Genomic DNA, 55,718 nt, shown 5'->3' with positions numbered 1-55,718 from the left:
CTTCATCCATGACGACCAGCGGCTGTGGATGGAGCGGATGGGCGCGAAGGGCTGGACCGTGCCCGAATGGCCCAGGGAATATGGCGGCGGCGGCCTTTCCAGGGACGAGGCGAAGATACTGGCGCAGGAGATGCGCCGCATCGGCGCGCGCCGGCCGCTGGACAGCCTCGGCATCTGGATGCTCGGCCCCGCGCTCCTCAAATATGGCACCGAGGAGCAGAAGCGCGAGCATCTGCCCAGGATCGCACGCGGCGAGATACGCTGGGCGCAGGGCTATTCGGAGCCGGGCGCGGGATCGGACCTCGCAAGCGTCGCGACCAAGGGCGAGGACAAGGGAGACCATTTCCTCGTCAACGGATCCAAGATCTGGACCAGCTATGGCGACAAGTGCGACATGATCTTCGCGCTGGTCCGCACCGAGCCGGACGCGCCCAAGCATCTCGGCATCAGCTTCCTCCTCATCGACATGGCCGATCCCGGCGTCTCCACCCGGCCGATCAAGCTGATCGCCGGCGACAGCCCGTTCACCCAGACATTCTTCGACAATGTGAAGGTGCCGAAGGGCAATGTGGTGGGCGAGCGCGGCCGTGGCTGGGACGTGTGCAAATATCTGCTGAGCCACGAGCGCGAGATGATCGGATCGCTGCCGACGACGCAGCTCAGCGCCGAGACGCTGGCGCAGCATGCGGTGCGCGTGCTGGGCGCGGACGGCATCGCGCGGGCGGGCGCGCTGCGCAGCGACATCATGCAGCATGAGATCGACGCCTGGACCCTCGCCATCGCGATCGAGCGGGCGGGCGACCAGGCGAAGGCCAAGGCCTCCTCCCCCTTCACCGGATCGGTGCTGAAGCTGTTCGGCACCGAATTGATGAAGCGGCGCACCGAGCTGGCGATGAGCATCGAGGGCTCGGCCGGATTCGACCCGCAGGGGCATGAGGCGCAGGAATGGCTGCACGCCCCGGCCAACACCATCGCGGGCGGATCGAACGAGATCCAGCTCAACATCCTTGCGAAACGCGCGCTCGGTTTGCCGGGGGCGTGATGGGGAACGACTTTCATCCTCCCCCGCAGGGGGAGGGGGACCGCGCATGGCGCGGTGGAGGGGTTCCGCGCTCGCAATCGACGGTCCGCCTGTCGTCCGCGGGAACCCCACCACCACCCTGCGGGTGGTCCCCCTCCCCGTTCCGGGGAGGATGACGATGAGGAACGTCTCTCCCTTCCCCTCCCTTCCGAGGAGGGGACAGGAGCAGGCAAGCGGACGACGGGGTTCGATGCCCCGGCGGACGTTCGGCCTCAAACACCCCGTCTCCCATAAGCGCGCAGACGCGCGCACCCACCCCCAGCCCCTCCCTTGCGGGGAGGAGAGCCATAAGCTCGGAACATCCCCATGCCCCTGGTCCTGACCGAAGACGAGCAGATGCTCGTCGAATCCCTGCGCAGCCTGCTGTCCCGCTCCGCGCCCGTCGCCGCCTTTCGCGCGCTCCGCGATTCTGGCGATCCGAAGCGTTATTCGCCGGCGCTGTGGGCGGAGCTGGCCGAGGCGGGCTTTGCCGCGCCGCAGGTGCCGGAGGCCGAAGGCGGGATCGGCATGGGCTATGCGGCGGCCGGCCTCGCCGCGGAGGAGATGGGCCGCGTGCTGGCCGCCACGCCCTTCCTCTCCACCGCGCTCGCCATCGAGCTGCTGATCGCCGCGGGCGATGCGGGGCAGAAGGCGGCGCTGCTGCCCGGCCTCCTCGACGGATCGCGCCTCTTCGCGCTGGCGATCGAGGAAGGCGGGCGCCACGATCCCGACACGCGCGCGACACGCGCGACGCGCGACGGCGCCGGCTGGCGGATCGAGGGGACCAAGCGCTTCGTGCTCGACGGCGGCGTGGCGGACGGGCTGATCGTCGCGACGCAGGGCGAGGACGGGCCGATGCTGCTGCTGGTCGATCCCGGCGCACCGGGCGTCGCCGTCACCCCGCGCGCCAGCATCGACAGCCGCAACGCCGCGGATATCGCGTTCGAGGGCGTCAGCGTGGGCGCGGACGCCGTGCTGGGCGGCGCGAACGGAAGTGCAGACGACGCGGCGGCGGCGATCGCCCGCGCGCTCGACGTCGGCCGCGTTCTGCTCGCCGCCGAGCTGCTCGGCATCGCGCAGGAAGCGTTCGACCGGACCGTCGCCTACCTCAAGGAGCGCGAGCAGTTCGGCGTGAAGATCGGCACCTTCCAGGCGCTGCAGCACCGCGCCGCGCGGCAATATGTCGCGCTCGACCTCGCCCGCAGCGTCGTGCTCAAGGCGCTGCGCGCGCTCGACGAGGGCGACAAGGCCCGCAGCGCGCTCGCCAGCCTCGCCAAGGCGGTGACGACGCGGACGGCGCGCGAGGCGATGAACGAGGCGGTGCAGATGCACGGCGGCGTCGGCGTGACCGACGAATTCGACATCGGCCTGTTCTTCAAGCGGGCGCGGGTGGCCGGCGAGACGCTGGGGGACGATTATTTCCACCGGGAGCGGCTGGCGAAGATGGTGTGGGGGATCTGAGCGCAGCTTCGTCCTCCCCCGGCGGGGGAGGGGGACCGTTCGCGAAGCGAATGGTGGAGGGGCTGCCGCTCTCTACAGTCGCCGGGCATCGCCTTTGACGACTGGTCGCCCCTCCACCGCGCTCCGCCCACGGCTCGCTCCGCGAGCCGGCTTCGCGGCTGTGGCTTGCCCCCGGCAAGCCACTGTCCGCCGCTCCGCCCCCCTCCCCGTTCCGGGGAGGATGAAGAAAGGCCCTCATTCCCACTCCTCGTCCGGCGGCTCGGGCTCGGCGCAGCCGGGCGGGGCGCAGCCATGCTCGCGCCAGTGGCGGCGGTGGAGATCATATTCGGCGACGCGGAGGCGGGCCTCGGCGATGCGGCGGGCGGCCTCGGCGGGATCGAGGTCGGGCGGCTGGCACTGGCCCGACCAGCGATCGGCGCGGCGATGGACCAGCCAGAAATGCGCCGCGCGCAGCGAGGGCGGGAGCGTGACGGCGATTTCGGTGCGCAGCCTCTCGCCGTCGCCGGTCAGAAAGACCTTTTCGCGCATATAGGTGTAGCCGATGGCGCGGGCGAAGAGGGCCGCTTCGACGGCATCGTCCGCGACGGCGGGAGCGAGGCGGCAGGCGGCGCCGAAGGCGGCGTGGCGGAGCGTCCATTGGCGCAGGGTGGTGGCGCCGATCCCGAAGGCGCGGGCGAGATCGCTGTCGAGCGCGCCGCCATCGGCGAGCTGGCGGGCGCGGCGGACGAAGGCGGGGTCGTAGTCCGGGCCGGGCGGGGGCGGCGGATCGATGTCGATCGGATCGACCGGGATGGCCTGGGTGAACGGAGGCAGCGGGGGGTGTATGCGATGAGGGAGGGTATCGCGGGCTGGTGCGCTTAGAACGTCATCCCAGCGCACGCTGGGATCGCTCTCCACATGCGAGCGGGTGGCTGCTGAGAGTGATCCCAGCTTTCGCTGGGATGACGGGAATGGTGAGACCGTTTCGAGACCCACGAGAGGATCGCCCTCATCCACGGGCGCGTCAGGCCCGGGATCGAGCGCATCGATCCGGGCCATTCCATCGTCGTCGCCGTCCATCTCCGGCCCACCTTCCTGTGCGGCGCACATGGCCTCATAGGCAGCCTCCTCTATGTCGCGCAGCGCTTCTTCGGTGAGCGCAAGCGCGCCGGCCGGATCCTGGATCGCGGATGGCGGAGAATCCCAGCGATCGGGGCGGCGGACGCGCAGCCAGAGGGTGGCGGCCTTGTCGCAGGACGGAACATGCTCGGTGACGGTGGTGCGGACGAGCGTGCCGTCCTTGAGGAAGACGCGCTCGGTCTCGCGGTCATAGCCGGTGGCCTTGCGGAAGAGGGCGCGCTCGACCGCTTCGTCGGCGGCATCGGGAGGCAGGCGGCAGGCAGCGGCGAAATCGGGATGCTGCTGCTTCCACGCGCGGATGGTCTGGAAGGAGACGCCGAAGGCGGCGGCGAGATCCTTGTCGAACGCGCCGCGCGCGGCGAGGGTGCGGGCGGCGGGGATCAGGGCGGGCGAATAGTCGGTCATGGCAGCGAGGCTGGCATGGCCCGGGGGATTGCCGCGAGCGGCCGGATAAACCCTAGTGCTGCCTAGATGGATGGGAGGGTTGCAACGCCAGCATTGTAGAGCAGCGCCAGATCGTCGGAGGGCAAGCTCGCTTCCCATCGGAGTATGTCCGCGACATTCGCGCAGACATTGTCGCTGGCGATCCCGCGGGCCCCTCTTTCCCGCAAACGATGACGTTCGTAGGCTGCGAGGTTCTCCATGAGGAGCGGCAGTTTCTCAGGCTGAAACGAACGCCCGGCGGGATGCTGTTCTCCCGCCTTCGCGGCATATATGGCTGCAGCGATCAGCCGGCCATATCTCCGCGACTCATCGGAGGAAATCGGAAGATCCGCAATGGCACCCATCGGGGTTCCGTCCGATGTAGTGCCGCATTGCCCGACCCAGCTGTTCAACAGTTGACCGAAATCACCCAAGCCGCGCTGCAATGCCGCGAGCGAGGGGCCAGGTGCTTGCGCGATTGCGCTGCGCTTCATCAAGGTGAATGTCAGGATGCGCTTGGCGACGGGCGGGGAGATGGTGTCGGACCGATGCGCGGCGCGCGCGGCGCTGACCTCGCGAAAATAGACCTCCAAGATGGTGTTCATGGCATCGGGATATGCCGCCACCATCGCATCGATCGCCTCGCGCTCCGGCGATCGCTGTCGCATTGCCTGGACGGTCGAATACCAACGGGCTCCTTCCAGCGTGCGTTTGCCGTTTGAGGAGTCCACGGTCGCGCGCGCAAGCAGAACGGCCAATATCGATATCAGCCCGAAGGCGATGGCCGGCCTCCTTGGGTGCCGATTTCCATCTACGGCGGTCATCCTGTGGAGTCGCAACCGTGCAGCGTCCGCGACCATGAGGGCCAGCGCAAAAGCGATAGGTGTCCATCTTAAGATACCGACGAAGGAGAACAGGGGTATAGTCGTGACGAGAGCATGTGCAAAAAAGAACTGAACGACGATGTTGACCGCGTGGACGATGGCGACCTTTCGCCACGTCGAGTTCCAGCCGCGCAGCACGCGGTGGAGGCCGAATATGACGAGCATGCTCGCCGCCATGGCGAGCAACATCGCAGTGAGAAACAGAATCTCATAGAGTATCGCCGTCGGCATTATCCCCCCGATCCGTAACGAGCCCCGTCCCCCCGTTAATGCGCGGGCTGATTTAAGCAACGTGGAGACATGGCCGTATTGGACTTCGCGTCCCAACCCCGACAGCCGGGCTGGCCAGCCCGTTCGGAAGCGATCGCATCTGCGGTGCGTCTCGCAGGGCGTGACCTAATCGGCGACGCGGAGTTTCGCGGTCATAGCCGGTGGCCTTGCGGAAGAGGGCGCGCTCGACCGCTTCATCGGCGGCATCGGGCGGCAGGCGGCAGGCGGCAGGCGGCGGCGAAGTCGGGATGCTGCTGCTTCCACGCGCGGATGGTCTGGAAGGAGACGCCGAAGGCGATAGCGAGATCCCGATCGAGCGCACCCCGCGCGGCGAGGGTGCGGGCGGCGGGAATCAGGGCGGGGCTGTAGTGGGCCGTGTCGGTCATGGCAGCGAGGCTGTCATGAGCGGAGGGATTGCTTTTACCGGATTAATGCACTGTCACCGTAATTCTGTCACCGGGACCCATGATTGCTCTCCAAATAGCAGCCTTGAATCAGAACCCGAGCCGGTTGGGCATCACTTCTACCAACATGGTGTGGTGTGATGGTGTGGTGTGGTGTGGTGTGCGAGCAAGCAACAGACAATCCTGGATGTATTGCCAGGAAGTCAGCCCGGAATTTTGCGCTTCGGCAGTTTATTGGTCAAAAACTTGGTCAATGTGGCGACAAATCCGTCTGCGATGATGTGCTTGGCCGTCGTCAGACTGTCAGCATCCGTGAATGTTAGGTGGGGAGTTTGATCCCACAAAATCGCCCCTTTCTGACTTTGGACGCCATCATAAAACGTGCGCGCGTAAAAATCGCTGAACAAGTGCGATTTGATACCGCTCCCCGAGAATGTTTGAGCGCCGACGTAAAGTTCGATATAGCAGGAGTCTTGCGATGCGCTGTTACGCGCCGCACTCGCCTTCAAAGCTCTAAACTTGCTGTCCGAGATAGGCTCGTGTTCAAATACAACGGTATTGTTCTCGGATCCGGTGTAGCTGTGCCAAGAAACTGATGAAATCGTTATTGGTAGCGCATCAATGTTCAGTACGTCTTCGATGACACCTTCGACGCTGGCTGCTGGGTACTTGCGGTCATACTGAGCTTGCAACACCGCTCCTAAAAGGCCGAAAGCGCCGAAGTTGGATGCGGACTCGGATTTGTAAATGCCGCGTTGCCAGATATGGATGCTACAGGATTCCGGCGCGACTTCGTGGAGCGGAGCGCTGCTGGCGAATGCGGTTACCGAAAGAGAAAGGCCGATAGCCCCCAAGCCCAATGCAAGCCTAACCGCCGCACGCGTCATCTCGCCCCTCTTGCAACAAAATTACATCTTTATGAACCCGATTAAAGCAGGGCCGCGCTCACTTGGAAACTCTCTTTTGTTACACAACCCGGAATTACGGTGACAGTGCATCTATTGCTGCATTCCTACCGCGCTTCGCCGGCTTGAGGATATGTCCGCTCTCCCGTTCGAGCCGGTCAAGAAAAGCGGGTTCGCCGACCGGCGGGCCGATCTATTCGGCCTTGCGCAGCCGCGCCGTGCGATCCTCATCCTCGTCGCCCGCCAGGAGGGGGGCGAAATCGGGATGCTGCTGCTTCCAAGCGCGGATGGTCCGGAAGGGGACGCCGAAGGCGATGGCGAGATCCTTGTCGAGCGCGCCCCGCGCGGCGAGGGTGCGGGCGGCAGGGATTAGGGTGGGGCTGTAGGTGATCGTGTCAGTCATGGCAGCGAGGCTGGCATGGGCCGGGGGATTGCCGGGAGGTGGATTATATATGCTGTCTGGGAGTATAAGAGGCAAAGCATTGCGTCACGGCGATTTCCACGCTCTGATGGCGGTTCGCAGTGGCAGGGCAGGACATGCGGGCTTTTTCGGCGGCGATTGTTGCTACCAGTCTTTGGGTCGGTCACGATTGCCATGCTGAGCCGATGCCGGCGACGCCCGGCGATCCGCCTCCCGCAAGCACGCAGGGCAGGGAAGAAGACCGTTCAACTGGGCAATTCGGGGGATGGGTTCTCGAGAGGATATCCTATGGCACCGCATTTCCGAGACTTCATCAGCCGGGCGGGGTAGTTCGCCTTTCCTTTCGAACGAGGGATGGTCTGGTTCGCTGGAGGCTCGAACAGGAAGGTGCGGCTGCTCGCCTCTTTGCGGACCTCGGAGCCGGAACGGAATTGGAAGCCAGCATCGTCAGTAGGTTGCCGGCTTTTCCGACCCAGGCGAGAGACCTCATCCACATCGCCGAAGGGCAACTCGATCCTGCGACATTCTCTCCTCCCCTGAAGCCGGTCTTGCGCGACATTCTGGGGAAGAGGAGGACATATCACGCGGAGCTCAGGGCATCGTCGGATGATCTCGACAGAGCGTTGCGGGCCACGAAGACTAGGTGCGATAGCAGTTCAGTGCGCCCATAGGCGCGAGCCGAAATATATGCTGTCCCAGATTTCTTCGCTATTTTTTCGAAAACGCCTTACCCGACTCACGAACAATTAACGGATCGCTTTCACTTTTGTTGAGCGTACGAAAAAAGGCATTCTTCTCGGCTAAAAGAATTTTTTCGCTGGCCTTCCAACAGAAAAAAATCGCACGTCGGACTACGGTACCAACATTCCAGTAAACTGACTTGAGAGCCACCAGAGCATCCCGATCGCCAAGCTCTGCCATCCGTAAGACCATCTCTCTCATAACAATGGGGCTGGTGGTAAGCGGTATACGCGCGAGGAAACGACGACAAACCTCCAATACTCCGAAACCTGGTTCTGAAGACAATCGAAACGCAGCAAGCATATAATATTCAGCGCATTTTCCTCCGTCTAAGAAATCATCGAAAAAAACTCGAATTTCTTCCCGCTCTTTTTGTGAGAATCTATTCTTTTCTTTTATAATAGCATCAACCACGTACGGCAGATAGTGGACATGCCGCTTGAGAACGTCGACCAAATCTACCACCTCCCGCCGACTTTGGTAGATAAACGCCTTGATGAACTCACGAATTTCGTCGTCAGCTACGTCGAGTTCCGTTGCGATCCTGTTCTTTATTGCCTTTATATCAGTTTTCATATACCGGGTAATTTGCTCCTTGCCCGGATAACGATAAGTCCTCACCAACCGACTACTATATCGAGAATGCACGCGGCGTATTTCCGATACGGCCTCATTCGGATCAATTGGAGCAAACTCCTCTTCGGTGCCTTCAGGGTTTTCCTCGGCATGCCCTTTCTCGATATTAATCATCTTCGTTTTTGCAACGTTGAGGAACAAGCCCTCACGATCTAAAGCTTCTATCAAAATATTTAGCGATGTATTGGCTTCCAAATATCCAGGAGCGAATAATCGAAAGTCATCAACATATCGAACAAATTTGATACCACGGCGATGCAACTCATTGTCCACGTTGATAAGCGAAGCTTCCGCGAGAAGTCGGCTACCGTCGCACCCAACCGGAACTCCATATGAATTGCGGCCCGCCCACGACAACAAGACATCGTTGATCTTAGAAACGGTCGCTAAATCACAGCCTGCCGAAGCGAGGATCGCCTCTATACGATGTATGTTAATGCGATCATAGAAATTGCTGATGTCAGTTATGACCTTGACGCTATATTCTGGCAACTCTGACATAATACCAGATTGACGCCGAAAGGCATCATAGTTCAAGTTGCTACCGAATAACATTCCGTGAGGTCGAGACCGATAGGAGAAAACAGATTTCTCGCCCTCTGGCCGCCGCGCCCGTTCAATATCAGGAGCTATTTTCATAACGAGCGCTAGATATTTTGCGGTATCAGTCAGTTCAATCCAGCTCGCTGCCCTGAAAGCAAACTTGTTCTTCGGTATATTTAACTTAAGCGGAATGGAAAGGTTTCTAACCTTCTTATCTCGAAGAAATCGCGTTACTGCGTTCACGACTTCTCGTCTGTAGTCAATCTCATCTCCAAGAAGGCGCGCTTCAATCGATCCATGAAATAGCGGTGGTCGAAATATATCGTCCACGCCACTCTTGCGGATATGAGCAACGGCACGGATTGCCAGAGCTTTTTCGTTCATACGAATAATAGTAAGGTTACCACGTCTGAATTGTAAATAGTTTAGCTTGAACCAACCTCTTTTGAAGCCTGCACGGTTGCGCTTCGCAACGTCCGGACTCTCTGCCGCCGTCCTGATCCTATGAGGACGTCCGTTTTCAAGAGTCATTCGAGGTAACACAGAAAGGCACATAGCTCCCCGTGCCAATGATCGAGATGACGATGCGGACGACACCCTGCTGAGGGCTCACCTCGAGACATCGCGAACTATTGTGCCTTCCCCCTTACAATTGATTACAATCCTGCCCCTCCTCTTCCTCCACCCGTCAGCGTAATCCCGCGCCATGCCGCATCGCGCTTGCGCACCCAGTGAGTCGATCGAACGATCGCACCATAGGGCGCCGAGAGTCGGGGCGGCCGTCCGGATTGGCCAACCCGCCCCCGGTGCCGGGCCTATGGAGGCGGGATCGTTTCGCCTCCCCTATCGGAGAAAAACCATGGGCATCTTCTCGACCATCATGAACAAGATCTTCCATCATGGCGACGCGCCGGCACCGGCGGCGGCCGATGCCGCGCCGGCCGCCGCCGCGCCTGCGGCTGCCCCCGCCGCAGCCCCAGCGGCCGCGCCCGTGGCGGCGGCTCCGGCGGCGCCGGTGGATGTCGGCGCGGTGCTCGCGCAGATGGCGACCGCGAAGGGCGGCGGCGGCAATTACCAGACGTCGATCGTCGACCTGCTCAAGCTGCTCGACATGGATTCGAGCCTTGCCGCCCGCAAGGAGCTCGCGAATGAGCTGAATATCCATGTCGGCGCGGATGGCTCCGCCGAGGAGAATATCGCGCTGCACCGCGCGGTGATCGACCAGCTTGCCGCGCATGGCGGGACGATTCCGGACAGCCTGCGGCATTGAGGCGTGTTGCGGCCCGTGCGGCGGGGGATGGGGGCGCGAGGGGATGAGCGCAGCCGTGGGGCATTCCCCATCCTTCCCCCAAAGGGGAGGGCGTCCGACCGTTGCCGTGCCCCGGCAGGCCGTGGTCGTGTTCGGGGGATACGCGCTCGACCATACCCCCTCGTCGGGCGGCACGTGGGGGGTGAGCGGAACCCCTCCACCGCCTTCGGCGGTCCCCCTCCCCCTCTGGGGGAGGATGAAGACACTATTTAGGGATGACTCAGCATCGGGAGGCGGCATTCTTCGCCGCTTCCCCGTTTACATCGGAGGATAAGATGGGATTGCTCGATGGAGTGCTCGGCCAGATCATGGGCGGGGGCGAGAATGCGATCGTCGCGAACCTGGCGGCCAAGGTGGGCCTGACGCCGGAACAGGCCGAAAGCGCCATCGCGGCACTGACCCAGGCGCATCCGCAGCCGGGCGACACGGTGCAGACCGCGTCCGACACCACCGGCCTGCCGCAGGAGATATTGCAGCAGGTGCTCGGGCATCTCGGCGGCGAGGGCGGGCTTACTGCGATCGCGTCGAGCCTGCTCGGGAAGAGCGAATAGGCGGGGCGGCGCTTGCCGTGAAGCAACGGGCGGAGCATCGAGCCCGTCGGTTGCTGAGCACGCCTCGCTCTATCCTTTTATAGCGTGATGACTTTAGGTTGATGCATCATCCCAGCGAAAGCTGGGATCACTCTCGACATGTGAACGGCTCGAAGGTGGGACAGCGATCCCAGCTTTCGCTGGGATGGCGATCCCGGTTCGATCCAATGTCATCATGTTCCGGGTCGGTTTTCGATCGCGCGCGCTCGCCGCTCGCCTTCAGGGGCATTGGGTGGGGGGGCCTGTGGCGGCCATTTCGGCTGCGGACAGGCCCCACCCCAACCCCTCCCCTGAAGGGGAGGGGCTTTATGTTTGGGGCCGGGGGCTGATCCCTTCGGCTGCCGGTATTCGCTTCGGTCCGGTCGGGTTTGCCGACTCGTGCCGGCGGACGCTGGGTGACGAAGACGAACGGGTTCCAATCGGTGGTGGGGAATGCCGCCGGCCAGGGGGGTTATCGGGCCTTCGCCGATCCGCTAGACCGGATAGACCCGCTCCAGGAAGCCGATCATCGCGTCGGCGAAAGGCGTGTTGGCGTCGCCCGCCACCATATGGCCGGCGCCCCGCACCTCGGCGATCTCGGCGGCGGGGATGAGCTCGCGCAGGCGACCGACGCCCGCGTCGCTCACGATATTGCTGTGCTCGCCGCGGACGAGCAGGGTGGGGATGGAAACGCGGCGGGCGGCGGCCTCGAAGCTTTCCATCATGCTGTTCGGATCGGGACGCTCGCGGCCTCCGCCGGTGAGGAAGTCCGGATCCCAGTGCCAGTGGAGGCGGCCGTCCGCCCGCTCGCGCAGGTTGCGGCGCAGGCCGGCGATATTGGCCGGGCGGGGGCGATCGGTCATGTAGCGGGCGACGGCGTCCGCCGCCTCCTCCACGCTGGCGAAGCCATCGGGATTGGCGGTCATGAAGGCGTGGATCGCCTCCACCCCGCGCGGCTCGATCCGGGTGGTGATGTCGACCAGCACGAGCGCGGAGGCGATCGGCCGCTCCGCCATGCCGAGCGCCATCAGCGCGGTCAGCCCGCCGAGCGAGGCGCCGACCAGCGCGGGCCTGCCGCCGACCTGATCGATCACCGCGCGCAGATCCCCCGCGAAGACATCGAAGCCATAGCCGTCCGTCGCCCAATCGCTGTCGCCATGGCCGCGCGCATCGAGCGCGACGGCATGATAGCCGCGCGCCGCCAGCGCCTGGGCCGCGCGGCGCCAGGAGCCGCGGGTCTGGCCGCCGCCGTGGAGCAGCAGCACGGGCGGGCCGGCGCCGATGCTGTCCGCGGCAAGGCGGGCGCCGTCCTTGCCCTCATACCAGCAGGGCTCAGGCAGCTTCATGGCCGGCTCCCGAAGGCGCGGATCGCGGTCTCTTCCGTCCAGTCATGCTGCGAGGCCTCCATATAGGCGCCATAGTCTACGCGCGCGGGGGTGCGTTCGACGATCTCCAGGATGAAATCCGGCTCGTCCGGATGGATGAGGAAGGTGAAGCCGCCGACGATCGTGCCGACGCGCTGGTGCACCTCATAGCCATCGGCGACGGCGCGGGCGATGGTGCCCTCATACTCCTCCGGGAAGATGGCGACGTGATGCTGCAGCATCTTGTCGAACGGCTTGTCCATCCAGCGCCTGACGATCGAGGGGACGGGGCCTTTCTGGCACATCAGCTCGATCTGCAGCGATCCCCAATAGGCGATGGCATATTCGAAATCGGGATGCTCGGTGGAGCCGAGATAATCGAAGCTGTCGAACGCGGCGGTGTCGCCATAATACCAGGGGCCGATGCCGAGCGAGAGGAAGTGCCGGATCGCGGCGGGCACGTCGCGCGCGACATAGGCGATCTGGACGATGGGGCCGTATTTGTTGGTCATGGGCAGGCTCGTTCGCTGGCTCCCCTCCCTGCAAGGGAGGGGCTGGGGGTGGGTCGCAACCGTCGGGGCTCGATGCCCCGGCGGCTGCCTTGCAGCAAGCGCTGCGGAGTCTTTTGACGCGCGGACGCGCGCACCCACCCCCAACCCCTCCCTTGCAGGGAGGGGAGATGGTATCGCCTCACAACAAACATCCCGCGTCCAGGTCCAGCGTCTGGCCGGTCAGGTGCCGCGCCTCGTTGGAGGCGAGGAAGGCGAAGGTGTTGCCGGCCTCCTGCGACGTCACGGGGCGCTTCATCCGGGCGAGATCGAACAGCTGGTGCATCAGCGCGGAGACGCGTTCGGCCTCATTCTGCGGATCCTCCGGCCTGGGGCCGTAATCGATGCGTGCCTGATCGATCGGGCGATCCTCGACCCAGCCGATGGCGACGCCGTTGCAGCGTATGCCCGCCGGCGCCTCCTCCGCCGCGACCTGGCGGATCAAGGCGTCGATCGAGGCCTTGGAGAAGGGCGAGATGCCGTCATAATCGATCACCCGGCGGGTCGCCATCGTCGTGCAGGTGGTGATCGTGCCGCCGCCGCGGGCGCGCAGCATCGGGATGGCGGCGTGGAAGACGCGGTAATAGCCGAGCGCGTCGGCGTTCACGAACCGCTCGACATAGTCGATCGGGAAATCGGCGATCTTGTCGAACCGCACCTGCCAGCCGGCGCCGCAGGCGAGGCCGTGGAGCGTGCCGCATTCCGCGACGACCCGATCGAGCGCGGCCTGGATGGCGCCCGTGTCGGTCATCTCCATCCGCTGCGCCCAGACGCGGTGGCCGGCGGCGCCGAGCTCCGCCACCATCGCGTCAGCCTCGGCCTTGTTGCCGCGATAGGTGAAGACCAGGGGGACGCCGGCCTCGGCCAGGCGGCGGACGATGCCCTTGCCGACCCGGCCGGTGCCGCCCGTCACCAGCATGCCGCCCTCGGGATAGCTGAGCGTGATCGCCATCAGCCGAGTTCGCTGGCGCTGCTCGCCATGGCGCGCACCGCCTCGCCGCGATCGAGCGAGCGCAGATAGAGCGCGCCCTCGCCCGTGCCGGCGGCGTAGAAGGTCGGCCCGTCCGCGATGTGGGCGATGCCTTCCGCGGCGACGAGCGCGGGATCGGCGGCGCCGTCCATCTTCAGCCCCATGCGCTGCATCGCGGGCGTCAAGGTGAGGCCGAGGACGAGGCCGAGCATGTCGATGCCGCGCGGCTTCAGCTCATACCACAGCGCCTCGGCGAAGCCGTTGCTGAACGCCTTGGTGGCCGAATAGACCGCGTTGCGCGGGCAGCCGGCGACGCCCGCGACCGAGCTCACCAGGATGAAGCCGCCGCGCCCGCGCGCCGCCATCGGGCCGGCGAAGCGATGCACGATGCCGATCGGGGTGGTGACGTTGAGCGCCGCCATGCGCAGCGATTCCTCCGCCGGGCGATCGAGGAAATCGAGGAAGCGGCTCTCGGCGCCGGCATTGTAGACGACCAGGCCGACCTCGTCCGCGCCCGCGAAGGAGGCGATGCGATCGACCGCGTCCGGCGCGGTGAGATCGGCGGAGAGGGTGCGCACCCGGCGGCCGGTGGCGGCGCGCACGGCGGCAGCGGTCTCCTCCAGCGGTTCGGGCTTGCGCGCGACGAGCAGCAGGTCCAGCCCCTGCGCCGCCAGCTGGTGCGCGAAGGCCGCGCCCACGCCCTCCGATCCGCCGAGGATCAGCGCCGTCGGCCCGTACCGCCACGCAAAATCCGCCTCCGCCATCGCCTTCCTCCCGCATGCTTTCGTGTCGGCGCCGACGATAGGCATGGCCGGCGCGGGCGGGAAAGAGGGTTGCGATCGATCGGCTGCCTATCTGTTGTGCGATCCGGCCAGTCTTTTCGGGCGCCGTGCAAAGCCGCGTCCGGCGGCCTGACGCCGCGCGCGATCCGGCGCAGGCTGCGGCGAGAGGAAGCGAGAGGAGAGGCGGATGGGCACGCTGGAGACATTGTTCGGGCTGGCGGGGCGCGTCGCGATCGTGACCGGCGGCGCCTCCGGCATCGGGCGCGGCATCGCGCAGGTGCTGGCGGGGGCCGGCGCGCATGTCGTGGTCGCCGATCGTGACGGCGCGCAGGCCGAGGCGGTGGCGGCCGAGATCGGGGGCAGCGCGGCGACGGTGGACATTGCCGAAGAAGATTCGGTGGAGCAGGCGTTCGCAGGGATCGCCGCGGCGCCGGGCGGCCCCTGGCTGCTGGTCAACTGCGCCGGCGTGCAGGACCGGGTGATGCTGCTGGAGGCGAGCGCGGCGGCATGGGATCGGTTCCAGGCGGTCAATCTGCGCGGCACCTTCCTGTGCCTGCGCGAAGGGGCGAAGGCGATGATCGGCGCGGGCCGGGGCGGGCGCATCGTCAACATCGCCTCGCAGTCCGCGCGCGTCGCGATGCTGAACGGGCTCGGGCCCTATGCGGCATCCAAGGCGGGCGTCGTCGGCCTCACCCAGAGCGCGGCGTTCGAGCTGGCCGAGCATGGCATCACGGTGAACGCGGTGCTGCCCGGCGGCGTCGACACGCCGGGCGGGCGTGGCGCCAAGGGTACCCCGCCGTCCGGCCCGGGCCTGCGCTTCCCGCCGCCGCTGGGAATGTGCACGCCCGAGGACATCGCCGCGGCGGTGCTCTATCTGGGATCGCCCGGCGCGGGACGGATCAGCGCGCAGTCGATCGTCGTGGACGGCGGCTGGAGCTTCACATGAGGGCCGGGCTGCGCGGCGTGTGCACGGCGGTGCCATCCAAGGTCATCGTCGGCCGGCCGATGCGATCGAGATATTCGTAGGAGAAACCGACGACGCCGCTCTGCTCGCGCGGCGGACGCGCGACGAGCGCCACGGTCGCCTCGGCGATATGCTCGATCGGCTCCATATATTGCGCCATTTCCGGCGTCACGAGGCCGAGCGATGCGGTGCCCGGCGTCGCGATGGCGAGCACCGGAGCGACGACGTTCACCGCGATATTATGCTGCAGCAATTCGATCGCGAAGCCGAGCGAGACACGATGCACCGCGGTCTTGAGCGCGCCGTAGAAAGCGAGGCCGGTTTCGGCCTGGAGATTGTCCTCGAGCGTGCCCTGGATCGGCAGGGCGCTGTGCGAGCCGAGATTGACGATCCAGCCCTCGCCCTGCCGCTTCATATGCTCGACCGCGAGCAGCGAGAGGTGCAGCGGCGCGAAAAGATATTGCTCGGCCTGGGCATAGCTGGTCGCCATCGTCATCTGCGCCACCGGCTCCAGCACCGCGCGGCCGGCATTGTTGACGAGGATGTCGATCCGGCCGAAGCGGGCGATCACCGCCTCGATCAGCGCGCTGCGGCTCGCCTCATTCTCGACGTCGCAGGCGATCGCCGCCGCCGTGCCGCCGCGGCTCTCGATCAGCGCCACGACCTCGGCCGCGGTCCCCGCGAGATCGTCCGCCGGCCGATCGATGCTGCGCGCAGCAATCGCCACCGTTGCGCCCGCCGAGGCCAGCCGTTCGGCGATGGCACGGCCGATGCCCTTGCTGCCGCCGGTGACGATCGCGATCCGCCCGTCGAGTTCCTTGCCGCTCATCGCATGCTCCTGTTGCCGGTGCGCCCCGGAGGCAACGCAAGCTTCGCCTCAAGACGGCATATAGCCGCCGCCGCCGATGCTGAGCAGCTGACCGGTGGCATAAGCCGCAGCATCGGACGCGAAATAGAGGCATGCATAGGCGATGTCGCGCGGGCGGCCGAGCTTGCGGATCGGGGGCAGGTCGCCGGGGTTGGTCGGCGCGCCGCCATGGCCGCTTTGCTGCGCGGCCTCCCATGCAGCATTGGCCTCGTCCGGCTTGCCCATGATCGGCATGGTGTTCCAGAAGCTGCCGGTCGAGGTCGCTTCCGAGCGCTCCGGCACGATCCAGCCCGGCGCCACCGAATTCACGCGGATGCCCTGCGGGCCGAGATCGGCGGCGAGCGCCTTGGTGAAGCTGTGCAGGAAGCCTTTCGCACCCGCATAGATCGGGTCGTTGCGCCCGGCCATGCCGGAGAGCGCCGCGGCCGAGGTGATGTTGACGATGCTGCCGCGGCCCGCCTTCACCATCTCGGCCGCCACCGCCTGGGTGCAGTTCACCGTGCCGGTGATGTTGAGCTTCACCATCCAGTCGATCATCTGCTGGGTGACGTCGGGCAGCCGCGCCATGCCCTCGCCGCGCCCGGCATTGTTGATGAGCACGTCGATCCGGCCGAACGCGGCCATCGCCTGCGCGACCATCGCATCGACCGAAGCGCGATCGGTGATGTCGGTGCGTATGTCGATGGTGCGGCCCTTGCCCAGCAGCTTCGGCGGCTCCAGCGCGGTGCCGACATCGGCGATCACGACATTGGCGTCGCGCTCCGAGAAGACCTCGACGATGCCCTGGCCGATGCCGCCATTGCCACCGGTGACGATCACCGTCTTCCCGGCGAAGCTCAGCGCGTCCTGCTCCATGATGGTCCTTCCGTTCAGTAGAGGGCGCCGCCGTTGACGGCCAGCACGCCGGCCGAGACGAAGCTGCTCTGCTCCGCGGTCAGGAACAGGCAGACCTCGGCGATCTCCTCCGGCTGGCCCGGCCGCTTGAGCGCGATGGTGGCCTCGACGGCCTGCTCTCCGATGCCGCCCTGTTCCCACATGTTCGCGGTCATCGGCGTGCGGATGATGCCCGGGCACACCGCATTGACGCGGATGCCCGGCCCCAATTCCTTGGCCATCGCCTGGGAGAGCGCGACGAGCCCCGCCTTGGTCGCCGAATAGACGGCAAGCCCGGGATGCGGGTTGAGCGCGGCGTTGGAGGCGATGTTGACGATCGTCGCGCTCGGCGCCTTGCGCAGCTCTGGCAGCGCGGCCTGGGAGACCAGGAAGGGCCCGCGCAGATTGACGCCCATGAGATCGTCGTAGATGGCGGCGGTGGTCAGGTCGAACGGCTGCTCGCGCAATATGCCGGCGGCGTTGACGACGCCGTCGAGCGCGCCCAGCGCGTCCGCCGCCTGGCGCACGGCGGCGTTCACCGACGCCTCGTCCGCGACATTCACCTCGATCGCAGTCTGCCCCGTCTCGCGCGCCACCTCCTCCAGCCGCTTCGCGTCGCGATCGAACAGCGCGACCTTCGCGCCCTCCGCGGCGAACAGCGTCGCGATCGCGCGTCCCATGCCCGATGCGGCGCCGGTCACGATGATGTGACGACCGGCCAGACGACCTGCCATGCGTTCCTCTCCTCTTGTGGGCCGATCCGTGCGGCCCGGTCCTCGTCGGCGCAGGCTAGACGCCGGCCGGGGACGGGGCAAAACGGAGGCGCTCGGGAATCGGGCTATTCGTTTCGAATATTGGGCAACGGATGGCCGGGGCGCTGCTCTCCCCTTCCCGTCATCCTGACCCTTCGACTTCGCTCAGGATAAACTCGCCTGCGGCGAAGTCAGGATCCGTTCGCCGCAGCGTGGCGTCTTAAGGGCACCGCTGCGGCTAATGGATCCCGGATCAAGTCCGGGATGACGAAGAAGAGCGGCATCGCGCGGCTATAGCGCAGGAGTCGCTGCTGCTCGATCATTCGCCGCGGTCAAGCCGGTGCCGATCGAGGATTTGATGTACGAGGACCGGGCAGAGGCCGCGCGGGCGCGGTAGCCTTCCTCATCCTCCCCCTGCGGGGAGGATGAAGGCTCAATTCGCGAACCACTCGCCGCCGTTGACGGAGATCGCCTGGCCGGTCATCACCCGGGCCATGTCGGAGGCGAGGAAGATCACCGAGCCGGCGCATTCCCTGGGTGTGGGCACATAACGCAGCGGCAGATAGGCATCGTAATAGGCATTCATATGCTCTTCGAGGGTGACGCCCTTCTGCTGCGCCACCATCTCGAACCAGGGCTGCACATTCTGCCCCGCGATCACGCCCATATGGACGCCGTTGCAGCGAATGCCGTCGCGGCCATGCTCAAGCGCGATCGAGCGGACCAGGCTGGCCATCGCCGCCTTGCCCGCGGAATAGGCGGCAAGGCCCGGCTGCGGGCGATTATTGGCGGCGCCGGAATTGACGAAGACGATGCGCCCGTCCCGCTTGGCCCGCATCGAAGGCAGACAGGCCTGGAAAAGGTGCAGCGCGCCGAACAAGTTGGTCTCGATCGTCTTGCGCCAATAATCGGGATCGGCATTTTCGACCGAGCTCCAATCCCCCTGGTCATGGCCGTTCTGGACGAGGATATCGACGCCGCCATAGGCATCGAGCGCGGCCTGGACGAGCGCGTGACAGGAATCGCGGCTGGACAGATCGGTGCGCTGCGCGATCACCTCCCCGCCCAGCGCGCGAATCTCCTCCGCCACCTCATCGAGCATGCTTTGCGTGCGCGCGCCGATGGCGAGCTTCGTGCCGAGCCGCGCAAAGCTCAGCGCGATCTCCTTGCCCAGGCCCGGCCCGATTCCGGTGACGACGGCAACCTTCCCCGCTTCCAGCAACATCCGATTCTCCTCTCCACTCTGGCCGCGAGCTTAGCCGGTCCGTGCGGACGAGCGGCCTCCGCTTTGGTTTTCCGGGACGATCGCGTGGTTTGAAAAGCGGGACATGGCGGCCGCGCCGCTCATTTCGCCATCCATTCGCCGCCATTGACGGAGATCGCCTGGCCGGTGACGCAGCGGGCCAGATCGGAGGCGAGATACAGCACCGTGCCGGCCGCGTCCTCCGCCGTCGGCAGCGTGCGCAGCGGCAGATATTCGTTGTAGCGCATCTCCAGATACTGGTCGGTCGTCATGCCATAGGCGGGCGCGGCGATCTGCTCGATCCAGACACGGTGATTCTCGCCGTCGATACCGCCGAGATGCACGCCGTTGCAGCGAATGCCGTAGCCGCCTCCCTCAATCGCGATCGAGCGCACGAGGCTGGCGAGACTGCCCTTCGAAGCAGCGTAGGAGGCGAGGCCGATGGGCGGACGATTGTTGCCGGCGCCCGAATTGATCAGCACGATGCGCCCGTCCCGTTTCGCCTTCATCGAGGGCAGCGCTGCCTTGTAGAGGCTGATCGCGCTGAGGCAGTTCGCCTCGTAAAGCGCGCGCCAGACGTCAAGATCGGCATCCTCGACCGTCTTATAGTCGCCGATCATCGCGCCGTTCTGGACGATGATGTCGACGCCGCCAAAGGTCGCCACCGCCTTTTCGACGATCGCCGCGCAGGAGGCGTGGTCGGTGAGATCGACCCGCTGCGTCTCGACCGCGCCGCCCCGCGCGCGGACCGCGTCCGCGGTCTCGTCCACCGTCGCCGCGCTGCGCGCGCCGATCACCAGTTTTGCGCCATGCTGCGCGAGAAGCAGCGCGATTTCCTTGCCCATGCCCGGGCCGATGCCCGTGACCACCGCGACCTTGCCGTCCACCAATCCCATAGCAGCGCTCCGTTTCCCGCCTTTTCCGCCGGTTTCGTATGGGAATTAGGGCGGCCGCCGCCCCGTGTCCGGCAGGCGGGATTTTCGAGTCGGGACGTTATTGTGTGAGATTGATGAGATGAGGCAATAGAGGAACCTCTTTACCCCGAGCCCCCGAAGCGCTAGCCTTAACGTCATAAAGCGGAGAGCCTTGCGGCGAGTCGAGAAAATCGGCCAGAAAGACGGGGCTTTCGCCTTTGCAGCGGGAGAGAGGCATGCTGGAGACCACAGCGCGGCTGGAAACGAGCACCTGCACGATTGAGGTGATCCAAGGCGAGCAACCCAAGCCGGTCGAGATCGTCTGGAGCGACGCGCGACCCATGGCTTCGATGTTGTTCCGCGCCGCGGACTACAAGGCCGAGGGGCGGTATAGCGGCTATTCGGCGAGCAAGTTCGGCCCGATCGGCAGCGTGCTGGTCACGGTGCCGGATCAGGAGATGATCGGGCGCGGCACCGGCGGCAAGATCCGCGCCGCACGCTGCATCTTCCACGAGGATTATGAGGAGGTGATCGGCAGCCTGCGCGGCCTCGGCCTCGTCGAGCTGACCCGCGCGCTCGATGTCGACAATGCCAATATCCATCTCTTGCTGCGCCGCATGATGCAGGAAGCGCTGAACCCGGGCTTCGCCGGCCAGGCGCTGATCGAATCGATGGGCACGACCCTCCTGATCGAATGCGCGCGCGCCATCCGCAGGGACGATCAGCCGGAGAAGAAATCGGGCCTGGATCCCCGCCACCTGCGTCGCATCGAGGATTATCTCGACAGCCTGAACGTCGGCTTCCCGACGGTGGCCGAGATCGCGCGGCTGTGCGGCTTCAGCTCCCATTATTTCTGCCGCATGTTCCGGCAGCATACCGGCCAGAGCGTCGGCCGCTATCTCGCCAACTGGCGGCTGCAGCGCGCCGAGCAATTGCTGATCGAGACGGACCTGCCGCTGAAGGTGATCGCCTACAAGCTGGGCTTCGCCAATGCGGCCAATTTCTCGACCGCCTTCCGCGCCCAGTGGCAACAGCCGCCCGGATCGTTCCGCAGCGAACGCCGGCTCGCCCGCGACGGCGCCCACACTCGCGTCGCGCCGCTGCTCAACTGAGGGGGGCGGGCCGCCGTCATGCGTCGCCCCTGCAAAAGCAGGGGCCTATGGCTCTCAAAAACGGCGATGTGCCCAATCTGGAAAAGAGACATGGGCCCTTGCCTCCGCAGGGCGACGACAGCAACGCCATCCGATCAAACGACTTGCCGATCCGTCACTAAACAAGCCGCATGGCGGCCGGCCGCACCGGCTGGCATCGCACCCGCACGCCACGCGATCAGGGAGGAAGCATTCGCGATGATCACCGCCGCCCCGGACATCACGGACAAGGTCTATATCGTCACGGGGACGTCGCGCGGCGTGGGCGTGGAGATCGCCCGAACGCTCCATCGCCGCGGCGCGCGCATCGGCATGCTGGCGCGCACGCTCGCGGACCTGGAGGAGAATGCACGCGAATTCGGCGATCGCGCCCTGGCCCTGCCGTGCGACGTCGCCGACCGCGCGGTCGCGCAGGCGGCGGTGACGCGCATCGCGGAGCATTTCGGCGGCATCGACGGGCTGGTGAACAATGCCGGCCTGTCGCGCATCGCGCCGGTGGAGCGGCTCAGCGAAGAGGATCTGCTGCTGATGTTCCGCGTCAACGTGATCGGCGTCGTCAACATGGTGCAGGCGGTGCTGCCGCATCTGCGCGCGCGGGGCGGCGGCAACATCCTCAACATCAGCTCATCGAGCGTGCGCGATCCCAGCGAATTCCCCTTCCTGGGCGGTTATGCCGCGTCCAAGGCGGCGCTGGAGCGCCTGACCCAGGAGCTGCGGATCGAAGTCAGCCGGGACAATATCGCCGTCACCCTGTTCAGCCTCGGCTCGACGCTCACCCATTTCGGCACCGGCTGGGCTCCGGAGATCACCGAGGAAGCCTTTGCCGAATGGGATCGGCGCGGTGGTGCGGCGCCCGCGACGATGGATCCGTCGCTGCCGGCCGAAGCCGTCGTGCGCTGCCTCGAATCCCCGCCGGGCGCCTGCGCGAACTTCATCGAGTTCCAACCCTATGCCGCGATGGAGAAGGGCCGTCGCATGGCCGACTGACCGCGGCCTTCGCTGATCTATCCGGGAGAGGAACGGCCATGACCGATGTCGAGAAGTTGATCGCGATCGAGGAGATCAAGCGCCTGAAAGGCCGCTATTTCCGCGCGATGGATACCAAGGATTGGGATCTGTTCCGCACCCTCTTCACCGAGGATCTCGAACTCGATACCAGCTATGCCTTCACCCCTGCCGATCATAAGGGCGATCCGATCGAACCGGGCCTAACCCGGCGCGAGCCCGATGCCAGCTTCCGCATCCGCGGCGTCGATGCCTTCCTCGAGATGCAGCACCAATATCTCGACAACATGTCGACCGTGCATCACGGCCACACCCCCGAGATCGAGATCGTCGACGCCGAGAATGCGACCGGCATCTGGGCGATGGAGGACAAGCTGCGCTGGCCGGAAGGATCGCCGATGCGCCACATGCACGGCTATGGCCATTATACCGAGCGCTATCGCAAGGTTGACGGCGCCTGGAGGATCGCTGCGCTGAAGCTGACGCGTATCCGGATCGACGTGGAGGCGTGACGTCTTTTCCTTCCTCCCGGTGGTCGAAATCTGACGCTTGGGACCCCATAGCCATCGTCCAAAGTCGCCCAAACCCCAACCTTTGGCGCGGCAATGTCGATCGCCAATAGCGGACATGGCGCGATCACGATATCTTCCCCTCATGACCAACGTCGGATTGCCAGAAAGTCTCGCGCGCGCACTCGCCGTCGTCGGCGACAACCTCGATCAACAGAAATTGGTTGGCCGGGAGATCGAGCAGGTCATTACCGGACTACACGAACTTGCGCCTGAGCGGGTTTCGACCATTGAGCCTGCAATAGCCGATCAAGCACGTTTACGGCGGTGGCGAAGGGATTATCCAACGCTTGTCCGCCTTTTCTCGCCTAAATTTACGGATGGCGATCAACTCGACAGAATTCCGGGCCTTGAGTTTCTATTTCTGTTTCACCGGGATGGATTTTTGAGAGAGGCGGCGCTGAATAGAATATCTGGTGCGCTTCCAAGCGCATTCCAGTTTGCAACGATAGTATGGCAGCTGAATGATTGGGTGAAACCGGTGCAAGAAGCGGCAATGAAATGCGCCGCGCGCTGCTTTCCCGATACTGCTGCAAAAATCATCGCCAAAGCCTCCTTCTCACTTCTTCCGAGACAGCGGAGTTGGGGACGTTGGACGGTCGAACGAGGTGTATTGGATAAGTTGCTTTGTCGTCCAGATGTTGCGCGCGAAATGGCCATCCTCTTCCAGACCGAGACGTCTGGCCCAGTCTCGACGTCGCTACGATATGCCCTGAGGGGTGATCGGCTTGACACTCATCTCGATCATTTGGCCCGCCAGGCCCTCCAACCAGCAGTGCGGGCGCTCGCCGCTCAATGTCTGATCGAGGGCGTAGCGACGTGGCATGAAGGGTGGGAATGGAAATGGGTCGATAAATCGAGGGGCCTACAGCGGCGAGTGCCGATTTCTCGCAGCCGGTCTTTGATCACTAAAGCCGATATTTCGTCTGTAATTCAGGCTGGCGTGAACGATCGATCTTCCGTAGTGCGTCGAGCGGCGTTGCAAGGCTTAATTAGTCGCGTCGACGATGTCGAAAACGCGTCCGTAGCTGCAATTGCGCTTCTGAATGACAAATCCCCCTCTGTTCGAGAGCGGGCGCAATTCATCATGAGGCGGGCTACGGCCGACAGCGACACGCGCTAACCCGATAGCCGACTGTCGCTTATCGACCCAATCCGGGCCAATCCCAAGCCAGGATGAGGGTCACCAAGCGTCAGACGTTTCCCGCAGGATCCTGACCGCCGAAGCTGCTGAAGCTCAGCCCTCTCGCAACAGCGCAAGCGCGCGCGCGGCGCCATCTACCGTCTGGGTGAACGCCGCGCGCGGCGGATCGGTGAGGGCGCCGAGCAGAGTTATCGTGATCGCGACGCGCAGCTCGGCGGCCATGCGCGGCTCCGGCCAGTCGAGCACCGCCCATGAGACGAAGATCGAGTTGACCGCATAGGCGAGCTGCGTGACGAGCACGTCGTGCGGCATCGCCGGCCGGATCATGCCGGCCGCCGCCATCGCCTCGACCAGCGGGGCGAGCAGCGTATCGCCGAGCGGGATGACGAGGCCGCGCACCTCCTCAGTGCCCAGGCCGGAGAGCGAGCGGGAGAGATTGCGGTAGAAATTCGGCTTGCGCGCGAAGGCCTGCGCGATGTGATCGGCGACACTGAGCGCGAGGCAGGGCGGGTCCGCCGGATCGGCGACCTCCACCGAACGGCGCAGCCCCGTCACCTCGCTGGCGAACACCGCGTGCAGGATCGCTGCCTTGGAACCGAAGAGATTATAGGGTGTCGCGAGACTGAGCTCGGCCTGGCGCGCCAGCTCGATCATCGAGAAGCCGCCGTCGCCCGTCGACAAGAGCTCGCGCGCGGCACGCACCAGGCGCTGCCGCCGCTCCTCCCGCCGGATCGCGCGAACGCCGCCCTCCGGCCGGGCGGCCTCACTCGTCATCGGCGGAATCCAGATCCTGCTGCGGCGTCAGGATCTTCGCGGTCCGGACATTATATTTGATCACCTGGATGGTGATCGAGGTTTCGAGGCCATGCACGCCGGGCAGCGTGCCGATGCGCGACACCACCTCCTCGGCGCCCAGATCCGCCTCGCCGAACGTACCCATCGCCAGGATATTATATGGGCCTGTGGTGACGATCACGCATTTGAGCTCGTCCATCTGCGTCATCAGCTCGGCGACCTTGCGTACCTGGGACAGATGCACCTTGACCCGGATGAAGATCACCCGGCTGCCGCCGAGCCGCGAGAGATTGGTGAGCGCGGTGAAGCGGATCAGCCCCGCCTCGCGCAGCCGCTTGAGCCGGGCGCGGATGGTGCCCTCGGTGACGCCGAGCAGGTCGGCGACGGCGCGATTGCTCATCCGGGCATCGTTCGAAAGATGCTGGATGATCTCGCGATCGACCGTATCGAGCGATGGCTTGGTCATGAGCGCGGGCTCCTGTCGGAGCCCGGGGTGCGGGCGGAGCCGTCCAAGGTTCCGGCGATGCGCAGCATCGTTGGAAGGACGGCGGAGGGCGGTGCCGCGCAATGCGCTTGCGGCGCATTGCCCAACAGCCCCTCAGCGCGTGAAGGGAACGACATCGAATTCATATTTCAGCATGTCCACCGCGATCTCGACCGACACGTCGCTGATCCCTTCGATCGCGGCGAGATCGCGTTCCAGGAAATCCTTGAGCGCCTCCGCCTCGGCCAGCGCGACGAGCGCCTCGATATTGTAGGAGCCGGCCATGATGCTGCAGCTGAACACCGCCGGCAGCTCGGCCACGTCGCGCGCCACAGCGCGTGGATCGCGCTGCGCGACGCGGATGCCGATGACGAGCAGCAGGTCGCAGCCGATCACGTCGAAATCGGCGACGAGAGCGACACGCAGCAGCCGCTCGCGCTCCAGCCGGCGCACGCGCGCGCCGATCGCGGCGGCGGAGAGGCCGAGCTCCTTAGCGATCATCTGGTTGCTGGCGCGCCCGTCGCGCTTCAGCGCGGCGATGATCTGCCGGTCGAGCGCGTCGATCTCCTCATAGTTCAGGCTGGTCTTGCGTGATGCCAACGTCCGTCCCGTCCCCGTTCGTTCCGTCCTTCCTTAGATAGCGCGCGGATTTTCGGCAAGAATCGCAACTTCATCCTCCCCCGCAGGGGAGAGGGACCACACGAAGTGTGGTGGAGGGGCGCCCGCTAACACAAAAGCGCTTCGCTGGTTGCGAGCGACGGCCCCTCCACCATGCTGGGCCCACGGCTCGCTCCGCGAGCCGGCTTCGCGGCTGTGGCTTGCCCCCGGCAAGCCACTGTCGCCGCTACGCCCCCCTCCCCGTTCCGGGGAGGATGAGAAGGGTCAGATCGCCGGCACGCCCGGCGGGCCCATGAATTTGTGGCCCCACAGGTCGGGAACGAGGCTGGTCGTCGGGATCCAGCTCCGCCAGTCGATCTGCAGGCCGTCGCAGCCGAATTCGAGCATCGATCCGCCCGGCGTCATCACATAGACCGACATCATCCGGTCGTTGCTGTGGCGGCCGAACTGCGAGGCGATGTGGACGCCGTCGCGCTCGCACCGGTCGATGAAGCGGCCGACATCGTCGATCGTGCGCGCTTCCAGCATGAAATGGATGAGGCCGGTCGGCGAGGGCGCCTCGAACAGGGCGACGCTGTGGTGCCGGGCATTGTCGGCATGCATGAAATAGAGCGTCTGCGGGCCGATCTCGGGCACGAGCGTGAAGGTCATGGTGTCGGTGAGGCCGAGGCCGATCGTCTCCAGCCAGAAGTGCCGCGCCGCTTCGATCTCCGGCGCCGGCAGCACGACATGGCCAAGCCCCATATCGCCCGCGACGAAGCCAGAGACCCCGGCGGGCGAGGCGAAATGCTCATAGCCGAGGGTGCGGCCGACGATCAGTTCGATCGCGTTGCCGCAGGGATCGGCGGATTGCACCAGGCGAAGCACGCCGCGAGCGGCCGCGAGCGCCGGATTCTCGTCGGCGGGCGCGCCGGCTGCGCGCAAGCGCTCGACACAGGCGTCGAGCTGCGCATTGCTCGCCAGCTCCAGGCCGGCGACGGCGAAGCGCTCCGTCGCGCCGGGGCGGACGTTGATCCGCCAGGCGGCATCGTCGAGGCGGAAGAACAGGCCCTCGCCCGCGACCGCCGCCGGGGCGAGGCCGACGGTGTTCTGGAGGAAGGCCGCCCAGCCGTCCGCATTCGGCGATTCGAAGATGATATAGGCCAGCGCCGCGACAGACATTCCGATCCTCCCCCGTTCCGGACGCACCGAGCCGCGCATCTCGTTACGAATAGGACAAAGCGTTACGTTTTCAATCGTGATATGGTCAAGCATTGCGATGAACCCGTCCATTGAGGTGCCGATATTCTACGCATTGCATGGCCTGAATCGTTGACATCGGCCCTCCCCGCGCGCAATCTCGCGCGAGACAGGCTGTCGCGCCCTGCATCGGCGGCGGGCGGCGCCTCAACGACAGATCGGTAGGAGACTCCAAGTGAGCGTCACCAGCATCGTCCCCGAATTCCTGTTCGACTATCCGCGCGGCTGGTTCATCGTCGGCGCCTCGAAGGAGTTCAACAACGAGACGCCGACGCCGCTCTATTATTTCGGGCGCAAGATGGTCGGCTATCGCGACAGCAAGGATCAGGTCGTCATCATGGATGCGGTCTGCCCCCATATGGGCGCGCATCTCGGCTTCGGCGGCAAGATCAAGGGCGATGCGATCCAGTGTCCCTTCCACCATTGGGAATTCGGGGCCAGCGGCAAATGCACGCATATCCCCTATTCCAAGATCATCCCACCGGCAGCGAAGGTGCAGTCCTATCCGGTCCATGAGGTCAACGGCCTGATCTTCCTGTGGAACGATCCGGAGGGGCTCGAGCCCAATTACGAGATCCCGCAGATCCCCGAATGGCACGACACCGAGAACTGGCTGCATTGGGACGTGCGCCTGCGCCAGATGAAGACGCAGCAGCATGAGGTGATCGACAATATCGCCGACGCCACCCATTTCGGCCCGGTCCACCAGATGCACGTCACCGATTTCTCGGTGAAGTTCGATCGCCACATGGCGATCCAGCATCAGCACGGGCCATCGGCCATGTCCTATGGCGACGACGGGCTGCTCTCCACCGACGCCGTCTATCATGGCCCGGGCTATCTGCTGACCTATCTCTATACCGAGATCGACACGATCATGCTCGTCGGCCACACGCCGATCGACAAGCAGAATCTGCAGATCTTCTTCGGCCTGATGATCGACAAGCGCGCCGGGCTGGATGCCGACAAGATCGAGGCGATGGTCCAGCACGGGCAGGACAGCTTCTTCCAGGATGCCGACATCTGGGAGAATAAGAGCTGGGTGACCAACCCGCTGCTCGTCAACGGCGACGGCCCGATCCTGCAGGCGCGCCGCTGGTACAGCCAATTCTATCGGCCGCGCACCGATCTGCCGATGTATGCGGGCTATTCCAAGGCGGCGTAGGAAGATTTCTCGCCCGTCGGGGCTGGATCTGTCGACGCTCTTTCCATTCATCCGTTTCGCGTAGCCGGGAGCGTCGCGAACGCGCCCGGTGCCGCCTGTTCGATCGCGCCCCTTTTCCCGCGCCCGTTTTCCTGCAAGGAAGCGGCCATGGTTGAAAGCAAGGCGGTCGCGGCGCTGGGGGCCTTTGCCCGCGCACAGAAAGAGGAAACACGTCGGCGCCTGATGGAGGCCGCCGCGATCGTGTTCGAACGCGAAGGCTATATGGCGCCTTCGGTGGACGATATCGCGCAGCAGGCCGGGGTCAGCCGGCAGACCTTCTATCGCCATTTTGACAGCAAGCTCGCCATCGCCATGGCCTATTTCGGCGATCGCCGCGAAATGACCCTGCCTTATTGGCAGCAGATCGACGGGGCCGACGCGCGCGATCCCGAGGCCGTGCTGCGCTGGCTGGATTCGATGTACGAATCCTTCCGGGCGCAGCGCAACGTGCTGCGCACCTTCTCCGAGATCGGCATGATAGAGCCTTCCTTCCTGCTCCAGGTGCGCGAGTTCGTGTCCGACATCATCGAGAATCTGGCGGCGCGCATCCCCGCCTTTGCCGGGGCGCAGGGCACCGGCCAGAAGGCGCGTGAGCGCTGGACCGAGGCTTGGCTGCTGGTCCACGAGATAATGGAGCATCTGAGCAGCCTGGCGGTCGATTTCGCGATGGTGGAGCGGGAATTGCTGCTCCCCGCACTGGCCCGCCGCTTCGTCGATTTCGTCGAACGGAACGATCCAGCCGGCGAACGGACCACATAGTCCTTTACGCACTGTAACATACATGATAGCAGACCCTTCGTGCCGAGGCGGCCGAGGGGCGGATGGCCTGCGCCTGGCACGATTACACGCCAGGAGAGGCAGATTCCATGCAGCGTACTTTCTTGATCAAGGGCGGGACGGTCGTCGACGGCACCGGCGCGCCGGCCTATGCGGCGGACGTCCGCGTGAAGCACGGCCTGATCGCCGAGATCGGCCCGGACCTTCAGCCCGAACCGCGCGAGCGTGTGGTGGATGCGGCCGGCTGCTACGTGACGCCCGGCTTCATCGAATCGCACAACCATTTCGATGGGCCGATGTGGTGGATGCCGACGATGGAGCCGATGCCAGGCTATGGCGTCACCACTTCGGTCAACGGCAATTGCGGTTTCGCGGCGGCGCCGGTCCATGACGATCCGGTGGTGCGCAAGGAGATGGTCGACATCTTCTCCTTCTTCGAGGATATTCCCGACAAGCCGTTCCTTAATCTGCTGCCGTGGGACTGGCGCAAGTGGAGCGAATACAAGGCCTCGCTCGAGCGCAACGTGAAGATCCCGGTCAACTACGCCGCCTTTGTCGGCCATATTGCGATCCGCCTTGCGGTGATGGGCATGGAAGCATGGGACCGCGCCGCGACGCCGGACGAGATCAAGGCGATGTGCGCGCATCTCGAGGATGCGCTCGATGCCGGCGCGCTCGGCCTCTCCTCCAACCTGCTCGACCATGACAGCCGGGATCGTCCGGTGCCGACGCTGCGCGCCGACGATGCCGAGTTCGCGGCGCTGATGGACGTGCTGGCGCGCTATCCCGGCCGCACCTTGCAGGTGATCGTCGACCATTTCATGCGCATGACCGGCCCTGCCTCGATGGCGCGGATCGGCGAGATCGCGCGCGGCAAGGGCATCCGCATCCAGGTGGCGGGCGGTGTCCCGACGCTGGAATTCCAGTCCTTCTGCATTCCCGATGCGCTCGCGTCGCACGAGAAGCGCAAGGCCGACGGGCTCGATATCTGGATGGGCTATCATCATCTGTCGCCGACGACGGTGGTGAATTTCCTCTCGTCGCTCGTCTTCGCCCAGTCCAACGCCTATGTCTGGAACGATGTTGTCGCCGCCAAGACCGAAGAAGAGAAGCTCGCGCTGCTCGAAGACGCGGAATGGCTGGCCCGCGCGCGTGAATCCTGGGACCAGATCTTTCCGCAATCGCCGATGTCGAAGCCCGACGAGATACTGCTCTTCGAAAGCGACACCGGCGCGGGGCCGACCGGGCTCAAGCTCTCCGCCTATATGCGGCAGGAGGGCTTCAACCATCCGTCCGACGCGCTGGCCCATTGGCTGATCCTGAACGGCGTCGGCTCGACCTTGCGGCTCGACGACTGGCCCAATCATGAGGAGGCGCTCGACGCGCTGTTCCGCGATCCCAAGTCGATCGGCAACATCTCGGATGCCGGCGCGCATGGCAAGATGTTCTGCGGCGTCGGCGACAATGTGCTGATGCTCACCAAATATGTGCGCGAGCGCAAGCAGCTGACGATCGAAGAGGCCGTGCACATCATGACCGGCAAGATCGCCGGCCATTTCGGCCTCGTCGATCGCGGCGAGATCAAGGTCGGCAAGCAGGCGGACATCGCCGTGTTCGACCTCGCCGAGATCGAGCGGCGTCCCGACGAACGCGCCTGGGACGTGCCGGACGGCGAGGGCGGGCGCACCTATCGCTACACGCGCGCGCCGGCGCCGATGCGGCTCACCTTGGTCAACGGCATCGCGACCTTCGACCGGGGCGCCTTCACCGGCAATTTCCCGGGCGAGTATATCGGGCCGACGGTCGCGCCGCTGGCCCAGGCTGCGGAGTAATATCGAGTGCCGAAACCTCCCCGTTTGGGCTGAGCTTGTCGAAGCCCTTTTCTTTCTTCTCCCGTGATCAAGAAGGAAGTGCTTCGACAAGCTCAGCATGAACGGGGAAGATGAAGATCGCGGCTACCGACTAATGCTATAAATTGAGGAGGGATTATCCATGGATCTCGCAACCGCCCCCGAGGCCGCCGAACCGGTCACCGCACCAGCCGACGCGCCGCCATCCTATCGCCCGGACGAGGCGCGCTACATGACCGGCGCGAACGAGCCGGTCACCTCCAGCGTGCTAATCTCCAACTCCAAATATCTCAACAACCCCTATTATCGGGACGTCTTCTCGCAGTTCGCGCTGCGCCGCCACGGCCGCGACCTGCCCGAGACCTATCTGATCCCGAACATGATCCGCGCGATCAACGAGGTGCTCGACACCGAGGAGTTCGGCCGGCTGTTCGAGGAGGAGAAGGCGAAGAAACCCGAATTCGCCGCCTGGCTCGCCGCGCGGCGCTACACCGTCTATGATCCGGCGACGATGCAGCATCATGCGCCCGGCACGCTCGGCGCCGCCATCCGCGACTTCATCGAGAAGACCGGGATGGAGATGCAGTTCATGATGAAGGGCGAGGATCCGCGCAACGACCTCGAATATTCGATCAAGCGCCGCGTCGCGAGCCACGACATCGAGCATCTCGTCACCGGCTTCGGCCCGCACGAACTCGGCGAATCCGCGCTGGCGATCATGAACACCACGTCCAACTACGGCTATTTCACGCCTGCCCTCGCCAAATATATGTCGGAAAGCACGATGTTCGTGCAGGCGACCGGCTATTATCGCGTGTCGCTGCACTATCCGGACCTGATGCCGTTCGAGCTGGACGCAATGCGCCGCGGCATCGCCGCCGGCCAGGCGCTGAAGAAGCCGCTCTTCATGGTCGATTGGGAGGATTATCTCGACTGGCAGATTGGCGACCTCGCCGCCCATCTCGGCTTCGAGCGCGGGCCGGGTGAGGACTGGGCCTGGTCGATCGACGCCTCTGTGGGCTGATCGGCAAAGATTCACGCAGATTCACAGCATGCCCGGTGCCGCTTTTGCCGCGGCGCCGGGCATTGTCGTGCCGGGCCGGGCTGCGGCCCGCGTGGCCTATCAGGAGATTTGCGTGCCGACCCTCTTCGATCCCGTCACCATCGGCGATCTCACCCTGCCCAACCGCATCGTCATGGCGCCGATGACGCGCGCCCGCACCGACGAGACCGGCGTACCCGGCGATATCGTCGTCGAATATTATGCCCAACGCGCCTCGGCCGGGCTGGTAATCACCGAAGGCGTGTTTCCCTCGATCGAGGGCAAGGGCTATTTCGACACGCCCGGCATCGAGACCGAGGCGCAGACCGCGGCATGGAAGCGGGTGACCGACGCGGTCCATGCGCGCGGCGGGCGCATCTATCTGCAGCTCATGCATTGCGGGCGGGTCGGCCATCCGCTCAACAATCCCGGCGTGCCGTCGGTCGCACCCTCCGCGATCCAGGCCGATTTCCAGATCCTGACGCGCGAGCAGGGGATGCAGCGCATGGGCATGCCGCAGGCGCTGTCGACGGCGGAGATCGGCGCGCTGCTCGACCGGATCGAGCGCTCGGCGGAGAACAGCAAGGCGGCCGGCTTCGACGGGATCGAGCTGCATGCGGCGTCGGGCTATCTGCCCAACCAGTTCCTCGCCAGCAACACCAACCGGCGCGACGACGCCTATGGCGGCACGCCGGAGAAGCGCGCCCGCTTCGTGATCGAGGCGACCGAGCGGCTGGCCAGGGTGTTCGGCGCCGGCCGTACCGCGGTGAAGCTCGCGCCGCGCATCAGCTATAACGACATCGACGACGAGACGGTGGACGAGACCTACGGTCACCTGCTCGGCGTGCTGGATCGCATGGGCCTCGCCTATCTGCATTTCCAGACGACGCTGTCCTACGTCAATCTCGGCCGGCCGATGACGCAGGACGGGCTCGGGGAGATCGATCTCGGCGAGGTCTATCCCTATCGCTACATGCGCGAGCGTTTCTCGGGGCCGATCATGGCGGCAGGGGACCTGACCCTGGCGCTGGCGATCCAGGCGCTCGACAAGGGACTGGCGGATCTATTCGCCTTCGGGCGTGGGTTTATCGCCAATCCGGATTTTGCGGACCGGCTGCGCAAGGGCGCACCGATCGCGGTGCCGGAGCTGGGGCATTATTATGGCGGCGGGGCTAAGGGGCTGATCGATTATCCTGTGTTTACGGTAGCTTAGGATAGCGAGCGCTTATTTGCTTCGTCACCCCAGCGAAAGCTGGGGTCGCTCTCCAGAGACACCTGGCTCGTGGTTGGGAGTGATCCCAGCTTTCGCTGGGATGACGAGGTGGAAGGGCGTCGTTTGCAACCTCCCCGGCAGCAGCAGAAAGGGACGGCTTCGACAAGCTCAACCCAAACGGGTGGAGTGAATTGCGCTCGCTCGCGCCCGCTCACCGCATCAGCATGCCGCCGTCGACGACATAGGTCTGGCCGTTGATCCATTCCCCGTCGGGCGAGACCAGCATCGCCACCATCGCGGCGATGTCCTCGGGCTCGCCGAGCCGCGGGCTGGAGGTGAGCGACAGGAGCAGGTCCAGCCGGTCCGCCGCATTGGCGCGCGCGGCCGGGGTCAGGACGAGGCCCGGCGAGACGCAGTTGGCGCGGATGCCCTGCTTGCCCCAGCGCAGCGCGACGTGGCGGGCGAGGGCGTTCACCCCGGCCTTGGAGACGCCATAGGCGACGCGGGTCTTCTCGCCCGATATGCCGGCGCCAGAACTGGTGTAGACGATCGCCCCGCCGCCGCGCTCCAGCATCAGCGGCACGGCGGCGCGGGTGCAGAGCAGATAGCCGGTGAGGTTGACCGCGAGCGTGTGGTCCCACAGCGCCAGGTCCACCTCCAGCGCGTCGAGGTCGGAGGCGATGTCGGCGATCGCCGCGCCGTTGCAATGCACCGCGTCGACGCCGCCATAGGTCGCCACCGCGCGATCGAAGAGGGCGGCGACGCTGGCCGGGTCGGCGAGGTCGAGCGCGACGCCGATCGCCTGGCCGCCGGCCTCGGCGATCTGGGCGGCGACCGCCTCGGCCGCCGCGCCGTCGAGATCGCCGACCACGACACGCGCGCCTTCCTGCGCCAGCCGCTTCGAGCAGCCGGTGCCGATGCCGCCGGCCCCGCCCGCCATCACCGCCACCTTGCCTTCGAGGCGCTTCATGCTTCGTCTCCCCGTTCGTTCTCGTCATCCTGACGGCGGTGGTCTCAGCCCACGCTTTCCTTGAACGCGCTGCCGAACAGCGCCGCCGGCACCTGCGAATCATTATGCTCGCGCGCCTCGAAGATCTTGCCGTCGCGCAGGCGGAACAGGAAATGATAGGTGTTGGCGTAGATGCGCCCATCCTTGAGCTCGGTGCGGCCGCTCGCCTCGATCGCGACCCGGTCCTCCTCGGCGGTGACGGCGCTGATCTCCATCGTCACCGGCTCCTTGGCGAAGCTCTGGAAGGCGTCGGAGATGGCGAAGAAGCCGGCGCGGTCGATCGTGCCCATGCCCGGCACCCACCAATGCGCGTCGTCGTCGAGCAGGCTGGCGTCGGGCTGGCCGGTCGACAGCGACGCGAGGAAAGCGAGGGCGGTCTGCTTGTTGCGCTCGATGCTCATGCTGGCTCCTCCTTCACAACCCGTCACCCCAGCGAAAGCTGGGGTCGCTCTCCAATTGCATTCGGCTCGTCGTCGAGAGCGATCCCAGCTTTCGCCGGGATGACGAGGAAGGGGAACATCCTCGCTTTTTTCGCTCCCCGCCCGATCTCACAGATCCGGCAGCCGGAACGGCAGGTTGGTATCCTGCAGGCCGCCGTCGATATGATAGATCGCGCTGGTGGCATAGCAGCCCTCGCTGCACAGATAGAGCGCCGCCATGCCGATGTCCTCGGGCGTGCCGACGGTCTTGAGCGGAGTCAGCGCCTCCAGCTTGTCGCGATAGCCTTCCTGCATGTCGAAGGTCTGCTGCAGCGCCGGCGTCATGATCGCCCCCAGTGCCAGACAGTTTACGCGGATCTTGGGCGCCAGTTCCTGCGCCAGCGCGCGGGTCAGCTGCTCGGTAGCGCCCTTGGCGACGCAATAGGAGAGCATGCCGCGAATGCCGAGATGGCCCGCCCCGGACGAGATGTTGATGATCGATCCCCTGCCCGCCTTCAGCATGTGCGGCGCGGCGGCCTGGCTGAGCAGGAAGGAAGAGGTGGTGTTCCAGTCGAAATGGAAGCGGAATTCCTCCTCGCTGATCTCCAGGAAGGGGCGGTAGACGATGCCGCCGGCATTGTTGACGACGATGTCGATGCGGCCGAACCGCTCCATCGTGGTCGCGACGAGCGCGTCGAGATCGGCCTTCTTCATCACGTCCGCGGTCACCGCGACCGCCTTGCCGCCGGCCGCCTCGATCATCGCCACCGTCTCGTCGATCTCGGTGCGGGTGCGCGCGCTGCAGACGATCGTCGCGCCCGCCTCGGCGAACACGGTCGCGATACCGCGGCCGACGCCGCGCCCGGCGCCGGTGATGATCGCGACCTGCCCGTCCAGTCTCAGTCTCTCGAGTGCCATATGATGTTCCCTTGATGTGCGTCTCAGCCGCGCAGCGCGCCGGCGCTGGCTATGAGCGGAAGGTCGAGGAAGGTCCGGATGCCGGGCGCGGCGGCGACCACATAGGGCACCGCATTGACCGCGTGGACGGCGGTGCCGACCACCGCCGCCACCTCGCCGCCCTTGCCATATTCGGGCGAGTCCGGATCGAAGCTCGCCCCCGTCGCGACCATGCAGCGGAAGGAGGGCGTGCCCTCGATCGTCACCGTCCATTCGACGAGGTCGCTCGACGTCACGTCCCAGGCGGGGGTGAGGTTGGTCGTCAGCTTCCAGAAGGTGGACAGGATGATGCGCGCGGCGCCGTTCACGATGCCATGCCATTCGAACAGGGTGCAGCCGACCGTGCCGGGCTCGATCACCCGGCCATTGGCGAGCACGATCCGCTCGTTGGTGGTCGCGACCTGATGATGCTCCTCGATCCGCTCCAGCACGACGCCGAGATGATCGGCGATGGCGAGCATCGATTCGCTGAAATAGGCGGTCATACCCTTGAGGAAATCGTCGGCTTTCTTCGCTTCCTCGGGCGGTTTGCCGAAGCCGATATGGTCGCACATGATCTCGGGCGCGGTCGATGCGTAGTGATTGACGTCCGACACCTCGCGCACGGTGATGCGCTTGGCCTGATGCGACAGGCCGGAAACGGTGAGCGGCAATATCTCGCTCATGAAGGCGGGGTTGATCCCTGATCCGTGGAAGCTGGCGCCGCCTTCCTTGCCCGCCGCGTCGATCTTCCCGTAGATCTCGGGACCGTAATATTTGGGATAGACGTGGCTCGCGGTGGTGACGACGTTCACGCCCCTGCGCAGCAGCGCGGCGATATCGTCATAGTCGACGACCATCGGGCAATAGAGCACGCAATCCGCCGCATCGAGGGGCAGCTCCGCCAATTCCTTCACGGCGGCGATCCCCGTCGCCGCCTCGCCGCTCAATTCGCCGGCATCCTTGCCGATCTTGCCATCGCCATAGACCTTGACGCCGATCAGCTCGAACGTCTCCTTGTTGCGGATCACCTCGCGCAGCGCGATGCGCCCGACGCTGCCGGTACCCCAGACGATGACCTTGATTGCCATTCCGGCTTCTCCCTCTTGTGGGAGGCACCTTCGTCAGGGCAGGGTTTCAAGCCAATCTGCGTGCGTTATGCGGAAGAATGGAAGCTTGTGCGATTCCTCCCTGCCCACCCGGAAACTGGCAGGAATGAAGACGACAGCAAGCTGCGCGATATGGGAAGCGCACAGCGTGCTCCAAGCCTTTGTGGTCGCATCCTTTGCGCGGAAAAGCCGGTTTCCACTTTTCCGCACGATGCTCTCTAAGCCAGAAAACCCGCAGATATGAACGCCAGGGTTCGCTCGAGCAGGCGCTCGCGATCGCCCGGATCGCATGCCCCGCCCGACAGATTTTCGAGCCGCCGGTAATCCGCCGCGCTGTTATGGTGCAGCACGCCCAGCGAAAAATGCAGCTTCCAGACGATCTCTTCCCGCGGAAGCGCCGGACAGACACTCTCGATCGCATCGACGAAGCGGGCGAGATGGCCGACGTCGTTCTGGAGGATCGCCTGCATCTCGGGCGGCCCTTCGCCGCGCGCCCGATTGAGATAGCGCAGCGCGGTCTGGCGTTCCGGATCGTGCCACAGGATCGCCGGCTCGATCAGCGCGCGCAGGATATCGTCGATGCGCGGTGCCTGCTGCGCCAGCGCGGCTTTGAGCAACGCCTTGCGCTCACCGTTGAGCTCGGCCGCGCGGGCGCGGAAGATGTCGACGAGCAGCGCCAGCTTCGAGCCGTAATAATAGTTGATCGCGGCGATGTTGGCGCTCGCATCGGAGGTGATGTCGCGCGAAGAGACCAGCTCGAAGCCATGTTCGGCGATGAGCCGCTCGGCTGACAGGAACAGGCGCCGGCGCACGTCAGGTTCGCTCCCAGGCCGATCCGTTCCCCCCAGTTGCAATCTGGCCGTCGTCCGTCTCCTTGCCATCAGCATGCGCTTGACGAAGCCCTCTATCGCGCGCAAACGCTCGTTTGAAAAGACTGTTTCGAGGGATGCACATGAAAGCGATGCTCTGCCGATCGTTCGCCCCCATCGATGAGCTTCGTCTCGAATCGATCGACGCGCCGGCCGCGGATCCGGGCGAGGTGGTGATCGACGTCGCCGCCACCGGCGTGAACTTCCTCGACGGGCTGATGGTGCAGGGCAAGTACCAGACCAAGCCACCCTTCCCCTTCTCGCCGGGCAGCGAGGTCTCGGGCCGGATCCGCGCTGTCGGAGAGGGCGTGACCGGTTTCAAGCCGGGCGACCGCGTCGCCTCCTTCTGCCGGGTCGGCGGTTATGCCGAGGCGGTCTCGGCGCCCGCGAACCAGACCTACCCGCTGCCCGAGGCGGTCGATTTCGTCACCGCGGCAGGCTTCCTGATCACCTACGGCACCTCCTATCACGCGCTGAAGGACCGCGCCCGGATCAAGCCGGGCGAGACGCTGCTGGTGCTCGGCGCGGCGGGCGGCGTCGGCCTCACCGCGGTCGAGCTCGGCAAGGTGATGGGCGCGCATGTGATCGCCGCCGCCTCCAGCGCGGAGAAGCTGGCGCTGGCCAAGGAGTATGGCGCGGACGAGCTGATCGATTATTCCGAGGGCGGCCTGCGCGACACGGTGAAGGCGCTCACCGGCGGCCGCGGCGTCGACGTGATCTACGATCCGGTCGGCGGCGCGCTGGCCGAGGAAGCGATACGCTGCCTCGCCTGGGAAGGGCGCTACCTCGTGGTCGGCTTCGCGGCCGGCGCCATCCCCAAATTTCCCGCCAATCTGCTGCTGCTCAAAAGCTCGAGCATCCTCGGCGTCTATTGGGGCGACGCGCTCAAGGCCGATCCGGAGCGCCACGCCGGCAACATCGCCGAGCTGTTCGCGCTGCAGGGCGAGGGCAAGCTGCGGCCGCATATTTCGGAGACCTACACGCTGGAGAGTGCGGTGGAGGGTCTGCGCCAGGTGATGGACCGCAAGGTCAAGGGCAAGGTCGTGCTGACCGTGGGCAAGGGAGAATAAGCGATGAGCACGATGGTAACGACGAAGACCGCCGGGCGCGTGCTGGTCGCCACGATCGACAATCCGCCGGTCAACGCCGCCTCGCATGGCGTGCGCGCCGGCCTGGTCGAGGCGGTCGCGCGACTGGAGCAGGATGCCGATCTCGGCGCGCTGGTCGTGATCTGCGCCGGCAAGAGCTTCGTGTCGGGCGCGGACATCAAGGAATTCGGCAAGCCGATGCTGGAGCCGCAGCTCGGCGAGGTCGCCGCGCGGCTGGAGGGCGCGTCCAAACCGGTCGTCGCCGCGATCCATGGCAAGGCGCTGGGCGGTGGCCTGGAGATCGCGCTCGCCTGCCATTATCGCGTCGCCGCCGCCGGATCCGCGATCGGCCTGCCCGAGGTGAAGCTCGGCATCATCCCCGGCTGCGGCGGCACGCAGCGCCTGCCGCGCCTCACCGGCCTCGCCCCGGCGCTCGCACTGGCAACCGAGGGCAACGACATGCCCGCGGCCAAGGCCAAGGAATTGAACGCGCTTGACGAGCTGGTCGATGGCGATCTCGAAGCCGGCGCCATCGCCTTCGCGGAAAAACTGATCGCCGAGGGCAAGGGTCCGCGCCGGGTGCGCGACCTGCCGATGCCTCCCAGGGACGAGGCGCTGCTCGCCGAGACGCGCGCCACCCTCGCCAAGAAGAAGCGCGGTTATCTGGCGCCCCAGGGCGTGATCGACGCGATCGAGGCGGCCTATGCGCTGCCGTTCGACGAGGCGCTGGTGCGCGAGAACGAGATTTGCCGCGAGCTGATGAGCGGCCCCCAGTCGCGCGCGATGCGCCATAATTTCGCGTCGGAGCGCACCGTCACCAAGATTGCGGGCCTGCCCGACGACACCGCCGAGCGCGCGGTGCGCAAGGTGGCGGTGGTCGGCCTCGGCGCGATGGGCAGCGGCATCGCGATGGTCTTCGCCAATGCCGGCTTGCCGGTGATCGGCGTGGAGCGCAGCCAGGAGAAGCTGGACAAGGCGATGGCGACGATCGGAAAGGCCTATGCCGGCCTCGTCAAGCGCGGCAGCCTTTCCCAGGAGAAGGCCGATGCGCGCCTCGCGCTGATCACGCCGACGCTCGTCTATGACGGTTTCGGCGACGTCGACCTCGTCGTCGAGGCGGTGAGCGAGGAGATGGACGTCAAGCGCGACGTGTTCGCGAAGCTAGGCGCGGCGACGCGGCCGGGCGCGATCCTCGCCAGCAACACCTCCTATCTCGACATCGACGCGCTGGCCGATGCCAGCGGCCGGCCTGCGGATGTCTGCGGCATGCACTTCTTCAACCCGGCGCATGTCATGCGCCTGCTGGAGAATGTCCGCGGCGCACGCACCGCGCCGGACGTGCTCGCCACCATCACCGCGCTCGCCAAGCGGATCGGCAAGCTGCCGGTGCTGTCCGGCGTGTGCGACGGCTTCATCGTCAACCGCATGCTCGCCAAGCGCTCGCGCGAGGGCTTCTTCATGCTGGAGGAAGGCGCCAAGCCCGCACAGATCGACAAGGTGCTGGCCGGCTTCGGCTTCCCGATGGGCCCCTATGCGCTCGCCGACCTGGCCGGCATCGACGTGCAATATGCCGCCCGCCAGGCGCGCATGGCGCGGCTCACCGATCGCGAAAAGGCGGCCAATTTCGTCGACCAGATGTACGAGCGCGGCCGCTATGGCCAGAAGACCGGCGCCGGCTGGTATCGCTATGGCGAGGACCGCAAGCCACAGCCCGATCCCGAGACCGACGCGCTGCTCGAGGCCCATGCCAAGGCGCGCGGCATCGCCCAGCGGCCGATCGACGACCGGGAGATCCTCGAGCGCTGCGTCTATGCGATGGTCAACGAAGGGGCGAACATCCTCGAGGAAGGCATTGCCGCGCGGCCCGACGATATCGACGTCGCTATGATGAACGGCCTCGGCTTCCCGGCGACCACCGGCGGCCCGATGTGGTGGGCGGGCGAGATCGGCCTCGCCAAGGTACGCGACGCGATGCTGCGTTACCGGGACAGTGTCGGCGCGGAATATTGGACGCCCTCGCCGCTGATCGATCGCCTCGCCGCCGCCGGCAAGACCTTCTACGATCGCTGAGGGAGCGCAGTCCGATGGATTTCCAGCACTCCCCCAAGGCGCAGGACCTGCTCGACCGCCTGCGCGCCTTCATGGCCGAGCATGTCTATCCCAACGAGCAGCTTTATTACGATCAGGTCGCCGCCGATCGCTGGGAGATGCCGGCGATCCTCGGCGAATTGATGGAGAAGGCCAAGGCGGCGGGGCTGTGGAACCTGTTCCTACCCGAATCGCGGCATGGCGCGGGGCTCACCAATGTCGACTATGCCCCGCTCTGCGAGGAGATGGGCCGCGTTCACTGGTCGAGCCAGGTGTTCAACTGCTCCGCGCCCGACACCGGCAATATGGAGACGCTCGAGCGGTTCGGCACCGAGGAGCATAAGGAGAGGTGGCTGAAGCCGCTGCTCGCCGGGGAGATCCGCTCCGCCTTCGCGATGACCGAGCCGGCGGTCGCTTCGTCCGACGCGACCAACATCGAATCCTCGATCGTGCGCGATGGGGACGATTATGTGATCAACGGGCGCAAATGGTGGATCTCGGGCGCGGGCGAGGAGCGCTGCAAGATCTTCATCTTCATGGGCAAGACCGATTTCGAGGCGCCCCGCCACAAGCAGCAGTCGATGATCCTGGTGCCGCGCGACACGCCCGGCATCTCGATCCTGCGGCCGATGAGCGTGCTCGGCTATGACGATGCGCCGCACGGCCATATGGAAATCCTGTTCGAGAATGTCCGCGTGCCGGCGTCGAACATGCTGCTCGGCGAAGGCCGCGGCTTCGAGATCGCGCAGGCGCGGCTGGGGCCGGGCCGCATCCATCACTGCATGCGCCTGATCGGCCTCGCCGAGCGCGCGATGGAGCTGTGGTGCAAGCGGCTGAAGTCGCGCACCGCGTTCGGCAAGCTGCTTGCCGAGCAGGGGGTGCAGCTCGATCGCCTCGCCGAGGCGCGGGCGATGATCGATCAGGCGCGGCTGCTCACCCTCCACGCCGCCTGGCGGATGGACACGGTGGGCAACAAGGTCGCCAAGGCGGACATCGCGATGATCAAGTTCATCGCGCCCGAGATGGCCGGCAAGGTGATCGACTGGGCGATCCAGGCGCATGGTGCGGGCGGGCTCAGCCAGGATTTCATCCTCGCCCAATCCTATGCCCATGCCCGCAAGCTGCGCTTCGCCGACGGGCCGGACGAGGTGCACCGCGCGCAGGTCGGCAAGCTCGAGCTCAAGAAATATGGCTGATCCGCACGCGATCGACATCGACCGGCTCGCCGCCTGGATCCGGGCGAATGTCGCGGATTACACCGGCACGCTCTCGATCGAGAAATTCGCCGGCGGCCAGTCCAACCCCACCTTCGCGGTCAGCATCGACGGCAAGCCGCGCTATGTGGTGCGCAAGAAACCGGGCGGCGTTCTCCTGCCTTCCGCCCATGCGGTCGATCGCGAATATCGGGTGATGTCGGCGCTGCGCGATACCGACGTGCCGGTCGCGCGTACCCATGCGCTGTGTACCGACGACAGCGTGATCGGCGCGATGTTCTTCGTGATGGATCATGTCGCCGGCCGCACCTTCTGGGACCCGCGCCTGCCGGAGCTCACGAAGGACGAGCGCGCCGCCGCCTATGCCGACATCGCCCGGGTGATCGCCGCGCTGCACAGCGTGGATCATGAGGCGGTCGGCCTCGGCGATTATGGCAGGCCCGGCAATTATTATGCCCGCCAGATTGGCCGCTGGACCAAGCAGTATCGCGCCACCGAGACCGAGACGATCGATGCGATGGAGCGGCTGATCGCCTGGCTGCCCGAACATCTGCCCGCCGGCGACGAGACCGCTATCGTCCATGGCGACTATCGCATCGACAATATGATCTTCCATCCCGAGGAGCCGCGCATCGTCGCGCTGGTGGATTGGGAATTGTCGACGCTCGGTCATCCGCTGGCCGACTTCGCCTATCATATGATGGCGTGGCGGCTGTCGCCCGAGGCGTTCCGCGGCCTCGCCGGCACCGATTTCGCCGCGATCGGCGTGCCGGACGAGGCGCAGCATATCGCCGCCTATCTGCGTCGCCGGGGGCAGGACGCGATCGATCCCGCCGAATGGGAATTCGCCATCGCCTACAATATGTTCCGCGTCGCCAGCATCCGCCAGGGCGTGCTCAAGCGCGCGCTCGACGGCAATGCGTCCAACGACCGCGCGCTCGAAGCGGGCCGGCGGACGCGAGACATGGCCGAGATGGCGTGGGCGCAGGTCGAGCGGATGACAATCTAAGCCCCTCCCCTTCAGGGGAGGGCTTGGGGTGGGGCAGTGCGGCTGCGCGCTCAAGGGCCTCACATTGGAAACCTTCGCCATTGCGCCCGACGGGGCATCGAGCCCCGCCGAACGCCACCCACCCCCTAACCCCTCCCTTGAAAGGGAGGGGCTTTGCTTTGTCCTCGGATTTCATGGCCCGATCCCCGCGCATGGCCTGCGCCCGCGATGGCGCGCCCGTCCCCGCCATCGTAGCAACGCAGGCAAACCGCGAGGGAGAGGATATATGGGCATTTTGGACGGCAAGGTCGCGATCGTCACGGGCGCCGGGCAGGGCGTCGGCAAGGGCATCGCCGAGGCGCTGGCGGAGGCGGGCGCCACGCTGATGCTGTCGGGACGCACCCTCTCCAAGGTGGAGAAGGTGGCGGCGGAGCTCGCCGCCAAGGGCACGCGCGTCAAGGCGATCCATGCCGACGTGATGAAGGCCGAGGACATCGAGTCCAACGTCGCGCAGACCGTCGAGGCGTTCGGCGGCGTCGATATCCTGATCAACAATGCGCAGACGGTCTACACCACCATCCCGCTGCTCGAGACCACCGACCAGATGTTCGACGAGATGTACCAGTCGGGCCCGCTCGCCAGCTTCCGCTACATGAAGGCGTGCCATCCGCACATGAAGCAGCGCGGCGGCGGCGCGATCGTGAACTTCGCCACCGCCTCGTCGCAGCGCTGGGACATGGCGGGATATGGCCCCTATGCCGGCGTCAAGCAGTGCATCCGCTCGCTCACCCGCGCGGCTGCGGCGGAGTGGGGCAAGGACAATATCCGCATCAACACCATCGCCCCCTATTCGCTGACGCCGGCGCTGGAGGAATGGATCAAGTTCGCGCCCGAGGATGCCAAGAAGATCACCTCGGAGGTGGCGCTCGGCCGGATCGGCGATCCCAAGGACGATATCGGCCGGGCGGTGGTGTTCCTGGTCGGTCCGGATTCGCATTATCTGACCGGCTCGACCATGCCGCTCGACGGGGGCATGGCGAATTTCGGCTGAAATCTTTCGCGTCATCCCAGCGCACGGGATGGCGCCCCAAAAAAAGGGGGCGCCGCGCGGGCGGCGCCCCCAAGCCAGGCCGAGGGGTTTATACGGCCTGGCCGCCTTGGGCGGTTCAGTCTCGGGAACAACCGCCCAAAGCTCGGAGATAGGTCGCTAGATCCGCAAGCTCGCCTCGATGCCGAAGGTGCGCGGCTCGTTGAAATTGCCATAGTCGCCCAGCGTGGCCCGATTGGACGGATCGCGCCGATAGACATATTCAGTGTCGAACAGGTTCCGCGACCAGACCGACACCGTCATCCTGGTGTTGCCTACCCCAAGTGGAATGTCCGCCAGCGACAGGCGCCCGTTGACCACGAAGGACGCGTCGGCCTTGATCGCGAACTGGTCGAAGGTCTGCGTCGCCTGCGCATAATTGGCATCGAGATGCAGGCGCGCCGTGAGATTGCCCACCGGCACCTGATAATCGACCGATCCGCTTGCCGCGTTGCGCGGCGTGAACACGATGTACACGGGCTGCAGCACGCCGTTGAACGGATTCACCGTCGGCGGGATCTTCGTATAGGTATAAGCATAGGAGCCGCCGATGGTCAGCGCATCGGTCAGCCGCGCCGTCGCCTCCACTTCCACGCCGCGAATCCTGGTCGTGCGGGGCGCATTGATCGTCTCCAGCGTGTTGCGTGTCGAGCCGTTGGCCTGCGGCGTCACCAGGCTGAAGTCGATCTGGCTGCCGGTGCGATCCATGATGTAGCCGGCGACGTTGAACCGCAGGTGCCGGTCGAACAACTCGGTCTTCGCGCCGATCTCGTAGGACTTCACCTCCTCCGGACCGAAGGAACGATAGGTCAGCGAGCGCGAGCTTGCGCCGCCCGAGCGATAGCCGGTCGCGAACTTGGCATAGAGGTTCACGTCGCGCGCCGCGTCCACCGCCAGCGTCACCATCGGATCGAAGCGATCGTTCTTGGTCTTAAAGCGGAAATCGGTCGCGACATTGTTGACGATGAACAGCCGGCCGCGCTTGGCGTCATGCGTGTAACGGCCGCCGACTGTCAGATGGACGATGTCGTTCCAGAGCGGCGGCGTCCATGTCGCCTGGCCGTAGACGGCATAGCTGGTGGTGTAGGCGACGCTGGCGCGATCGATCGAGCGGTGTCCGCGGATCGTCGGCGTCGGATCGTTGATCGTGTAGCCGGTGCCGTCCGCATTCCACCGGTTGGTGCTCGGCGTCGAGGCATCGTCCTCGGCCCGCTCGCGGAAATAATAGAGGCCGCCGACATAATCGATCCGCCCGAGGCTGCCGACCGCCTGGAACTCCTGGCTCACCTGGTGCTGCCAGAGGCCCGCGAGGCTGTAGCGGCTGAAATTGCCGTTGGGGGCGAAGGCCGGCACGCGGTGCGCGCCGCCGGCATTATCCCATTGCTCGACGCTGAGCTCGCGATAGGCGGTGATCGAGCGTAGCTCGAGATCGGGGGAGACCGACCAGCTGAGGCGCAGCATATGGCCGAAGCTCTTGTCGACGCTGGGCTGCTGCGGCACGCCGATATCGGCCACCGTCATGCGATCCTCGCCCACCTGGACGATCGGCGGCAGCGGCGCGATGGTGCCGTTCGATCCGTTGCCGATCGGCCGGCCCTGCACATTGTAGTTCAGCAGCTGGCTGTAGAAGGGCGAGTTGGCGTCGTAGCTATTGTCATAGGCATAGTCGGCGGTGAAGTTGGTGCTGGGCTTCCAGCGTACCGACACGCGGCCGCCACGCCGGTCATAATAGTTCCAGCCGGTCGCGCCCGGCAACGGGTTCCTCACGGTCGGCTTGCGATACTGGACCGCGCCGTCGAGCTTCACCGAGAAATTGGCGAACTCCGGCAGGTCGAGATGCACCGCGCCGCTATAGGCGCCGTAATTGCCGACGCCGGCATTCATCCGCAGGCCGAATTGGCCGGTCGGCAGCTTGCTGATCATGCTCAGCGCGCCGCCCTCCGTATTGCGGCCGAACAATGTGCCCTGCGGCCCTTTCAGCACCTCGATCCGCTCGATATCCATCAGCGCGGCGTTGAGGCCGTGCTGGCGGCCCAGATAGACGCCGTCGATATAGACGCCGACGCCCTGGTCGCGTGCCGGCTGGTTGGCGTCGAGCGGCACGATGCCGCGAATGCCGATGGTGAGCGCCGACTGGCGCGCCTCGAAAGTCGCGACGCGCAACCCCGGAACGGCGCCGTCGGCGAAATCGAGCAGGCTCTGGACGTGGCGATCCGCCAGCGTCGTGTCGTTGACCACCGAAATCGCGATCGGCGTCTTCTGCAGATTGGTTTCCCGCTTGGTCGCGGTCACCACGATATCGACCAGCCCGGCCGCTTCCGCCGCTGCGGATTCGGCACCGGTGATCGCCGCGGCGCCGTCTGCGTTCATCGCGGTCGAAGTCGCCCCGGCCTGAGCGGCAAGCGCGAGCGAGAGCACGACGGCCGAAGCCGTCGAAGCCAGAATGTGCATTGTGAACCCCTAATCCCCAGATCCGATGCGATCGGTGAGCGCTTGCTAGGGGGCGGGTCTTGCCCGTCGGAGACAGTTCGACTGAGTTTTGTGAACTATATGTAATGAAATGTTGCTGGGTGAGCGTAGCCGAAACCACCGCCCCCTTTTTGCGAACCCGGCAACGAAAACGCCCGGGGCCGGCCTGCCGAACCCGGGCGAAACGAGAGCGGAGCAAGGCGCCCCGCCGATGTCGGCGCCTCAGTGCCGGACCTTGGACGCCATCACATAGCTGCGCATCGAGCGCATCCGCTTGCGATAGTCCTGCGGCGCCTCGCCGGCGATCTTGCGGAAGGCGACCGAGAAGCTGCTGGAGCAGGAGAAGCCCAGCCGATGCGCGATATCCTTCATCAGGAGATCGGTGTCGGCGAGCAGGCCCTGCGCCTTCTGGTAGCGGACCTGCTCGATATAGGCATAGACGGTGCCGCCGGTGGTCTGCTTGAAAGCGCGGGTAAGATGCCTGAGGCTGATGCCGGTCAGGTCGCTGAGATCGGACAGCGAGGGGCAGCTTTCGTGCGCCTCGACATAATCGGTGATCATGCGCAGCTTCTGCCGGGTCAGCCCGCCGCGATAGGCCATGGGCTGGCGCGGATGATCGTTGATGTGGCGGGCGAGCTCGATCACCAGCGTCGTGCCCAGCGCCTCGGTCAGTGCCACGCTGGCGAGGCCGGGCGACTGCAGCTCCTGCCGCAGCCGCTGCAATATGTCGGCGATGCCGCGGTGGCGCAGGTTGAGGCAGGAGGAGAGGATGTGGCGATCGTAGAGATCGCAGCTGTTGCCGAATTCCTCCAGCACGCTTTGCGGAAACACGCAGCGCACCGCCTGGCGGATCCCTCCGGCGGAGCGCACCTCCAGCGGCAGTTCCGCTGGCATCACCAGCAGACGGCCGATATCGGTGAAATGCCCCGGTCCTTCGGGCAACCTGTAGCGCCCTTCGGACAGGCCCGGCCGCAGCGTCTGCTGCAAGGCGACGACATGATGCTGCTCTTCGAACACGTCCGTGCTCGGCATGGGCAAGTCCTGGCTGATGAACTCCGCCACCACACTCTTCGTATCGATACGGGCCAGACATTGCTGAAACGCGGACTGCATCGTCCATCCTCTCCCGCTATGCGTTTTTTAAATCCTATCGAACCTCGCAGCTTTTGAAAAGCCGCTCTGATTTTTGCCGATCGCACGGGGACGACCGCTCGGCGGCTTTTTCCCCCGATTGGCAATAGCGCCGGCACGAAATGGACCGGCATCGACGGCATCGCACCCGATCCCGGATGCGGTGAGTCGCGGGCGAGGCATGCTGCGGCGCCCGGCAGTCTCCGGCCCGGTCACGATCGCGCGACGGGGAACGTCGCTCCGCTACAGGCGATGATCCAGCACGGCCCGCGTCACGCGCCCCGCCCGCAGTGCGGCGATCGCGTCCTCGACCTCGCCGAGCGGCCAGACCTGCGTCACCTGCGCCGGCAGGTCGATGCGGCCCGAGCGCGCCAGATCGATCAGCCGCGGCAGATCGCGGGCGGGATCGTTGCCGCCGTTGAACATCGACACGATCCGCCCACCCCAGGCGAAGCGATTCACGTCGAGGTTGAGCGTCGTGCCCGGCCGCGGCAGGCCGATGAGCACGGTCGTACCGCCCGGCTTGGCGAGGCGGCCGGCAACGTCGATCGCCGACGCCGCGCCGCTGCATTCGATCACCGCATCGATCGGCGCTTCGGCCGCGGCGCGGATGCACGCGATCGCCTCCTCGCCATCGGCAGCGGGAATCACGAAGGCGTCGGCACCGAAATGACGCGCGCTCGCCTCCTTCTCCGGATTGACGTCGACCGCCACCACGCGCGCAGCGCCCGCCAGCCGCGCCGCCTGCACCGCATTCACGCCGATGCCGCCCATGCCGAGCACGACGACGACGTCGCCCGGCACCACCTCGGCGAGATGGTTGACCGAGCCGTGACCGGTGGTGACCGCGCAGCCGAGCACGCAGGCATGAACGGGATCTATGCCCGCCGTATCGAAGATCTGCTGCGCCCGGACCGTGATGAGTCCCGCGAAGGAGGAACAGTTCGCCCAGTGCCATACCGGCCGTCCCTGCCAGGTGAAGGGCTGCGCCTCCGGATCGCCGAAGCCTTCGGGACAGGTGGCATAGTGGCCCTTGCGGCAATCGTGGCAATGTCCGCAGGGCGTCTGCGTCGTCACCATCACCGGATCGCCGACGCGCACGCCGGCCACCCCTTCGCCCAGCGTCTCGACCACGCCCGCCGCCTCATGGCCGAGCACGATCGGCGCGGGGCGCAGCGCATGATCCATGACGCTGAGGTCGCTGTGGCACACGCCGGAGGCGAGCACCCGCACCTGCACCTCGCCCGGCCCGGGCGCGCGAACCTCCAGCGCGTCGGTGACATGCAGCCGTTCCCCGTCCCATATTATGCCGCGCAACGCCATCTCCCTCCCATCATTCTCAATGGCCCTATCGCCGTATCGATGTCCCGAGGGAATGCGAAAACGGCAGCATATGCGATCGGGTTCGGCTATCCTGATCGGCAAAGAGACACGGATGAGGATGATTGATGACTGCCTGCGCAACGGATGATCGGCCGCAGCCCTGGCTGGAGCTTTATCCCTCCGGCATGCCCGCCCGCTTCGTCCCACGCCATGCGGACGGGCTCGCCATGTTCCGCGAGACCGCGGCGGCCGTGCCGGACGCCGAGGCGATCGCCTATTTCGACGGCAGCCTTTCCTATGCCGATCTCGATCGCGCCAGCGACGCGATCGCGCTGTGGCTGATCGCGAAGGGCGTGAGGCAGGGCGATCGGATCAGCCTGATCCTGCAGAATGTGCCGCATGTCGCGATCGGCATCCTGGCGGCATGGAAGGCCGGCGCCATCCCCGTGCCGGGCAATCCGATGTACCGCGCCCCCGAACTCGCCAAGCTGTTCCGCGATTATCAGCCGGCGGCGATCGTCGGCCATGACGACCACCTCTCCGAGATTCTCTCGGCTCTCGCAGAAGCAGGCGTCACGGAAACGCCCTTGCTGTCGGTCGACGCGCATGATTTCCAGTCGGCCGACGACGCGCGGCTGCTGCCGCCCGCCGCCGCATCCGTCCCGGCCCGCATCGCCGGGTTCAAGGCGGTGCTCGACGCGCACGACGGCAGCCGCCCACCGGCCGTGTCGATCGATCCGTCCGATCTGGCGCTGATCCTCTACACCTCGGGCACCACCGGCCAGCCCAAGGGCGCGATGATCCGCCATTCGAGCGTGGCCTTCAATTCCGGCGCCGCCGCGCTGTGGATGCGGATCGGGCGCGACTCCCGCATCCTCGGCATGGCACCGATCTTCCATATCACCGGCTTCATCCTGCATCTCACCATGTCCTGGTCGGCCGGTGCATCGGTGGCGCTGCATTATCGCGTCCATCCCGAAGCGGTGCTGGACGTCATCCGCAGCTATCGCCCCACCTTCGCCATCGCCGCGATCACCGCTTTCAACGCGCTGATGCAGGTGCCGGGTGTATCCGCCGCCGATTTCGCAAGCTTCGAGACGGTCTTTTCCGGCGGCGCACCGATCGCCCCGGCGCTGCGCGATGAGATTCGCGAGGTGCTGGGCATCACCCTCCTGCCGGTCTACGGCATGACCGAGACCTGCTCGCCAACCCATATCTCGCCGCCGGGCCTCGAAGTGCCGGTCAGCGAGGAGACCGGCGCGCTGGCGGTGGGCCTGCCAATCTCCTCCACCGAATCCGCGATCCTAGGCCCCGATCTCGATCCGCTGCCTCCGGGCGAGCAGGGCGAAGTGTGCATGCGCGGGCCACAGGTGATGACCGGCTATTGGAACAAGCCGGCCGAATCCGCCGAGGCGCTCCACGACGGCTGGATGCGTTCGGGCGACATCGGCTTTCAGGACGAGCAGGGTTGGTTCTACGTCGTCGACCGCAAGAAGGACATGATCAACGCCTCCGGCTTCAAGGTCTGGCCGCGCGAGGTGGAGGACACGCTCTATGCGCATCCGGCGGTGCGCGAGGCGGCAGTGATCGGCATTCCCGACAGCTATCGCGGCGAGACGGTGCGCGCCTGCGTATCGCTGAAGCCCGGCATGGCCAGCGACGAGGCGGATCTCATCGCCCACTGCCGCGCCCGGCTCGCCGCCTACAAGGTGCCGCGCAGCGTGATCCTGCTCGACGATCTGCCCAAAACTCTGACCGGCAAGATCCAGCGCGCCATGCTGCGCGAAGGGGCGTGAAGCGCGGGCCGAAACGCGTCATCCCAGCGAAAGCTGGGATCGCCTTCCATCGCGAGCCGCGCGCTTTTTGAGAGCGATGCCAGCTTCCGCTGGCATGACGCAGATTTACGCAATGCTCCCCGCAAAGGCTGAAGGAGACTTCGACAAGCTCGGCCCAAAACGGTGAGGGACGAGCAAGCGACCGCCGCTACCCCGTCCGCTCGAGCGCGGCGAGATCCTTTGCAACCTCGGCCAGCAGCCACTCGCGGAAGCGCCTGATCTTGGGCACCGAACGGCGGTGCTCGGGATAGACCAGCCAATAGCCGTAGCCGCGCGAGGAAATCTGCGCGAAGGGGCGCACCAGCCGCCCGTCGGCCAGATCGTTGCGCCAGAAGAAGGGGGTGAGCATCGCAACCCCCTGCCCCGCCATGGCGGCATTGCCCTCGTGCGATTGCGCGTCGAGGCGGATGCCCGGGCGGATCGGCCCATCCGGCACGTCCACCCCCGCCTCGGTGAGCCACCAGGGCCACCATTCGTCCTGCGGGCTGATCAGCGGCAGGTGCAGCAGATCGGCCGGCAGGATCGTGCCGCCATGCCGCGCGAGGAAGGCGGGGCTGCACATCGGCGTGAAATCGACGCGGAACAGGAGGTCGGCGGCAAGCCCCGGCCACGGACCAAGCCCGCTGCGGACGCCGACATCCGCCTCGTCCGTTGCGAAATCGACCATCGCGTCGGTGGCGATCAGCCGCACCGCCATTTCGGGATGCTGCATCTGGAAGACGCCGAGCCGCCAGGCGAACCAGGTGTTGGCGAAGGTCTGGGAGGCCGAGACCGTCAGCATCGCCTCATTCTCCGCGCGCACGCCGGCGAAGGCGACGTCCATCATGTCGAAGGCGCGCGTCACCTGCTCGGCCGCACGGCGCCCGGCTTCGGTCAGCCGCACGCGCTTCTTCTCGCGCCGGAACAGCGCGGCGCCGAGCTTATCCTCGATGATGCCGATCTGATAGCTGACCGCCGCCTGCGTCATGCCGAGTTCGCGCGCGGCGGCGGTGAAATTCTCGTGCCGGGCCGCCGCTTCGAACACGCGCACGGCCGTCATGGGAGGAAGGCGACGCATCACTGATCGATAAGCCCAGCTTATCATCTCTGTCCAGCATTTGGTTGGCCGCGAATCGCCAGAAAGCCTAATTACGCTGCGTCAACCGCGAAGCAGAGCCTGCCTCGCCCACCGGGAGATGATAAGATGGACCATGATTTCGAATCGCGCTCCTGGGCGGACAACCGGGCGCATTTCACCTCTTTCGTAACAGCCTTCGTCCGCCAGATCGGCGTCGCCTTCGACGTGCTGAACGCACGGCTTTATGACGCGCCGTGGGATCGCCGGCCGCGCCCGCTCAACCGCCGCGACGCGCGCTGACGATCCGCACCGGCGCCTCGAGCATCTGGCCCTTCATCACGCCCTCGCCGAGCGTGGCAGACTTGGGTTCCTCGAGCATGTGCCGCACGATATCCATGCCCTGGACGACGTGCCCGAAAGCCGCGAAGCCAAGATTGTCGCCCGGCTGATCCGGATGCGCGTCGAGCGAGGGCATGTCGCCGACGATGATGAAGAAGTCGGCACTGGCCGTGTTCGGTGCATTGCGCGCCATCGAGATGGTGCCGCTGACATGGCTGAGACCGGTCTTGGTGGTCGGCTCGAGCACGATCGGCGGAAACATCTTGCGCGGATCGTTGCGCAGGCCGGCCTGCACAAGCCCATAATCGTCGGCCATCTTCGCTGCGCGATAGAAGCTGATCCCGTCGAAGCGCTTCTGGTCGATGTAGCGCAGGAAGTTCGCCGTCGTGATCGGCGCGCGTTCCTTCTCCAGTTCCAGCACGATCGGCCCCTCGGTCGTGGTCAGCGTGACGAGCACGGTCGCCGGCTTGGGCGCTGCAGGCGGAGGAGACGCGACGGCGGCCGGCGCCGTGGCCGGCGTCTCGGCGGACTGCGACGACGCGGGGGGCTGGGTCTGGGCCAGCGCCGGGAGAGCGGCGAAGCAAACCAGGGCGATCAGGGCGATTCGGGCTTTCATGGCGCAACTCTAATCGGGATCGAAGACCCTCGCCATCCGCCGCCTCATGCGATCCGGGCCAGCGTGGCGGGATCGCGATCGCCGGCATAGAAGCCGTCGAGGCAGCGCGCGAAGACATCGCTGCCGGCTCGCCCGTCGTGGATCGCCACCGCCTCGAACAAGGTGCAGCAGGAGCGGAGCTTGACCGCGTCGATCGCCCCGAAGATCGCATCGGCGCTCCGTTCGCCCACCCAGCCCAGCGCCGCCCCGGCGATCTCGATCAAGCGGCCGCCCAGCAGCGGATGCGCGAGATAGGCCCGCGCCTCGGCGAGATCGCGGATGGCGTAGCGCTGGGCCATCGGGCTGCTGCCGAGCCCGGCGATCTGCGGAAAGACATACCACATCCAATGGCTCTGCTTCCGCCCGGCGCGGATTTCCTCCAGCGCGCGAGCATAGCTGCCGTCCTGCGCGGCCACGAACCGCACAAGCCCGTCGCCGTCGGCCGACCGTTCCCCGATCACGATCCCTCTCCTCTTGCCATCCGTCGGATGCCGGCACCCTCCGAGCATATTTGGACGAACGCACGTCCGTGACGATGGTGTCCCAGGGCGGACATCTCGCGCCGGGGCCTGATCCGTCAGGATCCTGCACCCCGCCAGCCCGCCGCCTTCGCGCTCGCTTCCGCCGCCGCATCCATCGGATCGCCCGCGATGATCGAATCGACATAGGCGAGCAGCGCCGGATCGGCGGAGCCCGCCATCCGATAGCTGCCATCCTTCTGCTCCGGCCGCGCGAACAGCGCGCGCACCAGCCATCCCTGTGCGCCGTGGCAGGCGACGCCGGAAGCCGCCGGCGCAGCGAAGCTGCGACAGACCGCTCCCCCCGCATCACGGAAAGTCAGGCCGATCTGCACCGGCCCCGCCGCCGCGCCGGCACTTGCAAGCTGGGTGTCGAGCGCGTGGGCGACCGGCGCGGCGGCGATCAGCGCGCCGCCCCGCTCCGCCGTCAAGCCTGTGGAAGAGGAATGCGCGAGATAGCCGGTGCACAGGCCGACGAGGAGCGCAGCCGCAGCCGCCATCCAGCCGGCCTTGCGCGGCGGCCCGGGCGTCTGCGCCGCGCGCGCGGCGCGAACCGCGTCGAGATCGACCACTTCGGCCGGCGGCCGGACCGCGCGCAGCAGCCGCTCGGGCACCGGCTGGCCGGCGATCGGATCGAAAGCCGCCGCGAGGCGACCGCGTAGCGCGCGATGCGCCTCGGCCTTGCGGGCCAGCGCCGGATCGGCGGCGACGGCCGCCTCGATCCGGGCCGCTTCCTCCTGCGGCAGCTCTCCATCGAGCCAGGCGAACAGGGTTTCGTCGTCGATCATCCGCTCATCCTTCCCCGAGCAGCGCCAGCAGCGCGGTGCGGCCGCGGGCAAGGCGGCTGGCCAGCGTGCCGGCGGGAATCTCCAATATCTCGGCCGCCTCGCGATAGCCGAAGCCTTCGATCAGGACGAGCAGGAGAACCTCGCGCTGCTCGTCCGGAAGCTGGTCCATCGCCTTGGTCACCGCCGCGAGGTCCATCCGCGCCTCCACCGCCGGGCGCGGATCGTAGCCGGCCTGTGCGCCCGCTTCCTCGGGGAGCATCACCTTCGCCTGCCGGCCGCGCGCCCGGGCCGTATCGATCCAGGCGTTGCGCACGATGCGATAGAGCCAGGAATCGAGCCGCGTGCCCGGTTGCCATTGATCGCGCGCGCGTAGCGCACGCTCGATCGCCTGCTGCACCAGATCGTCGGCATCCGCGCCACTGCCGGCAAGGCCATGGGCAAAACGCCGCAAACGCGGCAGCAGCGCGATCAGCCCCTGCTCGAAAGCCTCCAAGCGATGTCCTCTCGATCATGCGGATGAAACGACCGTCGTTCGTCGTTTAATCCGCGACACGGCAAAATTAAAAGGACTGCCCATGCGCACCCGGCTGATCACCGCCCTCGCTATCGGAACCGCCCTGCTCGCCGCCACCGCCGGCCCTGCGCAGCTCTTGCCCGGCGGAGTCACCGCGCTGCCCGGCCAGCTCGCCGGCGGTTTGCTGGACAGGACCGGCACTGCACCGCTCCAGGGCGGCGTTGGCGGCGTCGTGGATACGCTCGGCATCGATCGGATCGGCGCCGGCCTTTCGCCCGGCAGCCTGCTGGACCTGCGCCGCGAGAGGTTGCGCGCGCTGATACGCGCGAATCGCGACGTGCTCGAGGCGGACGATGCGGGCAATCCCGTGCGCCGCAGCGAGATCGTCGCGATCGATCCGCCGCCGGCCGTGATGGCTGCGGCCAAGGCGGCCGGCTTCACCGTGCTGGCCTCGGATCGCCTCGACGATCTCGGCATCACGCTGGTCCGGCTCGCCACGCCGAAACGGATGAGCGCGCGCGACGCGCTGGTGCGGCTCCGAACCGTAGCGCCGGACGGACGCTTCGAGCTGAATCACGTGTTCGAACCGGCCGGCGCGGCCCTGTCGCCCGGCAGCACGCCACCCGCCGCCGCCGGAACCGCGCGCGGGGCGCCGATCGGCATGATCGACGGCGGCGTCGCCGCCCATCCCGCGCTGGCCGGCGCGGCGATCGAGCAGCGCGGCTTCGTCTCCGATGCGCCGCGCGCCAGCGGCCACGGCACGGCGATCGCCTCGCTGCTCGTCGGCGCGGACGGTGCCTTTCGCGGTGCCGCCGTCGGGCGCATGCTGCTCGTCGCGGATATCTATGGCGGACGCCCGGCTGCCGGATCGGCCGATGCGATCGCCCGCGCCATCGGCTGGATGGCCGGGCGGGGCGTGCGCATCCTCTCGATCAGCCTGGTCGGCCCGGCCGATGCGCTCGTCGAACGGGCGATCTCGGCCGCCCAGGCGAAAGGCATGATCGTCGTCGCCGCGGTCGGCAATGACGGCCCGGCCGCGCCGCCGCTCTATCCGGCCTCCTATCCCGGCGTCATCGCGGTCACCGGCGTGGACGGCAGCGGACGCGCGCTGATCGAGGCCGGGCGCGCCACGCATCTCGACTTCGCCGCGCCTGGCAGCGACATGGCG

54 protein-coding genes (2 of these 54 running past the window's edge) are annotated in these 55,718 nt (G+C 66.0%); 22 read left to right on the top strand and 32 right to left on the bottom strand.

All coding sequences use genetic code 11. The annotated features are described in order from the left end of the window. A protein-coding gene (locus GQY20_RS00850; RefSeq protein ID WP_157215148.1) for an acyl-CoA dehydrogenase family protein crosses the window boundary here: on the top strand, positions 1 to 1,042 show its 3' portion. It extends 119 nt beyond the left edge of the window; the window shows 1,042 of its 1,161 coding nt (coding positions 120–1,161); the start codon falls outside the window, past its left edge; the stop codon is at positions 1,040 to 1,042. A 345-nt stretch (positions 1,043 to 1,387) separates the two neighbouring features. Continuing rightward, positions 1,388 to 2,521, top strand: coding sequence for an acyl-CoA dehydrogenase family protein (locus GQY20_RS00845; protein ID WP_157215147.1), 1,134 nt, complete (start codon positions 1,388 to 1,390; stop codon positions 2,519 to 2,521). Positions 2,522 to 2,755: 234 nt separating this feature from the next. Here the strand turns inward: GQY20_RS00845 and GQY20_RS00840 are convergent, their stop codons facing one another. From GQY20_RS00840 to GQY20_RS00815, 6 genes are all read right to left on the bottom strand, one after another. Further along, entirely contained in the window at positions 2,756 to 4,045 is a 1,290-nt protein-coding gene (locus tag GQY20_RS00840; protein ID WP_157215146.1) for a hypothetical protein, read from the bottom strand. Between the two features lie 62 nt (positions 4,046 to 4,107). Beyond that, positions 4,108 to 5,178, bottom strand: a complete 1,071-nt coding sequence (locus GQY20_RS00835; RefSeq protein WP_157215145.1) for a hypothetical protein — start codon at positions 5,176 to 5,178, stop codon at positions 4,108 to 4,110. A gap of 233 nt (positions 5,179 to 5,411) precedes the next feature. Next, positions 5,412 to 5,603: a hypothetical protein gene (locus GQY20_RS00830; protein ID WP_157215144.1), complete on the bottom strand. Its 192-nt coding sequence runs from the start codon at positions 5,601 to 5,603 to the stop codon at positions 5,412 to 5,414. 221 nt (positions 5,604 to 5,824) lie between these two features. Then, a complete protein-coding gene (locus GQY20_RS00825) occupies positions 5,825 to 6,508 on the bottom strand; it encodes a hypothetical protein (protein ID WP_157215143.1) in 684 nt (227 codons plus the stop codon). A gap of 211 nt (positions 6,509 to 6,719) precedes the next feature. Then, complete coding sequence (locus GQY20_RS00820; protein WP_157215142.1) at positions 6,720 to 6,929, bottom strand: hypothetical protein; 210 nt, start codon at positions 6,927 to 6,929, stop codon at positions 6,720 to 6,722. Positions 6,930 to 7,655: 726 nt separating this feature from the next. Next, a complete protein-coding gene (locus GQY20_RS00815; protein ID WP_157215141.1) occupies positions 7,656 to 9,398 on the bottom strand; it encodes an RNA-directed DNA polymerase in 1,743 nt (580 codons plus the stop codon). A 328-nt stretch (positions 9,399 to 9,726) separates the two neighbouring features. On the opposite strand from GQY20_RS00815, the gene GQY20_RS00810 reads away from it, so the two are divergent. Then, complete coding sequence (locus GQY20_RS00810; RefSeq protein WP_157215140.1) at positions 9,727 to 10,137, top strand: DUF3597 domain-containing protein; 411 nt, start codon at positions 9,727 to 9,729, stop codon at positions 10,135 to 10,137. A 314-nt stretch (positions 10,138 to 10,451) separates the two neighbouring features. Continuing rightward, positions 10,452 to 10,727, top strand: coding sequence for a hypothetical protein (locus GQY20_RS00805; RefSeq protein WP_157215139.1), 276 nt, complete (start codon positions 10,452 to 10,454; stop codon positions 10,725 to 10,727). A 512-nt stretch (positions 10,728 to 11,239) separates the two neighbouring features. On the opposite strand, the gene GQY20_RS00800 is transcribed toward GQY20_RS00805, so the two are convergent. The 4 genes from GQY20_RS00800 to GQY20_RS00785 form a co-directional block, all read right to left on the bottom strand. Beyond that, positions 11,240 to 12,091, bottom strand: a complete 852-nt coding sequence (locus GQY20_RS00800; protein WP_157215138.1) for an alpha/beta fold hydrolase — start codon at positions 12,089 to 12,091, stop codon at positions 11,240 to 11,242. Then, entirely contained in the window at positions 12,088 to 12,621 is a 534-nt protein-coding gene (locus GQY20_RS00795; RefSeq protein ID WP_157215137.1) for a VOC family protein, read from the bottom strand. The genes GQY20_RS00800 and GQY20_RS00795 overlap by 4 nt, the downstream gene beginning before the upstream one ends. A 178-nt stretch (positions 12,622 to 12,799) precedes the next feature. Beyond that, a complete protein-coding gene (locus GQY20_RS00790; RefSeq protein WP_157215136.1) occupies positions 12,800 to 13,609 on the bottom strand; it encodes an SDR family NAD(P)-dependent oxidoreductase in 810 nt (269 codons plus the stop codon). After that, positions 13,609 to 14,391 carry an SDR family NAD(P)-dependent oxidoreductase gene (locus GQY20_RS00785; RefSeq protein WP_157215135.1) on the bottom strand — a complete coding sequence of 261 codons (783 nt, stop codon included), beginning with the start codon at positions 14,389 to 14,391 and terminating at the stop codon, positions 13,609 to 13,611. Before GQY20_RS00785 ends, GQY20_RS00790 begins: the two co-directional genes overlap by 1 nt. 205 nt (positions 14,392 to 14,596) lie before the next feature. Between GQY20_RS00785 and GQY20_RS00780 the strand changes: the two genes are divergently transcribed. After that, on the top strand, positions 14,597 to 15,355 hold the full coding sequence (locus GQY20_RS00780; RefSeq protein WP_232475824.1) for an SDR family NAD(P)-dependent oxidoreductase: 759 nt from the start codon (positions 14,597 to 14,599) through the stop codon (positions 15,353 to 15,355). On the opposite strand, the gene GQY20_RS00775 is transcribed toward GQY20_RS00780, so the two are convergent. From GQY20_RS00775 to GQY20_RS00755, 5 genes are all read right to left on the bottom strand, one after another. Beyond that, complete coding sequence (locus GQY20_RS00775; RefSeq protein WP_157215134.1) at positions 15,348 to 16,202, bottom strand: SDR family NAD(P)-dependent oxidoreductase; 855 nt, start codon at positions 16,200 to 16,202, stop codon at positions 15,348 to 15,350. The genes GQY20_RS00780 and GQY20_RS00775 overlap by 8 nt on opposite strands. A gap of 48 nt (positions 16,203 to 16,250) precedes the next feature. Next, entirely contained in the window at positions 16,251 to 17,096 is an 846-nt protein-coding gene (locus GQY20_RS00770) for an SDR family NAD(P)-dependent oxidoreductase (protein WP_157215133.1), read from the bottom strand. Between the two features lie 14 nt (positions 17,097 to 17,110). Next, entirely contained in the window at positions 17,111 to 17,848 is a 738-nt protein-coding gene (locus GQY20_RS00765) for an SDR family NAD(P)-dependent oxidoreductase (RefSeq protein WP_157215132.1), read from the bottom strand. A gap of 451 nt (positions 17,849 to 18,299) precedes the next feature. Continuing rightward, positions 18,300 to 19,091 (bottom strand): SDR family NAD(P)-dependent oxidoreductase, encoded by a 792-nt coding sequence (locus GQY20_RS00760; protein ID WP_198350800.1) that lies wholly within the window; start codon positions 19,089 to 19,091, stop codon positions 18,300 to 18,302. Positions 19,092 to 19,210: 119 nt separating this feature from the next. Continuing rightward, positions 19,211 to 20,005: an SDR family oxidoreductase gene (locus tag GQY20_RS00755; protein WP_157215131.1), complete on the bottom strand. Its 795-nt coding sequence runs from the start codon at positions 20,003 to 20,005 to the stop codon at positions 19,211 to 19,213. 254 nt (positions 20,006 to 20,259) lie between these two features. Between GQY20_RS00755 and GQY20_RS00750 the strand changes: the two genes are divergently transcribed. From GQY20_RS00750 to GQY20_RS00735, 4 genes are all read left to right on the top strand, one after another. Next, the gene (locus tag GQY20_RS00750; RefSeq protein WP_157215130.1) at positions 20,260 to 21,135 is read left to right on the top strand and encodes a helix-turn-helix domain-containing protein; all 876 of its coding nucleotides are present in this window, start codon (positions 20,260 to 20,262) and stop codon (positions 21,133 to 21,135) included. Between the two features lie 237 nt (positions 21,136 to 21,372). Further along, positions 21,373 to 22,161 carry an SDR family oxidoreductase gene (locus GQY20_RS00745; RefSeq protein WP_157215129.1) on the top strand — a complete coding sequence of 263 codons (789 nt, stop codon included), beginning with the start codon at positions 21,373 to 21,375 and terminating at the stop codon, positions 22,159 to 22,161. Positions 22,162 to 22,199: 38 nt separating this feature from the next. Beyond that, complete coding sequence (locus GQY20_RS00740; RefSeq protein WP_157215128.1) at positions 22,200 to 22,691, top strand: nuclear transport factor 2 family protein; 492 nt, start codon at positions 22,200 to 22,202, stop codon at positions 22,689 to 22,691. Between the two features lie 142 nt (positions 22,692 to 22,833). Beyond that, the gene (locus GQY20_RS00735) at positions 22,834 to 23,871 is read left to right on the top strand and encodes a hypothetical protein (protein WP_232475823.1); all 1,038 of its coding nucleotides are present in this window, start codon (positions 22,834 to 22,836) and stop codon (positions 23,869 to 23,871) included. Between the two features lie 114 nt (positions 23,872 to 23,985). Here GQY20_RS00735 and GQY20_RS00730 read toward each other — a convergent pair whose 3' ends face one another. The 4 genes from GQY20_RS00730 to GQY20_RS00715 form a co-directional block, all read right to left on the bottom strand. Beyond that, complete coding sequence (locus GQY20_RS00730; protein WP_157215127.1) at positions 23,986 to 24,666, bottom strand: TetR/AcrR family transcriptional regulator; 681 nt, start codon at positions 24,664 to 24,666, stop codon at positions 23,986 to 23,988. Further along, positions 24,656 to 25,153 (bottom strand): Lrp/AsnC family transcriptional regulator, encoded by a 498-nt coding sequence (locus GQY20_RS00725; RefSeq protein ID WP_157215126.1) that lies wholly within the window; start codon positions 25,151 to 25,153, stop codon positions 24,656 to 24,658. Before GQY20_RS00725 ends, GQY20_RS00730 begins: the two co-directional genes overlap by 11 nt. Positions 25,154 to 25,285: 132 nt before the next feature. After that, positions 25,286 to 25,771 (bottom strand): Lrp/AsnC family transcriptional regulator, encoded by a 486-nt coding sequence (locus GQY20_RS00720; RefSeq protein ID WP_157215125.1) that lies wholly within the window; start codon positions 25,769 to 25,771, stop codon positions 25,286 to 25,288. A 282-nt stretch (positions 25,772 to 26,053) separates the two neighbouring features. Then, complete coding sequence (locus GQY20_RS00715; RefSeq protein WP_157215124.1) at positions 26,054 to 26,950, bottom strand: VOC family protein; 897 nt, start codon at positions 26,948 to 26,950, stop codon at positions 26,054 to 26,056. 253 nt (positions 26,951 to 27,203) lie between these two features. Between GQY20_RS00715 and GQY20_RS00710 the strand changes: the two genes are divergently transcribed. The 5 genes from GQY20_RS00710 (at position 27,204) to GQY20_RS00690 (ending at position 33,114) form a co-directional block, all read left to right on the top strand. Next, positions 27,204 to 28,193, top strand: a complete 990-nt coding sequence (locus tag GQY20_RS00710) for a Rieske 2Fe-2S domain-containing protein (protein WP_157215123.1) — start codon at positions 27,204 to 27,206, stop codon at positions 28,191 to 28,193. Between the two features lie 147 nt (positions 28,194 to 28,340). After that, positions 28,341 to 28,991, top strand: coding sequence for a TetR/AcrR family transcriptional regulator (locus GQY20_RS00705; protein ID WP_157215122.1), 651 nt, complete (start codon positions 28,341 to 28,343; stop codon positions 28,989 to 28,991). A gap of 107 nt (positions 28,992 to 29,098) precedes the next feature. Then, positions 29,099 to 30,841, top strand: coding sequence for an N-acyl-D-amino-acid deacylase family protein (locus tag GQY20_RS00700; protein WP_157215121.1), 1,743 nt, complete (start codon positions 29,099 to 29,101; stop codon positions 30,839 to 30,841). Positions 30,842 to 31,001: 160 nt separating this feature from the next. Further along, the gene (locus GQY20_RS00695; protein WP_157215120.1) at positions 31,002 to 31,883 is read left to right on the top strand and encodes a Coq4 family protein; all 882 of its coding nucleotides are present in this window, start codon (positions 31,002 to 31,004) and stop codon (positions 31,881 to 31,883) included. A gap of 28 nt (positions 31,884 to 31,911) precedes the next feature. Next, entirely contained in the window at positions 31,912 to 33,114 is a 1,203-nt protein-coding gene (locus GQY20_RS00690) for an alkene reductase (RefSeq protein ID WP_198350799.1), read from the top strand. 211 nt (positions 33,115 to 33,325) lie between these two features. On the opposite strand, the gene GQY20_RS00685 is transcribed toward GQY20_RS00690, so the two are convergent. The 5 genes from GQY20_RS00685 to GQY20_RS00665 form a co-directional block, all read right to left on the bottom strand. Next, the gene (locus GQY20_RS00685; RefSeq protein WP_157215119.1) at positions 33,326 to 34,084 is read right to left on the bottom strand and encodes an SDR family NAD(P)-dependent oxidoreductase; all 759 of its coding nucleotides are present in this window, start codon (positions 34,082 to 34,084) and stop codon (positions 33,326 to 33,328) included. Positions 34,085 to 34,128: 44 nt separating this feature from the next. Continuing rightward, entirely contained in the window at positions 34,129 to 34,524 is a 396-nt protein-coding gene (locus GQY20_RS00680) for a nuclear transport factor 2 family protein (protein ID WP_157215118.1), read from the bottom strand. 147 nt (positions 34,525 to 34,671) lie between these two features. Next, entirely contained in the window at positions 34,672 to 35,460 is a 789-nt protein-coding gene (locus GQY20_RS00675; protein ID WP_157215117.1) for an SDR family NAD(P)-dependent oxidoreductase, read from the bottom strand. Between the two features lie 23 nt (positions 35,461 to 35,483). Further along, positions 35,484 to 36,569, bottom strand: coding sequence for an NAD(P)H-dependent amine dehydrogenase family protein (locus tag GQY20_RS00670; protein WP_157215116.1), 1,086 nt, complete (start codon positions 36,567 to 36,569; stop codon positions 35,484 to 35,486). 236 nt (positions 36,570 to 36,805) lie between these two features. Then, on the bottom strand, positions 36,806 to 37,399 hold the full coding sequence (locus GQY20_RS00665) for a TetR/AcrR family transcriptional regulator (RefSeq protein WP_157215115.1): 594 nt from the start codon (positions 37,397 to 37,399) through the stop codon (positions 36,806 to 36,808). Positions 37,400 to 37,539: 140 nt separating this feature from the next. Between GQY20_RS00665 and GQY20_RS00660 the strand changes: the two genes are divergently transcribed. The 5 genes from GQY20_RS00660 (at position 37,540) to GQY20_RS00640 (ending at position 43,885) form a co-directional block, all read left to right on the top strand. Beyond that, positions 37,540 to 38,526, top strand: a complete 987-nt coding sequence (locus tag GQY20_RS00660) for an NADPH:quinone oxidoreductase family protein (protein ID WP_157215114.1) — start codon at positions 37,540 to 37,542, stop codon at positions 38,524 to 38,526. Between the two features lie 3 nt (positions 38,527 to 38,529). Then, on the top strand, positions 38,530 to 40,614 hold the full coding sequence (locus tag GQY20_RS00655; protein ID WP_157215113.1) for a 3-hydroxyacyl-CoA dehydrogenase NAD-binding domain-containing protein: 2,085 nt from the start codon (positions 38,530 to 38,532) through the stop codon (positions 40,612 to 40,614). A 14-nt stretch (positions 40,615 to 40,628) separates the two neighbouring features. Further along, positions 40,629 to 41,828, top strand: coding sequence for an acyl-CoA dehydrogenase family protein (locus GQY20_RS00650; protein WP_157215112.1), 1,200 nt, complete (start codon positions 40,629 to 40,631; stop codon positions 41,826 to 41,828). Continuing rightward, the gene (locus GQY20_RS00645; protein WP_198350798.1) at positions 41,821 to 42,855 is read left to right on the top strand and encodes a phosphotransferase; all 1,035 of its coding nucleotides are present in this window, start codon (positions 41,821 to 41,823) and stop codon (positions 42,853 to 42,855) included. Before GQY20_RS00650 ends, GQY20_RS00645 begins: the two co-directional genes overlap by 8 nt. A gap of 265 nt (positions 42,856 to 43,120) precedes the next feature. Next, on the top strand, positions 43,121 to 43,885 hold the full coding sequence (locus GQY20_RS00640) for an SDR family NAD(P)-dependent oxidoreductase (protein WP_157215110.1): 765 nt from the start codon (positions 43,121 to 43,123) through the stop codon (positions 43,883 to 43,885). A 156-nt stretch (positions 43,886 to 44,041) separates the two neighbouring features. Here GQY20_RS00640 and GQY20_RS00635 read toward each other — a convergent pair whose 3' ends face one another. From GQY20_RS00635 to GQY20_RS00625, 3 genes are all read right to left on the bottom strand, one after another. Further along, positions 44,042 to 46,372: a TonB-dependent receptor gene (locus GQY20_RS00635; protein ID WP_157215109.1), complete on the bottom strand. Its 2,331-nt coding sequence runs from the start codon at positions 46,370 to 46,372 to the stop codon at positions 44,042 to 44,044. Between the two features lie 240 nt (positions 46,373 to 46,612). Continuing rightward, positions 46,613 to 47,503, bottom strand: a complete 891-nt coding sequence (locus GQY20_RS00630) for a helix-turn-helix transcriptional regulator (RefSeq protein WP_157215108.1) — start codon at positions 47,501 to 47,503, stop codon at positions 46,613 to 46,615. Positions 47,504 to 47,764: 261 nt separating this feature from the next. Next, positions 47,765 to 48,838 carry an alcohol dehydrogenase catalytic domain-containing protein gene (locus GQY20_RS00625; protein ID WP_198350797.1) on the bottom strand — a complete coding sequence of 358 codons (1,074 nt, stop codon included), beginning with the start codon at positions 48,836 to 48,838 and terminating at the stop codon, positions 47,765 to 47,767. Positions 48,839 to 48,969: 131 nt separating this feature from the next. On the opposite strand from GQY20_RS00625, the gene GQY20_RS00620 reads away from it, so the two are divergent. Next, positions 48,970 to 50,640, top strand: a complete 1,671-nt coding sequence (locus tag GQY20_RS00620; protein WP_157215106.1) for a class I adenylate-forming enzyme family protein — start codon at positions 48,970 to 48,972, stop codon at positions 50,638 to 50,640. A 187-nt stretch (positions 50,641 to 50,827) separates the two neighbouring features. Here GQY20_RS00620 and GQY20_RS00615 read toward each other — a convergent pair whose 3' ends face one another. Continuing rightward, a complete protein-coding gene (locus GQY20_RS00615) occupies positions 50,828 to 51,718 on the bottom strand; it encodes a LysR substrate-binding domain-containing protein (protein ID WP_232475822.1) in 891 nt (296 codons plus the stop codon). 144 nt (positions 51,719 to 51,862) lie between these two features. Here GQY20_RS00615 and GQY20_RS00610 point away from each other — a divergent pair, with 144 nt between their 5' ends. Beyond that, entirely contained in the window at positions 51,863 to 52,036 is a 174-nt protein-coding gene (locus GQY20_RS00610; protein ID WP_157215104.1) for a hypothetical protein, read from the top strand. Here GQY20_RS00610 and GQY20_RS00605 read toward each other — a convergent pair. From GQY20_RS00605 to GQY20_RS00590, 4 genes are all read right to left on the bottom strand, one after another. Next, a complete protein-coding gene (locus GQY20_RS00605; RefSeq protein ID WP_157215103.1) occupies positions 52,014 to 52,691 on the bottom strand; it encodes a peptidylprolyl isomerase in 678 nt (225 codons plus the stop codon). The two genes, GQY20_RS00610 and GQY20_RS00605, sit on opposite strands and share 23 nt — an antisense overlap. A gap of 44 nt (positions 52,692 to 52,735) precedes the next feature. Continuing rightward, complete coding sequence (locus tag GQY20_RS00600; protein WP_232475821.1) at positions 52,736 to 53,191, bottom strand: DUF1810 domain-containing protein; 456 nt, start codon at positions 53,189 to 53,191, stop codon at positions 52,736 to 52,738. A 116-nt stretch (positions 53,192 to 53,307) separates the two neighbouring features. Further along, positions 53,308 to 54,036, bottom strand: a complete 729-nt coding sequence (locus GQY20_RS00595; protein ID WP_157215101.1) for an anti-sigma factor — start codon at positions 54,034 to 54,036, stop codon at positions 53,308 to 53,310. Positions 54,037 to 54,040: 4 nt separating this feature from the next. Further along, entirely contained in the window at positions 54,041 to 54,529 is a 489-nt protein-coding gene (locus GQY20_RS00590; protein WP_157215100.1) for an RNA polymerase sigma factor, read from the bottom strand. An 82-nt stretch (positions 54,530 to 54,611) separates the two neighbouring features. Here GQY20_RS00590 and GQY20_RS00585 point away from each other — a divergent pair, with 82 nt between their 5' ends. Beyond that, on the top strand, positions 54,612 to 55,718 hold the 5' portion of the coding sequence (locus GQY20_RS00585; RefSeq protein ID WP_157215099.1) for a S8 family serine peptidase. Its footprint extends 213 nt past the window's final position; only the first 1,107 of its 1,320 coding nucleotides appear in the window; the start codon lies at positions 54,612 to 54,614; the stop codon falls past the right edge of the window.

This window comes from Flavisphingomonas formosensis (assembly GCF_009755815.1).
GTDB lineage: Bacteria > Pseudomonadota > Alphaproteobacteria > Sphingomonadales > Sphingomonadaceae > Flavisphingomonas > Flavisphingomonas formosensis.
This window is presented reverse-complemented; position numbering and strand designations above follow the sequence as displayed.

What these genes read in the sequence shown, in the direction of transcription:
- GQY20_RS00800 (WP_157215138.1), bottom strand. Translation starts at nt 12,091, where the DNA reads ATGAAGCTGCCTGAGCCCTGCTGGTATGAGGGCAAGGACGGCGCCCGC.
- GQY20_RS00815 (WP_157215141.1), bottom strand. Translation starts at nt 9,398, where the DNA reads ATGACTCTTGAAAACGGACGTCCTCATAGGATCAGGACGGCGGCAGAG.
- GQY20_RS00845 (WP_157215147.1), top strand. Translation starts at nt 1,388, where the DNA reads ATGCCCCTGGTCCTGACCGAAGACGAGCAGATGCTCGTCGAATCCCTG.
- GQY20_RS00735 (WP_232475823.1), top strand. Translation starts at nt 22,834, where the DNA reads ATGACCAACGTCGGATTGCCAGAAAGTCTCGCGCGCGCACTCGCCGTC.
- GQY20_RS00630 (WP_157215108.1), bottom strand. Translation starts at nt 47,503, where the DNA reads ATGCAGTCCGCGTTTCAGCAATGTCTGGCCCGTATCGATACGAAGAGT.
- GQY20_RS00785 (WP_157215135.1), bottom strand. Translation starts at nt 14,391, where the DNA reads ATGGCGGAGGCGGATTTTGCGTGGCGGTACGGGCCGACGGCGCTGATC.
- GQY20_RS00745 (WP_157215129.1), top strand. Translation starts at nt 21,373, where the DNA reads ATGATCACCGCCGCCCCGGACATCACGGACAAGGTCTATATCGTCACG.
- GQY20_RS00780 (WP_232475824.1), top strand. Translation starts at nt 14,597, where the DNA reads ATGGGCACGCTGGAGACATTGTTCGGGCTGGCGGGGCGCGTCGCGATC.
- GQY20_RS00670 (WP_157215116.1), bottom strand. Translation starts at nt 36,569, where the DNA reads ATGGCAATCAAGGTCATCGTCTGGGGTACCGGCAGCGTCGGGCGCATC.
- GQY20_RS00775 (WP_157215134.1), bottom strand. Translation starts at nt 16,202, where the DNA reads ATGAGCGGCAAGGAACTCGACGGGCGGATCGCGATCGTCACCGGCGGC.
- GQY20_RS00650 (WP_157215112.1), top strand. Translation starts at nt 40,629, where the DNA reads ATGGATTTCCAGCACTCCCCCAAGGCGCAGGACCTGCTCGACCGCCTG.
- GQY20_RS00810 (WP_157215140.1), top strand. Translation starts at nt 9,727, where the DNA reads ATGGGCATCTTCTCGACCATCATGAACAAGATCTTCCATCATGGCGAC.
- GQY20_RS00740 (WP_157215128.1), top strand. Translation starts at nt 22,200, where the DNA reads ATGACCGATGTCGAGAAGTTGATCGCGATCGAGGAGATCAAGCGCCTG.
- GQY20_RS00605 (WP_157215103.1), bottom strand. Translation starts at nt 52,691, where the DNA reads ATGAAAGCCCGAATCGCCCTGATCGCCCTGGTTTGCTTCGCCGCTCTC.
- GQY20_RS00755 (WP_157215131.1), bottom strand. Translation starts at nt 20,005, where the DNA reads ATGGGATTGGTGGACGGCAAGGTCGCGGTGGTCACGGGCATCGGCCCG.
- GQY20_RS00655 (WP_157215113.1), top strand. Translation starts at nt 38,530, where the DNA reads ATGAGCACGATGGTAACGACGAAGACCGCCGGGCGCGTGCTGGTCGCC.
- GQY20_RS00635 (WP_157215109.1), bottom strand. Translation starts at nt 46,372, where the DNA reads ATGCACATTCTGGCTTCGACGGCTTCGGCCGTCGTGCTCTCGCTCGCG.
- GQY20_RS00835 (WP_157215145.1), bottom strand. Translation starts at nt 5,178, where the DNA reads ATGCCGACGGCGATACTCTATGAGATTCTGTTTCTCACTGCGATGTTG.
- GQY20_RS00680 (WP_157215118.1), bottom strand. Translation starts at nt 34,524, where the DNA reads ATGAGCATCGAGCGCAACAAGCAGACCGCCCTCGCTTTCCTCGCGTCG.
- GQY20_RS00725 (WP_157215126.1), bottom strand. Translation starts at nt 25,153, where the DNA reads ATGACCAAGCCATCGCTCGATACGGTCGATCGCGAGATCATCCAGCAT.
- GQY20_RS00715 (WP_157215124.1), bottom strand. Translation starts at nt 26,950, where the DNA reads ATGTCTGTCGCGGCGCTGGCCTATATCATCTTCGAATCGCCGAATGCG.
- GQY20_RS00695 (WP_157215120.1), top strand. Translation starts at nt 31,002, where the DNA reads ATGGATCTCGCAACCGCCCCCGAGGCCGCCGAACCGGTCACCGCACCA.
- GQY20_RS00640 (WP_157215110.1), top strand. Translation starts at nt 43,121, where the DNA reads ATGGGCATTTTGGACGGCAAGGTCGCGATCGTCACGGGCGCCGGGCAG.
- GQY20_RS00825 (WP_157215143.1), bottom strand. Translation starts at nt 6,508, where the DNA reads ATGACGCGTGCGGCGGTTAGGCTTGCATTGGGCTTGGGGGCTATCGGC.
- GQY20_RS00660 (WP_157215114.1), top strand. Translation starts at nt 37,540, where the DNA reads ATGAAAGCGATGCTCTGCCGATCGTTCGCCCCCATCGATGAGCTTCGT.
- GQY20_RS00705 (WP_157215122.1), top strand. Translation starts at nt 28,341, where the DNA reads ATGGTTGAAAGCAAGGCGGTCGCGGCGCTGGGGGCCTTTGCCCGCGCA.
- GQY20_RS00765 (WP_157215132.1), bottom strand. Translation starts at nt 17,848, where the DNA reads ATGGCAGGTCGTCTGGCCGGTCGTCACATCATCGTGACCGGCGCCGCA.
- GQY20_RS00790 (WP_157215136.1), bottom strand. Translation starts at nt 13,609, where the DNA reads ATGGCGATCACGCTCAGCTATCCCGAGGGCGGCATGCTGGTGACGGGC.
- GQY20_RS00730 (WP_157215127.1), bottom strand. Translation starts at nt 24,666, where the DNA reads ATGACGAGTGAGGCCGCCCGGCCGGAGGGCGGCGTTCGCGCGATCCGG.
- GQY20_RS00595 (WP_157215101.1), bottom strand. Translation starts at nt 54,036, where the DNA reads ATGATCGACGACGAAACCCTGTTCGCCTGGCTCGATGGAGAGCTGCCG.
- GQY20_RS00690 (WP_198350799.1), top strand. Translation starts at nt 31,912, where the DNA reads ATGCCCGGTGCCGCTTTTGCCGCGGCGCCGGGCATTGTCGTGCCGGGC.
- GQY20_RS00760 (WP_198350800.1), bottom strand. Translation starts at nt 19,091, where the DNA reads ATGTTGCTGGAAGCGGGGAAGGTTGCCGTCGTCACCGGAATCGGGCCG.
- GQY20_RS00700 (WP_157215121.1), top strand. Translation starts at nt 29,099, where the DNA reads ATGCAGCGTACTTTCTTGATCAAGGGCGGGACGGTCGTCGACGGCACC.
- GQY20_RS00840 (WP_157215146.1), bottom strand. Translation starts at nt 4,045, where the DNA reads ATGACCGACTATTCGCCCGCCCTGATCCCCGCCGCCCGCACCCTCGCC.
- GQY20_RS00675 (WP_157215117.1), bottom strand. Translation starts at nt 35,460, where the DNA reads ATGGCACTCGAGAGACTGAGACTGGACGGGCAGGTCGCGATCATCACC.
- GQY20_RS00645 (WP_198350798.1), top strand. Translation starts at nt 41,821, where the DNA reads ATGGCTGATCCGCACGCGATCGACATCGACCGGCTCGCCGCCTGGATC.
- GQY20_RS00805 (WP_157215139.1), top strand. Translation starts at nt 10,452, where the DNA reads ATGGGATTGCTCGATGGAGTGCTCGGCCAGATCATGGGCGGGGGCGAG.
- GQY20_RS00615 (WP_232475822.1), bottom strand. Translation starts at nt 51,718, where the DNA reads ATGACGGCCGTGCGCGTGTTCGAAGCGGCGGCCCGGCACGAGAATTTC.
- GQY20_RS00610 (WP_157215104.1), top strand. Translation starts at nt 51,863, where the DNA reads ATGGACCATGATTTCGAATCGCGCTCCTGGGCGGACAACCGGGCGCAT.
- GQY20_RS00750 (WP_157215130.1), top strand. Translation starts at nt 20,260, where the DNA reads ATGCTGGAGACCACAGCGCGGCTGGAAACGAGCACCTGCACGATTGAG.
- GQY20_RS00830 (WP_157215144.1), bottom strand. Translation starts at nt 5,603, where the DNA reads ATGACCGACACGGCCCACTACAGCCCCGCCCTGATTCCCGCCGCCCGC.
- GQY20_RS00620 (WP_157215106.1), top strand. Translation starts at nt 48,970, where the DNA reads ATGACTGCCTGCGCAACGGATGATCGGCCGCAGCCCTGGCTGGAGCTT.
- GQY20_RS00795 (WP_157215137.1), bottom strand. Translation starts at nt 12,621, where the DNA reads ATGACCAACAAATACGGCCCCATCGTCCAGATCGCCTATGTCGCGCGC.
- GQY20_RS00770 (WP_157215133.1), bottom strand. Translation starts at nt 17,096, where the DNA reads ATGGAGCAGGACGCGCTGAGCTTCGCCGGGAAGACGGTGATCGTCACC.
- GQY20_RS00685 (WP_157215119.1), bottom strand. Translation starts at nt 34,084, where the DNA reads ATGAAGCGCCTCGAAGGCAAGGTGGCGGTGATGGCGGGCGGGGCCGGC.
- GQY20_RS00820 (WP_157215142.1), bottom strand. Translation starts at nt 6,929, where the DNA reads ATGACTGACACGATCACCTACAGCCCCACCCTAATCCCTGCCGCCCGC.